We start from the raw sequence: 57,671 nt of genomic DNA, 5'->3' as shown, positions 1-57,671 counted from the left end.
GAAGTTGAAAGGTCCTTTCGTCGGCTCTGAAATCGGGGATCCATAAAGTAGTCTCGGCCGAGATGACACCGACAAGAGTAACGTTTGAAAAATCGAGCCCTTTGGAGACCATTTGAGTTCCAACTAGAATATTAATTTCACCCTTGCGGAAGCTGTTAAGTATTTCTCCCAGTTTTCCTTTCCTGTTGATAGCATCCGAATCGACGCGTTCAACTTTTGATTCTGGGAAATAGAAGTCGAGTTCGTCCTCCACCCTTTGAGTACCTGTACCGAAGAATTTAAGTGAAAGAGAACCGCACACAGGACATGCTTTTGGAACATGTTTTACAATGCCACAATAATGGCATTGAAGAATATTTTTATTTAAATGATGAACCATAGGTACAGAACAATCGTTGCAGGTGATTACTTCGCCGCAGTCGTTACAAAAAACCTGCGTAGCAAATCCCCTTCTATTCTGCAGAATTATCACACTTTCTTTCTTATTCAACCTTGCATTTATCTCATCGAGCATCACCCTCGAAAAGACGCCTTCCATTTTCTTCTTCTTTTTTTCAAGTGTAACGTCGATCAATTTTATCTCCGGAAGTTTTGCATTATCAATTCTTTCGGGCAATTCCAGTAATGAATATTTTCCTGCAAGTGCGTTATGCATGCTTTCCAGAGAAGGAGTTGCCGAGCCAAGCAGAACCGGACAGCTGCTGAATTTGCCGCGGATGATTGCTGCGTCGCGCGCATGATATTTAGGCACAATATCCTGCTGTTTATAGCTCTGGTCGTGTTCTTCATCCACAACAATTAATCCGATATTGGTAAGCGGGGCAAAGAGTGCGGAACGCGGTCCAATAGCAACTTTATATTTCCCGGAAATAAAGCCGCGCCACGTATCGTATCTCTCGCCCGGCGACATCCTGCTGTGCAGTACAGCCGTAACCGGACCGAAGTAATTGAAGAACCGCGATGTAATCTGAGGAGTAAGGGAAATCTCCGGGACAAGAATTATAACCGACCTCCCTTTTTCAACTGCTCTTTTGGCAAGTTCAATATAAATCTGTGTCTTGCCGCTACCGGTTACTCCATGAAGAAGAAATGTTTCGAACCTCTCCTTTTCGATTTCACTTCCGACATTCTCAATTATTTTTTTTTGCTGTGATGTTAATACAATTTCCTTTTGTTCCTCTGTATAGGTTTCTCTGTATACACGATCAATTTCTTTATCGAAGACGGAAACAAGATTTTTTTTTGCAAGACTATTAACGGTCGATGCGCCGGATCCGGTTTTTTTAATTAGCTCCGAAAGAGGGAGATCCTCTTTTGCCGAAAGAAGTTCAAGAAGAAGTATAACCTGTTTGGGGGATTTTTTTTCAAGTTGAGGAATTGCGTTGTAAACGTCATCTACCGGTTCGGATAATTTTACATATTTAATTTTCTTCGTTCTTACTTTCGCGTTTTCAACTTCACTAATAATTGAAAGAGCACCCTGCTTTGTAAGATCATTGAGAACCGAATAAATGTTTTTATTCTTAATTTCTTTTTGCAAGAAGGAAATTGTTGAGACTTCCCTGTTTGAAAGCACACTGAGAATTTTTGATTTGAGTGAAGTTTTTTTCTTCTCTTTCAATAATAATTCTGTACAGAATTCCGGATCCGAAACAATTTTCTTTTTCGATTCTATATCCGTTCCGTACGGAACAGCATTTTTCAATGATTCTCCGAGCGAGCTAAGATAATATTCACTTAACCATTCGTAAAACCGGAGATTGTTATTATCAAAGATCGGTACCGGATCAATTACATCTTTAACCGGTTTGATTTTTTCTGTAAGGGAAGTCGATTCGCTTAACTCAATTACAAAACCGGTCATTACTCTTCTTCCAAATGGAACGACGACCCGAACCCCTACTTGAACAGATTCAGAAAGTGAATCGGGTATAGAGTAGGTAAAAGAATTTCTAAAGGGAAGAGGGAAAACGACCTGTGCAAACATATTGCCAATTAGTTTATTTTCGGTTCAAATATAGAAAATTGGATGGTATGAACCATCTCGATTCTTTAACAGTACCGTTCACAGGATGTCTTTTTAATCCTTGCATAAATAGGAGCAAAGGTGTAATTTGTGCCGTCAAATTTTAAAAACGGAGAAATTATTATGATTAAGAAAACATTTTTAACAATCATTACAGCGCTTTTACTCGTTTCTAACATAAATGCTGAGGGTGAAAAATACGGTAAGGACATTACATTAAAGGAGAAAACCCAGGTTTCTGCAATCCTTAGCGCACCGGAAAAGTTTGATGGTAAAACCGTTCTTGTTGAAGGTAAAATTCTTAATGTATGTCAGGGAATGGGGTGCTGGATTGAAATAGCCGGTGCAACCGAAGAAGAAAAGATTATGGTTAAAGTTGAAGATGGTGTTATTGTATTTCCAAAGGAATCAAAGGGCAAAACCGCACTCGTAGAAGGTGTTGTTGCAGAAGTACTTCCTTCGAACGAAGAGCATCATGACGATAAAGAGCACAAACACGAAGGAGACGATCCCTGCAATCCCAAGACTAAGACATATAGAATTAACGGACTTGGCGCAGTAATAAAGTAATATTCAACCAGAAATTTAGATAATAGCCCGGCGGCCTTATTTGCCGGGTTTTTTATTTTTAATCGGACTTCCGCACCTAAACTCTTTTTCTCATAACCGCAAAGGAAGAACCTGCATTTATCAATTTTGATAAAGAAAACACGGTTTTTTATAAGATTTCGCCCCGATTTCCGGCAAGGTTTTTGAGCAGTATTGGCAAATGTATTTATCAATAAATCTATTAGGAGTCTATCATCATGGTTATTACAGACGAATGCATCAGCTGTTCAGCTTGTGTAGATGAATGCGAAAACAACGCCATTTATAATGCGGGAGAATCTTATACTGTTAATGGCGAGACTAAAAACGCAATTTCCGATGACCATACATTCATTGCGCCCGAACTATGCAACGATTGTAAATCCTGTGTTGAAGTTTGCGCTGTTGATGCTATTGTAGAAGCATAAGGAGTTAATATAAATTGAAAACGGCGGCTTTCAGTCGCCGTTTTTGTTTTAAGACTAGTTTACATTTTCAAGATGGGGCGTAATCTTTGATACTAAATGCTGTTTGGGAACCGCACCGATTACGGCATCAACCAGTTTTCCGTTCTTGAAAATTCCAAGTGTCGGGATACTCATAATACCATACTGAGATGCGACTCCGTAATTTTCATCTGTATTCACTTTAACAACCTTCAGCTTACCGGTCAATTCATTTGCGATTTCTTCTACAACGGGAGCTACCATTCTGCAAGGACCACACCAGGGGGCCCAGAAATCGACAAGAACCGGAAGATCGGATTTTAATACTTCGGTGGGGAAATTAAAATCAGTCCCTTCTATTATGTTTTTCATCATATCTCCTTTAATTGATTTCGGATATGATGCATCGCTAATAAATTGGATTCACCAACAAACTAAGGGCGTAAGCTCCCGGCTAAATTCCGGTTAATCTAAAGCATTTAACCGGAAATTCTCTTTCCTCGCGATTCTATAAAAAAGGCAAGCTTCCTTTGAGAAAGCCTGCCTTCTAAAACTAATGCGGATTACCCAATTGAAAAGACTATTTTATTTAACGGGTATTCCGTTCTTATCAACCAGCACGGGATCTCCGAGACCAAGTTCTTTCAATTTATCAAATTGAGTAGCTTTATCGCCGACAATTACATAGACCATTTTTTCGGGCAGCAAATATTTTTGAGAAAGGGCTTTATGTTCCTCCGCGGTCAATTTCTGGACGAACGCCTCTCTCTGTTTAATATAATTGAAAGGCAGATCATAAAGGACTACGGGGGAGAGCATGCCGGACAAAGCCTGAAGCGTTTCGAAACGGAGCGCGTTACCCTTTAAAAGTGTACTCTTTACATTTGCAAGATCTTCTTCGCTTATTCCGTTCCTGTATTTCGTAATCTCATCCCTGATAATTGTTGCGGTTTCAAAAGTTGAATTGGATTGGACCGGCGCCGATGCTGTAAATGTTCCCGGATAATTCGAACCGCTGAATCCTGACCGGGCTCCATATGTAAATCCTTTCTCTTCGCGAAGAATCATATTTAATATGCTGTTGAAATCACCGCCCAACCTGAAATTCATAACAACCGTTTTGTAATAATCAGGATCGTTATATGGAAGAGAGAGGTGTCCGACACGGAATTCCGACTGAACAGCTTTCGGAATATCTACGAAATAAACTCCCGGTTGTGTTTCAGAGGATATTTTAATTTCCGGAAAATCAATATCCTTCAAATGCCAGTCCCCGAATCCGCCGAATACCTGAAGAGCTTTTTCTTTTGTAATATCTCCAACGACCATAATTCCGGCAACAGATGCAGAAAAATAATCATTGTAATAATTTTTCAAATCATCCATTGTAATAGCTTCAACCGAACCCGCCGTGCCCATAGGAGAATTCGATAGAATATTATCTGAACCGTAAATCAGTTTGGAAAAAACGTCGCTGGCGATATTAGAAGGAGAAGATTCCATTCTTTTAAGGCTTTCGATTATCTGTCTCTTAACGATCGGGAATTCCTTTTCGTCCCAGCGCGGTTCGAAAAGAATTTCTTTTGCAAGATCAATAGTTTCGCTCAATTTACTTGCAAGGCAGGATCCGCTGAGAGTAATAGTTTCTGAACCGGCAGACACCGAAATGTTTGAACCAAGATCCTGCATTGCTTCTCTTAATTCGACAGGTGTTTTGCTCAATGTTCCTTCATTTAACATACGTGCGGTCAAAAATGCTGTTCCGATTTTATCTTTAGGATCGAGCAGCATACCCCCTTTCAATACAATCGAAAATTGAACAAGCGGCAATTCACTATGTATTACTCCATATACTTTTATACCGTTTTTAATCTTATCACTCCAGATAGCCGGTGGATTTACAACCGGATCGGGTCCTAATGCAGGTTCTTTCGTTCTATCAAACTTTGTAGGTATCGGTTCAATTTTTACGGATTCGGCAGTTTCTTTTTTTACACCCTGCATATCGATTGATTCTTCTTTTATCGGGAATAATACTGCAGCCGGTGATGCCAGATCCGCTTTCCCTTTAGGCACAATATTAAGCACAACACAATTTTTCTCTTTTACATACTTATTATAAACCCTCAGCACATCCTCTTTTGTTACATTCAAAGAATTATTCAGATCCGCATTCATAAAATCTGTTGAGCCGGCAAAAATATTATAATCGGCAAGACGCATTGCTTTTCCGAGAACACTTGAAATCTGATTATAGAAACTTACTTCCACTCCATTCTTAAGTCTTTCAAGATCCTGATCGCTAAATCCTTCTTTTTCAAACCGTGTGAATGCATCTTTAACGGCATCTTCAACTTCACCTAAGTTTTTACCGGGAAATGCACGAATACTGATTCTGAATGCGCCGGCAAGTTCAGAGCTTTGCTGAAATGCACCAACGTTTGGGGCAAGTTTTTTCTCTTCTACAATCACTTTGTAAAGAGGTGATTTTTTACTTCCCGCAAGCAATTGTGAAAGGTAAGACAGTGCGTATGAATCCTTATGAAACCGTTCAACCGTCGGAAACGACATTGAAAGATCCGGTGCGTTGGCAAGTTTATCTTCAAAGTAGGCACGCTTTGTTTCCTCCAAAGTGACTGGCATTTTTGGTAATGGTTTGGACTCATTATACCCTTCAATTTCACCGAAATACTTTTCTACCAGTTCTTTAGTTCTCTTAACATCAATATCACCTGAGACAACCAGTGTTGCGTTCTTCGGTCCGTAATATGTTTTGTAGAATTTTATTACATCGTCCAGAGATGCTGCGGCAAGGTCCTCCATTTCGCCTATTACAGTCCAGCTGTAAGGATGACCTTCCGGATAGAAAAGTTTGGACATGGCATAACTTGATTGAGAGTAGGGCTGATTATCGCTCTGTCTTTTCTCGTTCTGAACAACATTCTGCTGATTTTCAAACGCTTCCTGTGTTACCTTGCTTAACAGGAAGCCCATACGATCGGATTCCATCCAGAGTGCCAGTTCGAGTGCGTTCTTCGGAACGGTCTCAAAATAATTTGTCCGGTCTGTATTTGTCGATCCGTTCAAAGAACCGCCGGCTTTGGAGATCTTCTTAAAAAATTGATCCTGACCTATATGCTGCGATTCCTGAAACATAATATGTTCGAAGAGATGTGCAAATCCCGTGCGCCCTTTAGACTCCCTCGCAGATCCGACATGATACGCAACATAAACAGCTACTATCGGATCAGATCGGTCAATATGTAGAATTACATCCAGCCCGTTAGACAGCTTATATTGTTCATATGGAATTTTAAATTCCTTTTTTTTCCCGCCTCCGGCCAGAAGCAGCGTAGTGGAAAGCATAAGAGCAATAATAAATAACAACTTTCTTTTCATTTTCCCTCCCATGAGTAAAATGATAATTTGCTGTTGATTGGTTTTAAGTTAAGATCACTGAAAATTCTCAGCGATTTCAATTTCTAATTTTCAATTAATTACATCCTGTTCAAGATTCTGATTACTTCGGTATGAATTGAAGGAACTGCGGCAACAATACTGTCTCCTTTGGCTGGATCATTTCCATAATAATCAGTAATTACACCTCCAGCGCCCCTGATAACTGGAATAAGCGCCGCGAGATCCCAGCGACTCATAATAGGGTCTATCATAATATCTGCATACCCGCTTGCAAGAAGTGAGTATCCGTAACAATCGCCCCACATCCTGTAGAGTTTTACAATTCCTGTTAATTTTTCAAATCCTTCTTTCGATCTGTATTTTCTAAAATTAAGATGATCCGATGACAGGAGAAGAGCCGACGAAATCCTGCTACATTCTCTTACTTTAATTTTTTCACCGTTTAATTCCGCCGTTGAATTATCTCCGATAAGATATTGGTCCAGCAAAGGATGATTAATCACACCGACTACGGGTTGATCGTTATGAAGCAGCGCAATAAGAGTCCCGAAGAGGGGAACTCCGGAAATAAAACTTTTTGTTCCGTCTATCGGGTCGAGTATCCACTTGTACTCGGCTGAAGAATTATGTTCGCCGAATTCCTCTCCGAGAATTCCGTGATCCGGGAACTCTTTCATTATCAATTCACGCATCAGCTCTTCGGATTTTTTATCGGCTATCGTGACGGGCGATTCGTCCGGCTTTGTCTCAATACTAATATTTGTCCTGAAATATTTCCTGATAACATTGCCGCTTTCCTCGGCTAGATGTTTACAGAAATTTTTAACTCCGGTAATCTGTTCCATTTTTTCGCACTAAAGGATATTTATAATAGGAGCAGTTTTTATTGCAAAAGTAATTCGATAATTTTACCTGTGAAAATACCTGAAATAGATTTCTTTAACAAAGCCTGAAAGATAAAAACCGGGTAAATGAAGATATTAAAAGCTACTGACGAGGCCGTTGAAAAGGCGGCTGCAATTATTAAAGACGGAGGAATTGTTGCCTTCCCAACCGAAACCGTGTACGGATTGGGGGCTGACGGCTTAAATTCAATTGCTGTTGCTAAAATTTTTGAAACAAAAAAACGTCCCGCTTTTAATCCTCTTATTCTGCATATTGCTGATAAGAGCGATCTTATAAAACTTGCCGTTGTTGAAAATGACCGGATTGAAAAATTAATAGATAAATTCTGGCCGGGCCCTTTAACACTTGTTTTGCCAAAACTCGATCTTGTTCCAGATATAGTTACTTCCGGAAATCCGACGGTCGCAATACGCATGCCTGATCATCCGGTTGCCATCGAACTGATAAAAAAATGCGGAACACCCATTGCCGCTCCCAGCGCAAACCGGTTCGGGCATTTGAGCCCGACCGAAGCTGCACATGTATTTAAAAGCATAGGCGACAAAGTAGATTTAATTATTGACGGCGGAAAATGCTCTATAGGTGTTGAATCTTCTATTGTACAGTACGTGAACAATAAATTTTATCTGCTTCGTCCGGGCGGACTGTCAAAAGAAGAGATTCAAAACGAAATCGGGGAAATTGCTGTCGTTACAGGACACACCGGTAAACCGAATTCACCCGGACAGCTTCCATTTCATTATGCCCCGTCTATTCCGTTATTCTTTTTAACGAAAGAGAATCTAAAAAAATACTCCGATAAAAAAATCGGCGCACTTTTTTTTAGAAATATAAACGTAGATTTTAAATTTGAAACCGTAAGGATTCTTTCTGACAAAGGGGATTTAAAAGAGGCCGCCGCCAATTTATTCGTTCATCTTCATGAGCTTGAAAAAGAAAAGATCGATTTAATTCTGGCCGAACCAGTTGAAGAAAAAGGCCTGGGGCTTGCAATAATGGACCGTCTTAAAAAAGGGACTACCCGCTTTATTATTTAAACTTTCGCATCAATTTTATTTTACGAAATATTATATTGTAGTTGAAAATGAATGGGGGTTTACAATGACAGGTAATGCTTCCAATTCATCTTACTCAAAACAAACGGTAACGGACAATATGACACCATCCAGCATTCAACCCTCAAGGGATTTAAAATTATTGCTTCATATGATCAATTCAATAAGTGAAGCGATTAATATTACCGATATGGAAAGTGAAATATTATTCGTAAACAATGCTTTCCTCAAGATGTATGGTTATAAGATGGACGAAATCATCGGTAAAAATATCTCTGTCATCCGATCAAACAATAACGATCCGGCAATAACTTCCAAAATTCATGAGTCTACCTTAAAAGGCGGATGGCACGGCAGGTTAATAAACAAAAAGAAGAATGGAGCGGAGTTTACAATAGAGCTTTCCACATCTTTGATAAAAGATGAAACCGGAGCTGCTGTAGCCCTGGTCGGAATAGCATGGGATATGACCGGGGAGATTAAAGCAGAGGAGCAATTAAGAGAGGTTCAGGATAAGTACCGTACTCTTTTTGTTGAATTAAAAGACACAGTTTATGAAAGTACTGTCGACGGGAATTTCCTTGAATTGAATCCGGCCGGTCTGGACCTGTTCGGCGTTAAATCATTCGACCAGCTTAAACATATTGACATTGCAAAGGAAATTTATCTTCATCATGAAGAGAGAGAAAAATTTAAAAAGGAACTTGAAAGAACCGGTTTTGTGAGCAATTACCAGATCGATATCAAACGCTTGAACGGTGAAATTGCCACTGTCCTGGAAACCTCAATGGTTGTAAAAGACCGAAACGGCGAAATTACCGGTTACCGCGGAATATTAAGAGACATTACGGAGATTAAAAAGAATGAAGAGCGGTTAAAACTACTCGTCGAAAAATTCGAGAACCTTAACCTGCAACTCCGTAAATCCGAACAGGAGCTGAAGGAGTTGAATGCGGCAAAGGACAAATTTTTCTCGATAGTCGCACATGATTTACGCAGCCCTTTCAGCTCGCTTCTCAGCTTCTCCGAGTTTCTCGTTGAGGATATCGAGGAGCTTTCAAAAGAGGATATAAAATCATTCGCCGAGAAAATTAACGAGTCTTCAAAAACCGTGTTTACTCTGCTTGAAAATCTTCTGCAATGGTCCAGAATTCAAACGGGAAAAATTCCTTACGAGCCTACAACCTTTAATATCAACTATAAGATAAATCAGATTATCAACCTGTTAAAAAATAATGCGGAACAGAAAAATATTAGCGTATCCAACGATGTATCCAACGGCGCGATAGTTTTCGCGGATGAAGATATGATATTTTCAGTGGTCCAGAACCTTTTATCAAATGCAATTAAATTTACAAAAGATGGCGGGAATATTGTATTCAAGAGCAGCTTCCGGGAAAGCGATATTGAAATCTCGATTACCGATAACGGTGTCGGTATAAAGGATGAAGATATAAAAAAGTTATTCCGGATGGATTCGCATCACACTACTTACGGTACAAAAGACGAAAAGGGAAGCGGTCTTGGACTTCTGCTTTGCAAGGAAATGGTTGAACGCAACAGAGGCAAAATCTGGGTCAGCAGCAAATCGGGCATAGGAACAACATTCGCTTTTACTGTTCCGAAAGGTTAAAGAATTCCTCTTAGCCCTCTAATCGCATTTCGTAAAAAATTGGGAAGGACGGTTTTTCGTGTCAGTTTAATTCCGTTTTCCGACTCCAGCAGATCCAGCATTTCATAATACTTTTTTTCACCGTACTTGGAAACTACATGTTCCTTTCTATCCGGTTTTCTGAAATGATAGTACATACTGGCGGGATCCGCTTCCGGATGAAACTGCGTTCCCGAAATCTCGTCCGTAATACGGATCGCCATCATCGCCCGTTCATACGGAACGTGGGGGCGTTCTTTTTCAATACATAGTATACGGGCACCCAGATCCTCAATTATTTTACTGTCCGGTTCAACAACCTGCCAGTCTCTGAAATCCGCAGCATAGAAAGGGTCGTTCAGACCATCCATCAGAATATCTTCGTTGCCTGCCGGTGTTTTATGAACTTTCATCACGCCGAATGATTTCGAATGACGGGGAATTACACTTCCGAATCTAAAGTACCTCGCCATTATTTGAAACGAGTGGCAGATAAAAAAGATATGTTTTTTTGATTCGCTTCTTTGATTATTGCTGTAGATATGGTCCAGCAGTTTAAAATAGTCGGCTTCCCATTTTGAGCCTTCGCCTTCGAACGGACTTCCGGGTCCGCCCGACGAGATATAGATATCGAATTCCGGGCCTGGAATTTCGCCTTTAAATCTCGTATCGAACAGCCGGTAATCGATCCCGACATTCTGGTAAAGACAATCGGTTTCGTTAAGAATATCTTTAATACAACGGATTCCCTGATTCTCTTCATTATTATAGAGATCAATTATTGCGACTTTCACACTGCTCTGTTTCAAATAATATCCTTTCCTGATTTTAAATATGAACCGGAATGCAAATATAAAAATATAGTCTGATAATTAACTGCGGGATTTGCTTAAAACAAATCCCGGCCTCAATTCTGATTTCTGTTTACAGATAATCAGAACGAGACCGGGACTAAAAAAATCAGCGGAATTATTTCAGCTGTTTTTTAATTTCTTCAATTGCTTTATCAAGCTGCGGATCATTACCTGTAAGTTTATCCTTAAAAGTATTCTTAACATAGATATCCGGCTTTACGCCTGTCATCTCAAGATCATCTCCGGCAAATGTATAGCAGCCCCATGACGGGAGCCGGTAAAAAGAGCCGTCGACAAGCGACTTTCCGGATGTAAAAATTATCCACCTGTAAGTCTCGGTCCCTATTACAGTTCCGAGTTTCAATTCTTTAAAGCCGGCCGAAGTCATTTCCGCATCGCTGAGAGATTGCTCGTTTATAAGTAAAACTATTGGTTTTGCTGAAGGAGCGAAATTAGGCTGCTGAGTAAACTGGCCGCCTCTATATTTCCACTTGAGATAAGGTTTCTGACTCAGGAATTGAAGTACGTCATCATGAACATTGCCGCCTGTATTGTAGCGCAGATCCAGAATCAGTGCGTCCCGGTAGTGAAGTTCGTCGGTCATCTCAATAATAAAATTATTCAATTCCCCCGTTCCCATATTTTTCATATGAACGTAGGCGATTTTTTTATCTCCCCTATCATCAACGTACTTCTGATTGTTATCCACCCATTCATCATACAATAGATTTGATATTATAAACGAGCTAACCGGGTGAATTTTAACAGTATATTTATCTTTTCCTCTTTCAAACAGAAGCTCAATCTCTTCATTAAGTGACGGAGCAACAAAATATTTTTCCCTATTTTCGGCTTTGTTCACCTGCTGCCCGTTAACAGCAGTAAGAATGTCGCCGGGCATAATATTCTTATCGAGCTTATCGGCCGGAGAACGCCTGATAATTCTATCCACTTTGTACGGATCGTTATTGTTAAAAACAATTCCGGTGCCCATGGTATTGTTTTTGTAAAAGACTTTTTCCTCTTCTCCGCTTGAAGAAAATCCCTGATGCGACGAATTCAACTCTCCGAGCATATCGTTAAGAAGTGCTCTTAGATTATCGCGGGTTCTTATACCCGGCAGATACTTTTCGTACTGTTCTTTTATCTTATGCCAATCCGTACCGTGGAACTGATCGTCATAATAGTTCTCCTCCAGATTTGCCCAGGTTTCATAAAACATCTGGTTGAACTCTGAAGCAAGATTTTTTGTGAAAGCGAAGCTGATATCAACAGCCTTGGTTTTGCTTCCTGCAAGATCGAGCTTTAATATTTTCCCGTCGGCAAGAAGATAATAATCATTCTTCGATTTGGAAATAAAGATAGAGCCGCTCTTAGCTCCCTCTATAATTTTTGTTTCCGTCCTGTCGAACGGTTTAGATGTTGTCTGCCATATAATATTATTTTCCCCGTTATGATTAGAGACGAATAATAGCGTGGTCTGATCATCTTTCTGAATAACGAACGCCGACCTTTGATTTCCCGTCTGTGACGCAACGGCTTCCCATCGGTCTTTTATATTTTCAAAATCGATAACCACTTTCGGCTTGCTCGTGTCTTTCTTAGCGTCCGTAAATAATTTCCCGAATCTGTCCGATCTGAACTCCCCGTCATATTTCTGAAGTGGAATTCGATAGATATCAGAGTTTTGAACTCCCCGCGGATAACCCGGTTGCAAACGGTCGGTTTCGAAGTATATATATTTACCGTCCGGCGACCAGAACGGATTTGTTTCCGTTACACCGGTATTTGTAATATTTGTCGACTTCTTTTTATCGATATCATAAATAAAAATATCCTGCTCAAAATTTCTGTATGCCGTATAAACAATATACTTGTTGTCGGGAGAAATTAGAGCGGGGGCGTCATAGATGGCCCAGAACTCGTCTTTTGCAATCGTTTCGCTTTTTAAACTTGTCAGGTCGATCATTCTCAACTCGTTTCTTCCGCTGAAATAGACGCCCAGAGTTCTCTCGTCGTTAAAATTTATCTCGCGGTTATTCATTCCATCGAATGTAAGCTGAGTTTCTTTCTGATCCCCGTTAACTTTTACGGTAAACAGATTGAGCCATCCTTTCACAGTCCTGTTAAAGAGTATTGTTTCGTTATCTTTAAGCCATAAAGCTTCGGCTACCCTTTCAGCCGGATCTGTATTAATTTTTTTTATAAACTTCCCTTCAAGATCCGACACGAACATTACACCTCTCGAAACAAATACAAATTTTTTACCGTCCGGTGAAGCATTGAAATTTGTAATCTTATCCTTAACGTTAAATTCCTGGGAAAGGCTTAGAGTTGTGTTGTCGAAGATCCTGCTGTCAACCAGATTGGAGCTGCCGGATTTAACATCATAAATAAAAATCTGATAGTCTTTTGTAAAAACAATTTTTTTTCCGTTATAACTTACCCGCGGACGCTTAATCGAAGTACCGAAGTTTGTCAGCTGTCTGCTTTTTCCGTTTTCAAGTTTGTAAAGGTTGTATTCGTCGTTGGCCTGGTCGGAAACGAAATAAATATTTCCGTCCATATCGATTGTTGGCCACATATCTTTTCCGATATAAGTCGTGTGAATCTTATATTCACCGTTTTGGGGATTGTATGATTTAATATCGGGATTGAAATCGCCTTTATAGCGTTTACGGTTTGCGAAGTTTGAGCTTTCCCAAGTATCGTTAAAAAAGATCTCGCCTGTTTTCGGATGCTCGGAAATATTGTGAGCCCAGGTAAAATAATTTTCGAATAGGCGAACCGGTGTCCCGCCGCCAACAGAAACTTTATAAGTGGTTCCGGAATTATAACGGTTGGAAGTAAAATAAATGTATTTAGAATCCCAGCTCCATGATTCCACAGCATCACTTGCGCTATGGTAAGTAAGCTGTACAATTTTTCCTCCTTCAGAGGGCATTACATAAATATTCTGGTTTCCTTCCTGTGTACCGGAAAACGCTATCCATTTTCCATCGGGCGAGTAGACCGGGCCGGTTTCAAGGCCGTCCATTCCCGTCAGTCTATATGCTGTTCCGCCGACGGAAGGAACTGTCCATATATCCCCTTCATAACTGAAAACGATATTTTGCCCGTCGGGGGAGAGCGATGGATCGAATGCAAAACGGATTTGTGAAAATGAAATTGCAGGAATTAATAATAGTATGAGGAGACAGAGACGTTTCATTTTGACCTCTTTATTATAATTAAAATAGTTAACTCACTCTGCTTGCAGTACTTAAAGTAGCAAATAAATCCAACATGATTCCAATCTCTGAAGCAGCTTGAATTATATCCCGGATAAAAAAATTACCCGGAAATTAGACGATTTCCTGATACTATGGTTTGGCTTTTTCCATCAAGATTAGGCATTTTTACCAATACATTTTAACTAATTAGGGTGAACAAATGAGCAAGGAATTAGTACTGGAAAAAATCGACCAGGCGGTTAAGATACTTAAAGAAAAAGAGATAGATATGTGGATGACTTTCGTAAGAGAGACCGGAAATATTAAAGACCCGATGCTGGATATGATTGTTGGAACCAATGCTACCTGGCAGTCGGCATTTATTATTACACGAACTGGCGAGACACATGCAATTATAGGGTCTCTAGAGCTTGAAAATATGAAACAGGTAGGCACATATAAAAACATTCACCCGTATCTAAAATCGATCAAAGAGAAATTTCTTGAAGTGATCAATCATATTAAACCCGATAAGATCGCTATCAACTTTTCGCGCAACTCAAGTCTTGCAGACGGAATGACATACGGATTATATCTCGAATTGCTGGATCATTTCAACGGAACCGATTACGCCTCAAAGCTTATCTCCTCCGAAGAGATCGTTGCCGCGCTCCGGGGTAGAAAATCCCAGTCTGAAATAAACAATATCAAAGAGGCTATTAAAGAAACACTTGTTATCTTCGACGAGGTTACAAGATTTCTCAAGCCGGGATTGACCGAAAAACAGGTCGCCTCTTTCGTACGGGAAATTGTAGACAGGAAAGGATATCAGTTAGCGTGGGATAAGGATTATTGCCCTTCCGTATTCTCCGGTCCGAATACTGCCGGCGCTCATGCCGGCCCTACCGACAGAACGATAGAACCGGGGCATGTGATTAATATGGACTTCGGAATAAAGATGAATGGTTACTGCTCCGATCTTCAGAGAACCTGGTATGTTCTGCGTCCGGGCGAAACAAAAGCACCCGATGAAGTTCAAAAAGGATTTGATGTTATCAGAGAATCAATTACCCGCTCGGCAAATGCAATGAAACCGGGCAAAAAAGGTTGGGAGATTGACGAAGTCGCCCGCAATTACATACAGATAAACGGTTACGACGAATTCCCGCACGGCCTCGGTCACCAGGTCGGCAGGGCTTGCCACGACGGGGGATGTTTAATGGGTCCGAAGTGGGAGCGGTACAATAATCTGCCTTACCTTCAAATTGAAGAGGGGAATGTATTCACAATTGAACCGCGCCTTACAATTGAAAATTACGGTATAGCAACAATTGAAGAAATGGTGGTTGTAACAAAAGACGGTATTGAGTGGTTATCTGAAAGACAGAATGAAATTTATTTGATCAAATAAAAAAACCGGGGGACGCTTTTTATAAGCGTCCCCTTTTTACACTAATCAAAATCGAATAGCTCGCCAAGAAAGGATTTTTTTCTTCTTCTCTTATAATAATCGTCATCATATTTTTTCTGATAGCCGTAATCGTTCCTGTTAAAGTCGTTGTCAATATTCTGCTGGGGCTCAAAATCAATCGACCTTTCAACAATTTTATCGAGTTCCCCTTTATCTAGCCAGATTCCACGGCATTCGGGACAGTAATCGACTTCAATTCCCTTTTTTTCGGACATTACAAGATTAACGTTGCAGTTAGGACATTTCATAAACTTCTCCTTTTTGTAAAAATAACATGAAATTGAAAAATGAAGTTCCGCGGAAATTCACTCAATCCGGCTAAACCATTTTGAGTATAATTCCGGCCTACGGTCCCTGAAGAATAATTTTTTTGCGTGCGAATTTTCTACTTCAGCAAGATCAATTTCGCAGATTAATATTTCATCGGTTAAGCTTCCAGCCCTCGCGATTATTTTACCGTGGGGATTCGAGACAAACGATTCCCCGGCAAAGATTAATTTTTCCTCCTGACCGACCCTGTTGCAGAGAGCTGTAAAATACCCGTTTTGAAACGATGCAACTTTCAGTTCGGCTTCATACAATCCATCGGGCCATTCTCCTACAGATCCGGCCTGGGGAATAAAAACTATTTCCGCTCCCGCTAATGCGAGTGCGCGCATATATTCCGGATAATGACGGTCGTAACAAATTGCAATTCCGATTTTACCGAATTCCGTGTTATAAACTTTTACTCCGTTATCACCGGGTGTATAGTATCCTTTTTCGTAAAAGTTCTCGTAATCAGTTATATGAATCATCCTTGTAGTTCCAAGAATTCCGCCGTCAACATTAATTACAGGCGAGGAGTCATATGTATTCCCGTTTTCAATTTCATATAAATTTAGAATTATGATTACGTTCAGCTCTTTTGCCAGGTCGGTAAATATTTTTGTGGTGGGGCCGGGAATGGTTTCGGCAAGATTTTTAAAATTATCAGCTGTCTTCTTCTGAGGATAAAATTGTGTGAAAGCCAGTTCCGCAAAGCAGATAATTTTGGCGCCCATGGATGCAGCATACCGGACAGCCTTAACGCCTTTTTCTATATTGATATTTTTATCTTCACACGCCGACTGCTGCACTAAAGCTATTTTCATGGTTAACCTGATGTTTCGTTTTTCAATTCAATTTAATATACCTGTAACTTACAGGAGGTATTATTGAAGTGATAGTGCCGTTTACAACTTCCTTTTTCTCACCCGAAACCAGATCTTCAGTTGATTGTACATTATAATGATCGGGGATCTTCAGTTGAATATTCTGTCCCTTATTACTTTTATTTAAGATCACCAGGACTCTTTCATTCAAATCGGACCGGATAAATGCATAGATATTTTCATCTGACGCCAGAGTATAAAAATCGCCGTACCGGAGAGCGGAATGATTTTTTCTGATATTAATAATTCTTCTTACATCATTCAGCATTTTGCTTTCGTGAATACTTAGCTGTTCGCCGAATCTCATCATTCTCCTGTTATCAGGGTCGGAAGCACCCGTCATTCCGAACTCGCTTCCGTAGTAAATTACCGGAAGGCCGGGAATCGCATTCATATAAGCATAATATAATTTTGCTTTTTCATAATTATCCGGGTTATCAACTTCAGGCGGATTATTCCAGCCCTCTTCAATCGCGCTCCATTGAGTAGCTTCGAGATCTCCGTCGGCAAATGCCATGAAACGGTTTTTATCGTGGCTGTCCATAATATTTCCCATTAAATTGTTCTCGCCGTAAACGAGGAAAGATTTTTTAATTTCTGAATCGAGCGATGTAAAGGAAATATTATCATCAAGAAACGTTGGAAGGGCCACATCATAAACATTAAAATTGAACTGCGCGGTTAATTGCCCGTTGTTTACATAAGAGCTTATCAGTTCGTAACTGCCGAATGTTTCGCCGATCTGATAAACTTTTTTGTTTTCCGGGATTTCAATTTCGTTTTTAATCCTTCTTGTAAGCTCCCGCCAGAACTGATTGGGCATATGTTTAACGGCATCCTGCCGGAATCCGTCGGCTCCCGTTTCCTTCATCCACCATATTGTGTTCGATGCCATAAAATCAATTGCCTCTTCCGACTTAACATAGTTGAATTTCGGAAGATAGGGTTCGAACCAGGTAGTCAGCCGGAACTCATCCCACAAGCGGAGATTCAGCCTTCTGTCCGGAAGTTTAAGCTCTCCGAACCAATCCGGTTTTTCTTTTACAAGCGGATGATTTTCGTGAACATGGTTGGCAACGACATCAAGAAGTATTTTAATTCCTTTCGATTTGGCAATGGCTACGAGTTCTTTTAATTGTTTAATAGTGCCGAACTTCTCCTCGGTTGTTGTTGAACTAACAGGCCAGTAACCGTGATAGCCCGAGAACCACCGCCTCGGCGCGGGCGCTTCTTTATACGCGGTATTCGGATTATCGTATACAGGCGAAAGCCAGATCGTGTTGATTCCCAGTGAGTCGAAATATCCTTCGTTCAGCTTGTTGATAATTCCTTTAAAATCGCCTCCCATATAATTCGCTTTCATCGAAAGGGAATCGTGAAGAATAGGATCGTTTAAAGTTTCATCCCCATCGTTAAAACGGTCAATCATAAGGGAATAGATTATTGCGTCGTTCCACAAGAACTTGTTGTTTCCCGGAGCCGGTTTACCATCCACAAGAAATACCGACTGTAAATTCGAAACATTTCCATTTTCCGAAACAGCAACTCTAAGAAGTTGAGCGTTCCGTAATTTTTCGATATCAATTGTAAGCTTAATATTCCAGCCGTTAAGTTCAATTTCTCCTTCAGTCAATTTTTGATTGTTGAGAAGCCCAATTACATTTTCGGAAGAAAGATTTTTTCCTTCCGATGCACTTTCATAAACAAAGAGGAACATCCCTTTGCCGCCTGATTCACTATAACCGTTAATGTGAAGAAACACTTTTTTCTCACCGCTTTCATCAACAGTATAAACAGAATTAAAATCGCCCATGCCGTTAGGAACCCTTACATTATTGAGCGGATCGATCAGTTCCTCCCCGTCGCCGAAAAACTTGTATTGATACCGGCCCGGTTCAAGAGGAATTTCGGTTTCATAAATTCCGTCGCCGTCATTGTCATTCATCGGCAGATTTCCGCGGTCCCATCCGTTGAAACTTCCGAACAGATTTAAAACCTTATATTCCTTTAACGGCTTATAAGAAAACCTGTACTTCTGCTGAATTCTTGACCTCACCGGAATCGAATAGACCCGGTCATCAAATTCAAAATCGACCAGTGTCATTCCTGAAAAATTTTCTGCTGCGGCAAAGTAGACCATCCCGCTTCCGGAACTATATGTTGCTTTCACATTATTATTTTGCAAAAAGACTGGTTGATAATGTTCGGCATAAAAAAGATCTGAAATAAGAAGGGAGTCGGTTCTGCCGGCAATCAGGTTTACCGGTTTTATTATATCTTTTATTTCCCGTTCGCCAGTTGAGCAACCCGTCATTATTATAATAATTATTATACTGAAGAGTGATAAAGCACGTTTCATATATTCTCCGGATGGATAAAAATAATACTTGTGAAAAATAATGAAATTAATTTCCAGTATAAAAACCGGAATTGTCAGAGTGCGCTTTGATAGGAAATATACTCTTCAAGTTCGTCAAGCGAAGCAATATATTTTACATTAGGATATTTACTCAGTATTTCCGACTGTCCGCCTGACAGAGCCTGTCCGCCAACAAGCAACTGCAAATCCGGTGCAACGATTCTGATCTGTTCTATCAATTTTATGAGGCGGGAAATATTGATATAAAAATTATTTGAGATGCCGAGGAGATCCGGTTTTTTTTCCTTTATAAGATCGATAAGCGTCGATTGAGGTGTATTAGATCCGAGGTAGAGAGTTTTCCATCCGCTAACTTCAAAAAATCCAGCCACCATTCTAGCTCCCAGTTCGTGAAATTCTTTATCGATACATGTAATAACTACAAGTTTATCAAGGTGGTGACCGTTCATAAATTGAGATGTAATCGATTCAATAAGCGATTCGGTAATCTTGGTTGCAATATGTTCATCGGCAATAGTACATCGTTCTTTTTCCCACATCTGACCGACCCGATACATAGAGCGCTGGAATAATTGAATATAAATTTCCTTAAGGGGAACATTGCTTTTAATCAGATTGGAGACTATCTGAAGGCATTGGTTTTTATCCCCTTTTAAGAGGGAATCGAGATAATGAAGGTATATTGCTTCTGAAACCATATTAATTCTTAAATTCTGATGATTACAAAACGTTGATACCTGTAAAATAATTCCCTGTTTTAAAAGATTTTTTTCCCAGACGAAATCAAAAGAGCGATTCTGTAGGAGGTATAAGCAAAAAACGGAGCGGCAACCACGTCGATTGTATAATGAACATGCTGGATAAGTACGGCAATAGCAACAAGAACCGTAGCAAAAAGAAATATTTTTCGCATCGTCTTATTGACGCTGGTAAGGTAAAAAATGAACATTGTTGCTGTATGACCGGAAAAGAAAAGGTCGCGGTGAAGAGTCTCACCACCGCCGAAAAACTCTACGAAAGGATCGGTTAGGGATATAGTAGATGACGGTTCGTCCAGAGGTAAAAGAAAAATTGTACAAAGCCGGAAAAAGAAAACAAGGCTGTATGACTGAAGTGCTATTAAAAGATTTTCCGGGTAATGTGAGATTGATACAAGCGCAACAATAAGCGATATATAGATAAGTCCGAATGTAAACCAGGTCAAGTCGATCGGTTCGAATAAGCTCAATAGCGGATCTTTAAAAGCAAATCCTGATAGCTCCTCATTGTAATCAAGAAAACGGGCTAGACTCAGAAGTACGAAGATTAAAACTGCTGCCGTAATAAAAAAGCGGGTACGGAAACTGGAATCGGAGAGACTGATTCTCCAGGCGGATTTTATTTCACTGAGATTGATCAATAGAACCTTTTTAAGTATCAGAAACCTGGATTGCAAAATAACCACGGGGTCTAAAAAAGTAAAATAGAAAGATTAATCGGATCTTTAATTTTTGCCGGAGCGATTGATTAGGCTCACTAAATTCCGCTTGTAGCAGTCTCTTATAATCTCTAATTTTAATCAGGGGGTTTGTAATTAAATATTTTTTCTGTTGAGCGGAGCAATTATTATGAAATCCTATATTAAACTCGCCCTTTCAATAACTCTGATTTTTCTATGTGTATTTGGATGCGACGAAAACAAAGACGACGATAACAATCCTTCCAATCCAACAACAAGCGATAATCCGTTCGCAAATGCTAAGGTTGTTGCTTCCCTGGACGGATTCAATTCAGCCGAAGCGATTGCCGTTTCCCCGAACGCAACTTTTAACGGCACCCTCTATGTCGGCGACGCAACTAATCTTTCAGTTTATCATGTTATCGATTCCGGAATTCCGATACTTCAGAACAGAATTCCATTAACCACAGTGAACGATCTGTTCGTTAACCACTCGGCTCCGGATTATTTGTACGCCGCATGCGGCGGGCACGGATTATATATTTATAATATTGCACCGGGAAATAATAGTTTCCTCCCTCAGCAAAGATCCTATATACCGGGCGGATTTTATAAGGATGTTACTGTTTTCGGGAACCGGCTTTACATTGCCTCACAATTAAGCCGCGGTGTAAGAATGTACAACATCGTATCAATCGATAATCCGATTTTACAAACTTCGATAGATGAAGCGGCAAACTCCAATGCTGTTTGTATTTCCGGAGGCGGGGAGCTGGTTGTTGCCGATTATAACGGTAAAATAAAATTTTACGACATTTCACAAACCAACATGATAAACTCATCAACACAGCCCAAAAATTCGCTTACGACGAGCGGATATTTAAAGGCGGTTGCGGGAAATTATGGAAGAGTCTGTGTGGCTTCTGAAAACGGAATTTATATTATCTCTCCCATTGGAAGTGCTTTGCAGAGCCCTCAAATTCAATCCAGTCTTGCTATTCCGAGTTATATAGAGGATGTTGAAATTTTATATAAAACTTCCCCGGAAGAAAAATATTACGCATTTCTTGCTGCCGGAAACCGTGATTTCATGATTGTAGATATAACTGACGTTAAGAATCCAAAGATTATTAAAGAAATTGCTCTAGCTGGAAGTGCTAATGCTATTACGCTAAAGAGTGGTTTTGCATACGTAGCTTCTGATACACATGTGCATGTAATAAAATACGAATGATCCGTTACAACAAACCCCGATAACTATTCGGTTATCGGGGTTTGTAATTTTACTTAAGCTTTCCGCCTACCTTCATAAAGAACCTAATGCACTTATGCCCGAAATCTACAGGAGCAATGTACATCATCGGGCATCCGTAGATAATTGGATCAATTCCATTATCGCGGCAGAATTTTTCAGCCGCTTCATTATAGCTCCCTTTTCCGAAAGAACGGTGAAACCATACGTTTTTAATTCCCAGTCCGGCGCACTCTTTTACAACATTCAACGACTGGTCGGGATGCGTTGAGAGAAAAACTGCATCCGGTTTTCCCGGGACATCTTTCAATGTCCGATAGCATTTTTCTCCTTCTATCTCGTCTGCTTTCGGATTGATTGCAAACACTTCGTATCCTGCATTCTTGAATTTTTTGTATACAAGGTTTCCTACGGCACCCTGAGGATTCCTTGAAATTCCTGCAACCGCAATTCTCTTCTGTTTAAGAAATTGATCGATTAATTGTTCTGTGTTCATATAATTATCTATTGTTGGTTAGAGTTTTCTGGCTATTACCACGGGAGTTTTAATTTTTTCTGTTTCACCCGAATCGGTTACAATTTCGATCAGCAATATATAAATTCCTATTCTAAGAGGTCGCCCGTTTTCATCCATCCCGTCAAAAATCAGGGAATTATTCGGACCGGCAGGATTGTTATTATTTAGAGTCCGGACTTTCCTGCCTCTGCTATCGTAAACACAAATGCGAACCTGGGCGAGCTTACGTGAGAGGTTAAAGTTGATAGTCGTAAAATCTTCGTGGCCATCGCTGTCCGGTGAAAATGGATTTGGAATCAATTTTACATTTGTCTCCGAAGCGATTGTTTCCGCAAAAACTGAATTTTCTTTACCCGGAGTCGCTCCCTCCGGGGCAACTGAAGAACTCCAGTTCGACCGGTCATTTGAATCAAGATAAGGATTGAGTCTTTCAAGCGAACGGTTTTTCGTTGATGTTATATTCCTGTTATGCCAGCCGGAATTATAATTGACGGAATCTATTACTTTGTGGTGCGCGTCTATCAAAACTAAATAAGATCCATCGTTGGATAAACCTAGCGAACTGTTAATAATGAAATTGCTTTCATATGCGAAGCTGTAATTTTTTTCTATTGTTGAATCGCGGGCAAATACAAGAAATCGCCCCGGGGCCAGATTTAAATAACATTGTGAAAGCGGAATTTTTTTATCCGGACCGATCAACAAATTCATCCCCCCCGCCTGGACTGTATCTAGTGTAGTATTAAGCAGTTCAATGAACTCGCAATTACCTTCAGCCGGATCGAACATAATTTCGTTAATCACGAGTGCGCCACGTGCGAGTTCAGGAATTTCTGTTACTGAATTCCGGAAACCGGGGGTAGCACCGAACCGGTTGATTGAAGTCATCCAGTTTGTGCTGTCGCTGCCTGATTTGTTGAATGCTCTTCTCTCAATCGAAAATCCTTTAGCTCCTCCCCATTTAGAACTGTAAAGTATGCTATCAATTATCGCACCGCGGAAATCATTAATTAGTATCCCTTCGGATGTGTTACCGAGAGAGCCGAATTTCACCTGCAGAAAATTCTCCGGCGGATAAAACATGAAGCTGGCAGTATCTGTTGTTATAACCGCATAGCTCCCGGGATTCAGAATAACATCCTGCGAAGATATAAGGACCGGAATTGGCAGAGGCAGCAGGTCCGATATTTTCCAGCCCTTCAGATTCACCGGTTCTGACGAGCAATTAACAATCTCAATCCACTCCGGTTCGCCTGCAAGCGGAGTATACATAATTTCATTTATTAGAACAGTGTTTCTCCCATAACCGGAATTTACATCCGCTACATAAAAATTATTATGATTATCTAAATCCTTCTCAAAAATTATTTTGCAATAGACGCGGCGGGGATTATCAAGCTTAATCCGGTTTGATGATAATATAAGTACGGAATCTTTTGCGGATAAATTGGAACCGCTTCCATTACAATAAAATGATGTGTCGTTACCCGTAATAAAATAGAACTGAACAGTAAAATGATCTGCGGATTTTGTGCCGTTATTAAAAACATTTGCGGCAATGCTGACATCTTCATCAAACGAAGCATAAAGAGGTACAATGGAAATTCCCGATATGGTTAGATCATAGTCTTTGGGAGCGAGTCCGTTGATTCTTCCCGGTGTGCTAAGTTCAATGTCTGTAGAGGAACCCCAGTTGAGTCGTTCGCCGGAGGTCCCGGTTATGCTGATTCTCTCTAAGGATTTACCGTTTTCTCCGCCCCAGGATTTGTCGTATCTGACAGAATCGATGGTCTCTTCATTAGCATCTCTTATTATAACCGCGTCGGCATCGTTATTAAGATTAGCAAATGTGTTGATAAGCAGCTGTGAAGGAATTGAACGATGGAAATTGTTAATTACCGAATCTTTGGAAATAACTAAAAATGTTCCGGCGGGAACTGTTATTCCGCCTGATTGAAGCTTCGTTTTTAAGGGTGTTGTCAGGAAATCTGAAACGGACCATCCTTCCAGATCAATATCATAGGAGGATCTGTTGAACAGCTCTATCCATTCCGGCTCACCGTTAACAGGATTGTACATTATTTCATTCAATACAACCGAATTCTTTGGATAGCCGGGAATAACGGAAAATTGATACCGGTTGTTTGTTGTATCTTCATCCAATTTGTAATCGGCAAAGTATTCAAATGTTCTTTTTGCTGTTAGCGATTCTATAATGAATTCCATTTGAGAAAAATAAAAACCGGTATCTTCAATACTTGGCACTTCAATATATTCTTCTTTTAATAACAACTTGATTCCGTTATTTAATTTTTCGTAAAACCTGCAAATAAACCGGGCCGGGTTTTTACCCGGATTGCGGAAGTGAATATTAATTCTTACTTCCTGACCGATAACAGGTTTGGCCGGATTAATACTTTCTGACATTAACGCTATATCGTAATTTTTTTTGGATATTGAATTAATTCTACCCGGAGTTCCTCTCTCCGCTTTTGTTGTCTTCCAGTTAGTAGAATCTGTAGACGATTTTTCCGCTGCAATTCTTTCGAGAGACCTGCCCGAGCTCCCTCCCCACACAGGACTGTAGTAAGTTGAATCTATAATTCTTCCCAGAGAATCCAGAAGAACTATCCGATCACCGCCGTCATTAAGCGAAGGAATAACTGCGGTTATTATTTTGCCCGAATTCCCGTATATCGAGAAAATAACGCTGTCTTTCGAAACAACCGCATATTCTTCCGGCTGAAGCATAAAATCATAATCGGTTATAGTTATGTAAGAGGAGTTATCGCCGATAATGTAATTTTTCAGGTTAATAATTTTGCTGCTTCTGTTAAAAATCTCGATCCATTCCGGCTCAGGGGAATGAGGTGCGTACATAATTTCGTTTATAACAATATCTCCCCTCACCTCATTTAACTCAACGCCATTAATATTGAAGACGAATGAATTATTCTCCGTAAACTGATCTACAGGATAATCAAGAAAAACTATAAACTGATTCGAACCTGTTTCGAAGTCATTACAAATTAATTGAATGGATTTTGAGTGGTCTGATTCAAGAGATTCAATCGATGTGGAAGAGATCAATTCGTCAGCTTCTCCGATCCGGTTGAAATTCTTATCGCGGAATAATATGAGATTGAAATTTACCGCACCCGCATTTCCGGAATTCTTTATCCAAACGGTAAAATTAAAATCCTTGCCGATTTCGGCAAATTGATTCACTGTAATAACAGAATAGATTTCCAGATCAAATTCCTTTTCCGAAATTGAGTTGACCCTCCCAGGAGTAGATCTTTTTATACTCGTCGACGATCCCCAGTTACTCTGATTCAGAGCAATTGTGTCAGCGGATTTTCTTTCCAGCGATCTTCCTCCGGAATTTCCGCCCCACGACGGAAGGTACTTTACACTATCGATTGTTCTGCCGTATAAATCGGAAACAAGCACGTCATCGCCGCTGTTGCTAAGTGTCGGTAATGACCTTATCAGCAATCGGGATGTAATGTTGTGTAATTCAGTTATAACCGTTTCTTTACTTATCACAAGATATTCCGAAGGAGTAAGCTCATAATCTGTGGCAGAAATCAGAACTGTAGCCGTCTTATCTCCGGCGCGCCAGTTTTTCAGATTAATTGACCGTTCGGAATTATTATACAATTCAATCCATTCCGGTTCGTCGCCGAGCGGCGCATACATTATTTCATTTATTACTATCTCTCCCTGTAAAGCTAATTTATCGGAGACAGTGATTTTTATAAACGTTGTGTTGTTAGAGCTTCTTTCGTCAACCGCGAAGTTTATTTTTCCAATGAATATATATTCGCCGGATGTTTGAGGATAGAACGGAACTGGAATCTGTAAAGAATCATCCGGTAGAATAGAATTATTTAATGTGTAGATAGCTTCATTACTCTCTTCGATTGAATCACGGTCGGAATCATAATACACTTCAAACGAAAAACTATCCGCTCTCAATCTTCCCTGATTCCTGATTACAAACTCCAGGAAGAGCGAATCGCCCGCTGTTACAATCTGAGGAATATGCCGCTTAAAACTAATTGCCAGATCATAATCTACCGGAGATACCGAATTCTTTCTGCCAGGAGTACCGTTGACGATATTTCCGTTAGACCAATTAACCGCCGTATTGTTTTTATCAGGAATTATTTTTTCGTCTGAAATGCCGGCAGTGTTGTTTGCGGAGTAAATATATGTTTCGACAATCTCCCCGGCATTATTAAGGAGACTTACTTCCCGGCCGGCTGTGTTTGCCATACCGGAGGACCCGAAATTGCTGCCGGATGTTTTCATTATTATTGTGCCGGCAGGAATCAGTGTCTTATAAATTCCATTTGCATAATCATAATTGCCCTGCAGAATTACCGCAAATCCACCAGGCCCGAGCAATGTTCCGCCGCTAACCGGAACTAGATTGTTCGGCGATGAAGTGTAATACTTGAATTTGAAACCGCTGATATCGATAGACTGGGTTGCGGACGTATTATAGATCTCAACGAATTCCCCGTTCGTTTCAACCGGATAAAAAAGAATCTCATTGAATGTTAGAGCAGAGCCGGACTGGGAAATGATGGAATTAAGGGGTAAGTATAGGAAAAGGAACAAAATTAGAATTTTTGTTCTTTTCATATTATTACTTTTAAAATTAATACTAATGCAATTGCAAGATAAAAATAAAGAATCATTTGTGCACTCATTTGTTTTATTTAATTTTCGGGAGTTACTAGCAACTAAATTGGATCAATCATGAAACGCTTCTATTCAATTCTATTCCTTTTAATTATTTATGTTTGCCCGCTCTTATCCCAGCAGGATCCGGTTTTTCAGAAAATTCTGGAAATCGGCAGAAATGAAAACAGGGCTATGGTTCATCAGGACGTATTATGCAACCGCTTCGGGGGAAGATCAACCGGCTCCGATGCTTACACAAATTCCGCGCTCTGGGTTTATAACGAACTCCGCTCGTGGGGATTAAAAGCCGAGCTCGATGAAGCAGGCGTAGAACCGGTGGGATTCAACCGCGGACCCTGGTTCGGTAAAATGATCAAACCAAGCGAAATGTATCTTGAATTCGGAACACCCGGATACACTGCGGGCACAAAAGGAAAACAGAAAGGTCATGTTGTAGTTCTTCCAACAGAAAATGACCGGATGGAACAGATAAAAGAAAAAATTAAAGGGGCGTGGGTGCTGGTGGATGGAGAAAACACAGGTTATCCCCGCGACAGAGATTCTGTAAGCAGCATCACAAAGAAATTAATTTCATACGGTGCTTTAGGTACTGTTCAGTTATCTAGAGTTCCATTCAGATTGTTCGATTTAAGAAATTTAAAATCCTGGGATGATTTGCCTACGCTTCCCGATATCAAACTGCTCGATAAACAATTCGATCAGATTAAATCTCTAGTTGAAAAGGGAGAAGAAGTCATTCTCGAATTTGATATCCGCAATTTCTTTTATCCCGGACCGGTGAAATATCATAATGTAATTGGTGTAATACCCGGAACAAAATATCCTGACGAATATGTAATTCTGGGTGCTCATCTCGATTCATACGATCATGCAACCGGTGCTGTTGATAACGCTTCGGGTGTTTCGAGAATGATGGAAGCAGTGCGCATCCTTGCTAAAGCAGGCGTTAAACCGAAACGTTCTATTATGGTTCAGTTATATGCTGCCGAAGAAAGAGGACTGGTGGGCTCAAAAGCCTGGGTCGCAAAGAATAAGAAAAAATTACCTAAGATCTCGATGATGCTGAATAATGATAGCGGAACCAATCCGGTTGTAGGAATGGGCGTTCCAAAGGTGATTTTCAATTATATAAAACCGGCAGTTGAACCGATTGAAAAACTTGATCTCAAATATAAATTCACATTGCAGGAAACCGGTTTGATAAGACGCGCCGGACGGGGCGGAACAGATAGTCATTCATTTACAATGGAAGGCGTTCCGGCTCCATGGCTCCGAACACAGGGTCCGCATCAATACGGAACAACATGGCATACCTTGCTGGATACATATGATCAGACTATTCCCGACGCCCAGGAACACTCGGCGCTTATCTACGCACTGCTTGCTTATCAGATTGCAAATCTGGATAAGATCGTTCCAAGAGACGGAGCTTTCCTGCCCGACGGTATTTATGCCGATCTAAACACAAATAAAGGACGGATTACTTTATCACTCGATTATGAGAATGTCCCTGTGACGGTTGCAAACTTTGTAGGACTGGCAGAGGGTAAGATTAAAAACAGTGTTTTAAAAGAAGGAGCTCCCTATTTCAACGGAAGTATCTGGCACCGCGTTGTACCCGGGCACGTTATCCAGGCCGGAATGCCTAAGACCGATAAAGAAACAGAAGGGCCGGGATATCAATTTCCGAATGAAATCTTTTCGAAGCTTAGTCATAATAAGGCCGGTATGCTCGGTATGGCAAATGCCGGTCCTCATACTAACGGAAGCCAGTTCTATATTACACTGGGCGACAGGTCATACCTCGACGGCAATTACACTCTATTCGGTTGGGTGGCTGAAGGAATGGATGTGGTAGAAAAAATAGTGCAGGGAGACACAATAAAAAGTGTGGGAATTACCCGCATAGGTGAAAAGGCGAATAAATTCATCGTTACAGATGAATCATTCCGCAAGATGGTTGAAGATGCAAATGTAAAACTGAAATTGAGCGAAGAAAAAAGAGCAAAGGACGAGGAAGCGGCAATCAAAAAGATTTTACCGGGTGCAGCTTCAACCCCGAATGGAATAAAGTATTCCGTCTTAAAGGAAGGAACAGGAGATAAACCGAAAACCGGTTCATCACTTAAAGTTATTTACAAGGGTACTGCTCTCCTCTCGAACTTTCCGTTTGTAAGCAGTTCTGAAGGAGGAATGCCCACCAATTACATTAATCAGCCGGAAAGTTTCGTTTATACTGTAGGGACAAACAGAATAAATCCGGGTCTTGACGAGATATTGAACGAGATGAAAACCGGAGAGAAGAGAAAAGTAATTGTTCCGTTCGCAAAAGCTTATGGCACTACCGGATTCTACGGTAAAACCGTTGAAGGAAAAAAGAGATTCATTATTCCTCCTTTTACAAGTCTTGTTTACGAAGTTGAAGTTATTGAAGTGAAGTAATATAATATAGGCTGAGGGTGTCCGGAATCTTAAATCGGGGCACCCCCGGTTTCTTTATAAGTACCATAATTCCTATGTAGAAGTTTTTCTCAATTTTTCATATGATTCGTCCGGTAATGATAGGGAGATATTAGATGAAAAGTTTGAAGATACTTTTATCATTAATTTTGATTTTCGCTGCCGGATGCGAGACATCGTCTCAATTCAACGATGAAATTCCTGTCCGCGAACTTACCCGCTCCGAAAAACTGATTGTCGCTTCCGCAGATAATTTTGCCCTGAAAATATTTAAAAACATCGCGGAGTCTGAATCCGGGAAAAATGTTTTTATTTCTCCTTTAAGTATTTCAATGGCTCTTGGAATGACCCTTAACGGGGCCGACGGCACAACATATGAGGCGATGCAAAACACACTTTCACTTTCCGGACTAACGCAGCAGGAGATCAACGAATCATATCAATCATTAATAGAGCTCCTTACCGGAATAGACAGCAAAGTAATAATGCAGATAGCCAATTCGATCTGGTACCGGAACACAATTCCATTCAAGCAGGATTTTATCGAAACAAACCGCAAATATTTTGATGCTTCAATTAACCCGATGAATTTCAGCGACCCCGCAACAATTAATATTATTAACAACTGGGTAAAAGAATCTACCGGCGGAAAGATTGATAAAATTGTTGAGCAGATCGATCCGGCTACCATAATGTTTTTAATTAACGCTATCTATTTCAAAGGGACCTGGAAATATCAATTTGATAAAAATAAAACCATTGATGATGTGTTTAAGAAAGAAACGGGTGAGACCATTGCCTGCCGGATGATGAACCTCGAAAATGATTTTTATCTTTCGTCGAACGATTCATTCACTGTTATCGATCTCCCATACGGAAGAGGTAATTTCAGCATGACAATTCTCCTCCCCGCAAAAGATAAGACAATAAATGATGTAATCGGAACGCTTACGGATGCAAGCTGGGCCGGACTAATAAATAATCTGACCAAGATGAAACGCCAGCTTTACATGCCTAAATTCAAACTTGAATACAAAATCAATCTTAACGAAACATTAAAATCCCTTGGAATGGGGGTGGCGTTTGAGCCTTTTGGCGCTAACTTTAAAAGACTTTACGATGGACTGAACAACGCCTACATCAGCAATGTCGAACACAAAACGTTTGTGGATGTGAACGAAGAGGGAACGGAAGCCGCTGCCGTTACTTCTGTAGAAATCGGTGTTACATCAATAAGGGATGATATAATAAGGCTCGATAGACCGTTTATATTCGCGATAAGGGAAAAGAACAGCAACTGTATTCTCTTTATCGGCAAGCTGGAGGATCCTTCGCTTCAGTAAAAACTAATCGACCAATATCTCCATCAGGCAATCCCTGCAATTGAAGTGGAGCCGGTATTTCCGGCTTTCATTTACAAGATAGAGAGGTTCTTCAACTTTTTTATCTGTATCGAACGGGCAGAGCCCCATTTCATCTTTAATGCAATACTTGCATGTCATAACCGTCTTGCCGGTGTGATTGTTCTGCAATTCGAAACCCGGTTCATAATTAAGAACACCGTGTACTTTATAAAATTTTTCCGCCAGTTTATTTGTTACGTTAAATTTATAATCAAGATTATCTTGCGGGAATTTATTATCCGAGTTCTTCGTTCCCGGTTCTGTGTTCTGTTTTCCATTCTCATTTTTATGCTTTTCTAAACGCTCGAATTCCAGTCTCTGTAAAATTCTTCTTCTCATCTCATTAATAGAGCTTAACTGTATGAACAGCGGTTTGATGAAATTCAGATTAACGGATTCAATCTCAAAAATTGTGTCGCCGCTTTTAGCAAATTGCTTTCTAACAGCATCATTAGCTTTTTCCGGATTAGAGGCAATTTCTTTTTTCAAATCAAAAATTTCTGTTGTGCTAATATCGTCTTCGTCCCTTGCGGTAACTTTTAAACCTTTCTCCATCTCATCAATTATAATATTTGTTCTGATTTTTCTTTTACATTCTCTGCTCAATAGTTTTTCAAATGAGTGATCATAGTTGCGATAAATTTTCATTCCCGGTCTTATTCCAATTAATTCCTTTGTGTAGACTGTCCTGCCTTCTATACGGTTAACATACATTCCTGCTAATTCTCCCTTGATATCGTAAAAGCATAATCCGTCTCCATTAGAAATTCGTTCTGTTGTCCCAATCACAAAACCCTTATTGTTCACTTCAGTAACTTTGCCCAAATACTTACCTGTGGATTTAGGCGTGTCGGGCGAAGAGACATGATCCGTTCTGTCATTTAAATAGTAAGATGTGTAGCCCCGGTTGAATGTTCTTTCGGGATCGGGTTCGAAAGGAATTTTTGAATAGCCTGAAGATGCCCGTATCCAGTTGCTGTTATTCCGGATTATATCATCAATCTTCTGACGGTAGAATGCCGTAATATTTTTTACATAGCCAACATCTTTAAGACGGCCTTCAATTTTAAATGAAGTTATACCTGCATCAACAAGTTCGTTTAGATATTCGGAAAGGTTAAGGTCGCGGAGCGAAAGCAGATGTTTGTTTTCGACCATCACAGTACCGTTCGCGTCAACAAGCGAATATGGAAGGCGGCAATTCTGGGCGCATTCCCCCCGGTTCGCACTCCGTCCGGTAAGCTCGTGACTCATATAGCACTGACCGCTTAAACTAACACACAAAGCGCCATGTACAAAAAACTCAAGTTCGGCATTCACTTCCCTCTTAATCTGTTTTATTTCTTCAATAGTAAGTTCGCGTGCCAGAATTATCCGCTTGATGCCGAGCCGGTCTAAGAATTTTATCCGTTCAATTTCATAATTGTGCGTCTGAGTGGACGCATATAGCTGAACCGGGGGCAGATCCATTTCAAGAAGTGCCATATCCTGGAAAATCACTGCATCCACTTTTATTTCATATAATTCTCTAATAAGTCTCTGAACTTCTTCAAGCTCATCATTGTAGATAACGGTATTAACTGTCACATAGACTTTAGCCCAGTATTTATGGGCGTACTCGACAAGCTTTCTGATATCCTCAAGTGAATTACCCGCAGCAGCCCGGGCTCCGAATTGCGGGGATCCGATATAAACGGCGTCGGCTCCGCAATCGATTGCGGCAATTCCGGTTTCAAGATCTTTGGCCGGAGATAGAAGTTCTAATTTTATTTTGGACATTAATTGCTTTCAGACTTGACTAAAAGATTTTCTAAATCACTCTAAAGATATCATGAATCTATCTTATTTCCATATAAGCTTAAGAACTGATTCTTTACTGCAAAAAACTATTATATAAAAGCTTACTGCATTTTCCTCATAATTAGTGTGTTTTTCCCCCTGGTACTGGATAAAGTAAGAATTGCACCATCTTTTGATCTACAGAAAAAATTACGAATACCCGAAAATTCTTCATCGTTCTGCGTTTTACCAATTTTCGTGGTTATTCCATTATAAAGAAATTCAAAAAATATTTTTACAGTTTAACATCCTTATTTGCGCCGGTTCATTCCTGTTTCATCATTTAATCTTCTATTGTAATGAAATAGGAAAATTTAGAGAATGCTTTGCCTGCAGTAAATAGTATTAAGGCGATAAACAAAGATTGTATTTACATTCTGCACTCCATACTTATTCTATTAAAATAATGTTCTCAAATCTATCTTTATCCTTTCTCAAAACACCGACACAGTCCAACAAGATCTATCTTTAAAAATGAATTGATGCGCCGATCAAAATAAATCTTTCTGACGGACCCGAAGAAGTGCTTGATGATCCAAAATAATCATAAGTGTCGTCGCTATAGAGATAATCATAATAATGTATTGTTTCTGTATATGCGCTCATTGGACGGAATTCAAAATCGACGGATAAAAATTTAAATGGAACAAACTTACAACCCAATATAAAACCATAACGGAACATATTAACGGAATTTGAACCGTTGGCATTATTAAACGGGCTCGAATCACCCGAAATTGTATAGCTCTGGAAAGAGGCACCTAGAACAAAGCCGAGTGTCAATGCGAGCGGAAAATTATTAAATGGCAGAATGTGAACATTAAAATCAAACATCAGCATAGAGTAGCCGATATCATTGTATGAAAGCAAATCGGAAAAATCAACCGGCATATTTGAGTCTAATATTTTTCTGGCCTTGAAAGGATTAAGTTTGGTTGTGGAATAGTTTGCACTTGCACTTAAACCGGCCCAAAAATCTTTTGGTAAAAGGGCATAACCAAATCCATATGCAATCATGTTTTTGCTCTGATTTAGCATCATTTCCCGTTCGTCCCAATTAAGAATCATTGCCTGGTTAAATGAAGTATATGCTCCGCGTACAAAAAATCCTTTTAAGAAATATTCAGACTCTTTTTCTTGGGCTAAATTAAAACTATTAAATAGACACAAAAATAAAATAGTTAATGCAATTGAGTCTTTTCTGTCTGCGGTTCTCATATTAAATGGTCCTTAATTTGGTTGATCCATTAGTTTGCTAAATAGTTTTTTCTCAAGCAGATTCTTATTAAAAACAATCAAAGCGGAGACAATGAGCGAAAGCAGACTTGCCGAAGTAAAGAGCCACAATCCACCGCCGGGGATATAGTTGACTTCAGCGCTTATTACCAGATAAAACAGAATATTGTACACTCCGATGACAAAACACAATAGCGATGTGGCGAGTGCTGTAATTCTAAATGCTGTGTGTCTCTTTGCAAGCGAAATTCCAATAATAAAAATGAGCGCGCATACAATGGGCAGAAAGTGAAGTCCAAAAAGCATATCGAAAGAACTATTCTCGATTCCCAGAAACTCGCTTATCCTTGTAAGCCACATAGTATCTTCGCCGACATAAGTCTCCCACTGAATAAATACAGATACTAACATGGTAAGTCCGAAAAAAATACCTAAGCCGATCATAAATTTCTCCACTGATAATTTTTAAGAAACAGTTATATCTATGTTTTTATGACGATAATTTTTTAAGTGCTTCCTGGGCAAAACTTATAACTTCTGCATTTTTATCGGTTTCAGAAATTTCTTTGATGCGCGGCAGAGCAGACTTATCGCCGATTTCACCAAGAGCTTGAGAGGCAATCATTCTTACATCGGCTTCATAATCATCAAGCGCCAGAATTAATTGCGGAACAGCCGACTGAACGTTGAGTTTGCCGAGGTAATATGCAGCACCGGCGCGTAAACTTGCTGTAGACGATATTTTTATACCGAGCGGGTTTTTAACCGGGCACGTTTCCTTATCAAGCGCTTGAATTACTAGAGGAATATGCTGAGCGCCTAACCTAACAACAGCATCGCATGCCATCAGCCATAGCTTCGATGTTGAAGGAGTGTGAATCATCCCAAGTAAATGAAAAATTTTATTTGCTTGTTCATAATCCTGAATTCTTCTCTTATCAATTCTTATAAGCGGTGTTAGAATGAAAGCAAGTAGGTAGCCCACAATAATAACTCCCAAAGTGCCCAACACAATTAAAAGCAGTCCGTCTTCTAGAATATTAAAATCAGTTTTGGTCTCCGATAAATTGTACACCTTATAACCCATGTAAACAAACGCAAGCCAGCCGAAGTTTTTTAGAAGCATTAAATATGTTTCTTTTACTTCCGCAAAAAACGTTGATTTTGTTTTTTGCTCTCCCATTTTAGTTACCCCGCTCAATTATATTAAAAGTTGAATTTATGACAACGTCTTTAATTCACTTTCTCAAAAGACCAGCCCGCCGAAATTTTATTTTTATAATCCAGACTTTCTTTATAATCAATATTAATTAATTCGTATTCATTAATGATAATTGTATTTACGACGGCTTCTCTTACAAATCTGTCATTATCTTTTAAGGCATTAAATACGGAATTTTTCCCGGATAGTTTAACAACCAATTCAAACAATGTAATATGATACGTGCTGTTATTTAGTACGTTTAAGAATGGTGCATTTAGTGGATTTTTATAAGGTGCCTTTTCGCCAACGATAGAATTAATAAATTCCGGCGGTTCAATCCGTCCGGTGAAATATGTTTCGATAATAAGATTCTTTCCTTGCTTCAATATTAGTAACCCGGTAAGTTTTGCCCCGGAATATAATTTGCCGAACGGATTATATTCTGCCGCAAGGCTTGATGCGGTTAAATCTATTTTTAAATCATATTCGGCGTTATTATTAAACTTATTTGTAATCTGAAGATTCCCGTAGGCTAAGATCCTTTTTGCTATTTCTTTAAGAGGAAGATTCAGCTCTGCCCGATTATCATAATCGATTATCAAATCCTGCATTGCGGAAAAATATACAAGGTTGTTTTTAGTTGTTTGGGGTGAAAGAAACGATTGGAAGAGGAACCAGCAAAGGATTGTAAAGATTACAATCGAACTTTTTTTCATAGCCGGCTAATTAATGCAGTGTAATTTAGTTAAAAGTGGGACAAATGGCTTTTAAAAAATCATGATACATTTTCGCGGTTCTTTCCTGCTAGATTTTCTCTCTGTACACAAACTACCGGATTCTTCAGAATAACAAAAGCAACAAATCGCCAACAACTAATAACAGATCACAGATTACCGATCACTGGTCACCGAATACTAATCGCGCATCCGCCGCCGGGTGCAAGTTTAATTTCCAGAACATCTTTCGATGTAACAGACTTTTTTATTATCTCATAATCCATCGGATTCTTTTCCCAATGGGCATCTTTTGAATCGGCGTAGATCTCTGCTTTGTAACTATTATTATTCTCTAAAAAGGCTAATGGAATCACCGCGGTTCTTTCATGCTCATCTGTTATTGCGCCAATAAACCATTCGTTTTTTCCTTTGGCTTTACGCGCAACAGTAATATAATCCCCGGGTTCGGCCTCCAGGTATTTTGTATCATCCCAGTCAACAGCAACGTCTTTAATAAACTGAAACGCATCAAGATGTTTCTCATAGTTTTCAGGTAAGTCCGCAGCCATCTGTAATGGAGAATACATGGTAACATAAAGCGCAAGCTGCTTTGCCAGAGTTGTATGAACCTGTTCTTTTTTATCTGGATTGTAATAATTCATTTTGATTTGGAAAATTCCGGGTGTATAATCCATCGGTCCGCCCATCAAACGGGTAAACGGCAGAATTGTTTCGTGTTCGGGAGGATTGCCAACACTCCAGGCATTGAACTCATTGCCTCGTGCAGCTTCGCAGGCGAGCCAGTTTGGATATGTTCTATGAAGTCCCGTAGGCCTGACCGGTTCGTGGGCATTGAGCATCAATCTGTTTTTAGCAAGACGTTCTGCAACTCTTACATAATGCTGAACCATCCACTGCCCATCGTGAAATTCACCGCGCGGAATAATGCGGGCAACATAGCCGGTTTTCACCGCCGGGTATCCGTACTTTTTCATAAAATGATATGCTTCGTCCATTCTTCTTTCATAATTGGTAACCGATGCGGATGTTTCGTGATGCATTATCATCTTAACGCCTTTGGATGCAGCATATCTGGAAATTTCTTCAACATCGAAGTCGGGATACGGTGTTACAAAATCAAATACCTCTTCTTTCCACCTGCCGTGCCAGTCCTCCCATCCTACATTCCATCCTTCAACAAGAACCCCGTCGAATCCGTGTTCGGCGGCAAAGTCGATGTATTTCTTAGTTCTAAGGGTAGTGGCGCCGTGGCGTCCGTTCGGTTTAAGACTCTTCCAGTCTGTAAGGTCAAGACTAACATTGCTCACGTCGGAATAATTCCAGGATGAAATGCCAATATGCATTTCCCACCAGATGCCGACGTATTTCATCGGTTTAATCCAGCTTGTGTCGTCGATTTTTGACGGTTCGTTAAGATTAAGAATCATCTTTGAAGCGAGTATTTCCTCTGCCATATCACTTACAATTACAGTCCGCCATGGAGTTTTGCAAGGAGTTCTCATGTACGCTTTATTTCCGACTGCGTCTGGTACGAGTCGGGATTCTAAAACAAAGTTAGACTGATCAATTTCGAGATGCATTGCAGGATAATCAATAAGGGCTGCTTCAAAAATATTTATGTATAATCCCTCTGAAGACTTCATCATCAGCGGAGTTTGAACAAAGTTTTTGCCGATAATTGTCCTGGAAAAAATTTCATTCACATTCTTTCCAAAAAGAGCATCGACTTTACTCAGCGGCGATTTTGTATAGTAATATTCATTTGTATCAAAGTCACCCGGAATCCAGAAAGCAATATGATCTCCGGTGAGACTGAATTGAGTCATTTCCTCTGCGACAGTGAAATAGCCAAGATTATTCTGAACCGGGAACTCATAACGGAAACCGAGTCCATCGTTATAAAGCCGGAAGCGGACAATTATTTCCCGGTTATTTACTTCAGGTTGTGCAAGAGTAACCGCGAGTTCACGGTAATTATTCCTGATCGACTTCACTTCGCCCCAGACCGGCTCCCAGGTTTCATCAAATGTGGAGGTGTCGACCTTTAAGACTACAAAGTTTTTATCGAACGAATGAACTTCTGCAAATTCAAGCCCCGGAACAATCGCCATATTCTTGTCCGTGTACATATCTTTCAGTTTTAAACCAAGCCGGCTCGGCTTAATTACCTGTATATCTTGTCTGCTCAAACTGTAACCTGGAATGCCGCCAGCACTAAGCGAAAAATTAAGAACAAGCTTGCCGTCGGGTGATTTGATCGTTTGTGAATGAAGAATTGAAGTTGAGAGAATTATAAGAATGTAAATAATCCTTTTCATCTATTCCTCTGAATTGAAGTGATGAGATATACGAAATTAATTACCGGCAAATTATCTGGAAGCGGGCCGATAATCAAGAGAAGATTTCTTTGAAAGACTTCGAAACTTTGCGAACGCTTCGATTTTTCCGTGCGCTCTGCGTATTAATCTCTTAAATAATGTATCAATCAACTATCAGCAGTTTAACATATCCGTTGGTTTTTGATCGGTGCGGAATATCATCATCGGCAACCTGATAACTCATTCCCGGATAAAGCTTGGTAACTCTGCCGTCTTTAAGTTCTGTTATCAACTCGCCCTCAAGCACATAAACAACATGACCGCGGCTGCACCAGTGATCGGCCAAGTAGTTTTCTGAATATTCTACAATCCTTACACGCAGATTCCCCTGTTCAAATGTTCTCCAGAATGCTTTTCCAGATTCGCCTGAAAATTCTTTTCTTTCTATTTTTGCCCAATCAGTAACTGTGTACTTAATATTTTCTATTCTCATTTCGTTTACCTTCCTTAATTAATCCTACTATACCTTTTTAAAATGCTCCGTCACCTATTACTTTTTATCAGCTTCCAGTAACTTCATTATTTTAACATTTTTCCAGGTTGGTCTGTCGGTGCGAAGATCAAGAGATTCTCCGTGAGCTGTGAAAAATAAACCAGGCAAATATTCTCTTAACTTCATGTTATCTAAATAAAGAAATCCGTTCTTCTTATTAACCTCTCTTGTTTCAGCTGGAAATTCATAAATTATCAGAGCGTATTTACCAATATATTTTTCCCATTCTGGATTAAAACGACCCGCGGGTTCATCCGGACGATCGTTCAAATCGAGAAATTCGTTATCGTACTCTCTGATCATGACAACAGGAATCTTGTTTTCATCAAGAATAAATTTATAATACTGCGGAGTTCCTGAGAATACGAAGAAGAGCCTGTCCTCGGACACAAAATTCGCGGGTTTAAAATTTATTCCGGGAGTAATTCCCATTTTATTATCCTGCCATTCAAGAAGCATGAATCCCGCGCGGTTGTACAAATACTGACCCACGAATTTTCTCTGATACGAAGTATCGGTCTGAATTACATTTTCATTGAATTTTGAGAGATCCTGATTCGGTTGTTCTGCCTTTCCAAATTTCATTTTCAGAATCATGTTTCCTATCATTTCGGGAATAGCAACATTCAGAATGTGACCGGTTGAATTAGTTAGTACAACAATACCAACATTTAACTCCGGGCACCACGACATATTGGATAAAAAACCATAACCGCCTCCGCCATGAGAGAACAAATTAACATTACCGCGCCTGGTTATTGCCGTTCCCAAAGCATAACCGGTAGTCTGATTTTTATTACGATTTGGAACCGAGAACATTTCACATAATATTTCTCGACTTATTATCTGACTCCCTTTTGCTAGTCCCTTATTTAGCTGAAAATTAATATACAGGGATAAATCATGCACATTTGAATACATTCCTCCGGCCGCAAGCATCGGAACTTCAACCGGGGGCTTCCTTGGCGAAGAGGTGTGACCAATTGCCCGGTCTTCCATATTTTTTATCGTTTCGATGTCAAAACTGCTTTCAGTCATTCCAATCGGATTAAAAATTTTTTCTTTTACATAATTTTGGAACGGTACGCCCGATACCTGCTGCAGAATAAACCCGGCAAGGTCTATTCCGAGGTTTGAATAGCTGTACCTTTCGCCGACGCGGAAACGAAGCCAGGTATCAGAAATGCTTTTTATGTGATCATCAAACTTTTGAGTGTAGAAATCGTAATTGTTGCCTATGGGGGCTTCGTGTGTAAAACCGGCTCTGTGTGAAAGCAGAAGTCTGAGAGTCATTTTTCTTTCCGGGTGTTCTTCAAAACGGCTGTTCACAGTGAATCCGGGTATGTAATCTGTTATTGGTTTATCGAGTTCCAATAATCCATCCTGTACTGCCATTAAAACCGCCAATGCTGTGAAATTTTTAGACATCGACTGGATACTGAAATTTGTAAGAGGAGTAACCGGAATTCCCTGATCCCTCGAAGTAAGACCAAATCCTTCCTCCCAGAGAATTCCCTTATCGTCAACTATAGCGATTGAAAGTCCTGGAACATCTTTCTCTTTCATCATTTGAGGAATTGTGTCGCGCAAAGAGCGGATTATTTCAGTATAACTTTTGTAATTGCTTGAGTACTGAGAAAATATTGCATTAACAAACCCAGCAAAGATTAAAAATAACAACAATACTTTTTTGATTGTCATTTATTACCTTCAAATATTTGCATCAATTAAGACGAGTCAATTAAAGGATTGTTGGCGCAGAGATGTTGGGGAAGAAAATTAAATTATTTTAGTTTCTTATTCGTTGTCTCGTTTTTTTTGGTAAATACAATCCTTCTTGTATTGATCCGGTAAAGCAGAGGCTGACAACCTCATTATCTGCCGGTGAAAGATTATTTAGCATCTTCTTAGTCAGAATTGGATAATGTTTTATTCTGAATAGATAATCTCCTATGAATTCCAGATCTTCATATGTGGTCATCCAATTGAATTTATCGAAACGTGAGAGGTCGACGGGAACTGAATAGCTTCTCAAAGATTTTTCGCCGAGCGTATTGAAATAAAAATCGAAGTAGGACATAACCAGTTCTCTCAGGGTTCTGTAAACCGGTTCGCGGAATCTCAATACAGTAGTATTCGATTTAGCAACAGCGCCGAAACAATTGTTCTGTTTGAAAATGGCTATCACATGATCGTCGTCGTTGTCGGCCATGAGATCAACTATAACGGGTTTGTGTCCCAGCACACTTAATGCAGCCGCGGCAAACAAAGCGCCTTCGAAACAGTTTGCTTTTCTGCTTTGGATAATATTTCTTGGCGAGCAGGTTTTATTATCCGGATTATAGTCCGTTTCATTCAGGAATTTCTGGATCCCGGCAGGTGATTTAAGTCCTCTAATAAATTTTAATTCTTCTTTGTTGAAAAAGTTAGTTTGTTTTTCTGAGTGCATTCCACACCAATTATTAATTAATACTTTTTTTTAGAAAATTCCGGATTGCTGCAAAATAGAATTCCGGTTTTTCAATGTGAACAAAATGACCGCTCTTTTCTACAATGTGGAGTTCAGAGTTTATTATCTCCAGCCCCATTCTTTCGATTGCCTCCGTTGGAATAACATCGTATTCGCCGTGTATAATTAGAGTCGGGCATTTAATTTTTTTCAGCTTTTCGTATAGATTATAGCTCAACATGTATGGTCCAAAGTTTGCGGAGCTGGAAAAAAACTTCTTTATTCTATCGCTGTCGAAGTAATTGAAGTTTTTTTTCTCGGCCAATGTAGAATCGTAGAAATATGTCTTCATGCGAATGTTCATAAATTCTTTGAAAAGATCCGGGTCTTTGCGTAAATCCGGATTCTGTGAAATTTCTGTAAGCCGTTCAAGCTCCTTCTTTGATAACCGATTCATAATTGTCTGTTGGACCTGCTGAAGATACTCGCTGCTTCCGGGAGCCGGTTCAAGCAGAATCAGGTTTTTTACATTGTTTGGATATTTTAACACATAATTGATTGCGATTAACGCACCCCAGGATTGGCCGACTAAATTCATTTTTTCAAGTTGGAACTCCCTGCGGACTCCTTCAAGATCTTCAATCATAGTTTCCATTGTTACCGGTTGATCTTCTTTAATTTCCTCCGATTTTCCACATCCGCGCTGATCATAAAAAATAAGTCTGTAATTATCATTCAATTGTTTGAAGGATTCGAAGAGATAATCGTGAGCAAGACCGGGTCCTCCATGAACAATAATAAGTGATTCGCCGGCGCCAATTGTTCTGCAGAAAATCTTTGATCCATTAATCTCTTTAATCGATCCGCTTGCCTGAGAAAATAAAACCCCCGGGCTGAACATTAACAAATAAAAAAATAGAACGGGAATAAAGGAGTGTCGTCTCATACTATCTCCTATCTATAAATTGATTACTGCCCTTGTCGGTTCAGAAGAATCAAAATAAATTTACTTTAAGAACACGGGAAACAGCAAGCATCAGTTTGATAGAACCTTTGATCAACAAGAAATAACATTAAAATAATTCAGCCTAAAAACTATTAATCATTTTTGCCTGAATCTGTAAATACAAAAAAGATTTTCGATTTTCCATATTCAAAATTGATTCAGCGATAGACAAATATTTGGAATCGAATATTGAAGCAAGCAAAAACATATCTATAGATTCTATTGGATCCCAGATTTTTCCCGGCATATAATAAGTATCTCCGGCGCTCCATCTTTTCTTGTCAAGTTCCACCGTGGTATTTATCCATTCTCTGTGTGTTTTTTCTCCCAGAACATAAGGAATCACAAAATCAATCGACTTCTTGAGACTGCCTCCCCCTTCATTCTCTTTTGTAAATAAATCATAATTTAGTTCTCTTGCTAAAACGCACACTTCTAGAAGCGATTGAATTCCATCGACATGATAGCTTAAGGCGTCTCTTCTTAAAAAATCCCAACTAGTGCCGTCGTAGTAAAGAGAGGAAGTATGAATGGAATCGTATTTCTCAAGTGCCCATGAAATAAAGTCTTTTCTTTCAAGCAATATTCCCGAAAGCAAAACAAGCTTAATTCTTTTGGCTGCACGGTTACCGGATTTTTTATTCACTTCGGCCAGGTGGATCTGTTTATTTGCAATTGATTCGATTAAATCCCAAACCGGCTTTAAATCAAATTCTTTCTTAAGATAAAAATAGCTCATAAACATCGTCAATAATTTGTTTTCATTTACATCATTGCCGGTTGGCTGGTATGAATAACTCCATGAGATTAATATTTCTTTTGCTTTTGCTGCATACTTTAAATTCTCGGTCAGAATATACGCCCACGTAAGAGAATTTAAATAATCCATATCCTTTAGATGCTGAACCGAACTAATTCTATCGGGGTGATTACTTACCAATCCCTCATAGCGAATTTCTTCCAATGGCGACGGTTTCTGCATAAGAAACTTTTCTGCTTCTTGAACATGAAATTCGCCCGGGTTCTTTAATCCACCCTTTAGATATCTTTTTTTTAATGATGAAAGCTCTTTTTCATTTAGCAAGACAAACGGTTCGGGATTGTATTCAGCAAAATTTTTCTCCGATAACTCCTGACAATAAAGTGCTGAATTTAGCATAACACTGATTTCAATTAGAAAAGAAATAAGAACCAAATGAGAAAAAGCCGGGAGAAAATCGTTAATGAAAATTCTCAATTTATTTTCCAGTAATAATTTCTATCTTATTCATTACTTTATAAACCGGATACGGGAGAAATCCTCCGCCCCACTGCGGTACCAAGTGGTTGTCGAAGAAATTCCAGTGGAGCAGCCCATCGTCTGTCTCCGGCTCTAAAAGATATGCTGCGACATTAGCAAGCGGCTGTGCCATTCTAACAACTATAGTACCTTTAACAAACTTCTTCTTCTCGGCAGTATAATCCCCTTTAACAATATTATTATAATGGCCCTGGTTAAGACGCTGCTCGGGTTTCAGTTCTTTTATCCTGAAGGACTGAACTTCGATTTCTGTATCGGCAAGGAGTTTTTCCATCTTAATGCCGTGTGTTTTGAGAACAGACAATACTTTCGGATCGCTAACAGTCAGGAGATAAGCAAATGGAATTTTTGTCTGTTTTGTCGGAACATAATCGGCGAGGTAAGGCACTGTAACTGTTTTTTTAATCTCCGTAGGGTATAGGCGCTCTCTTCCGTTAGCATCCTTGCGTACTTCCATTTCAAAAGTATTTACAGTAATAGAAACTTTGGTTGGAACAACCCGCGACATTACAGCGAGCGAATCGTCCTTAGAGGGATTGTTTCCGCGTGCAACTGTTTTTGCGTCTGTCTCCATCAAAATATTTTTTATCTCAACTTTATTTGTAACCGCGCTTTCTAAAACCGACCATAAAAAATTATAAGTGCCTATAACCCGTTCTTTAAAATCGGAATAGACATAATCCTCGTTCAATATACCTATACGGTTTCTAAGTCCGATGTAATTAACTATATAACGGGGTTCATACGCATAAGAGATCCATCCTTTCGAATGATCCCTCTGGTCCACGAATTCACCGTAATATAGATTCATTGTATTATATTTTCCGGATAATGTTAGCGATATCTCCGGCATCAGTTTGTCGCGTGTATAAGCTATCAGAGACGTGTCCCCAGCCGGATTCATCATCCAAGTGAACGACACGGGTTCCTGCCGGTACGATCCGTTTGTAGTGTGAAGATCAACTAAAATTGCCGGATCCCATTTATTTAAAACATTTGTAAACAATCCTTTAACTTCGGGCGTTTCCACTTTCATGGCATCGCGATTCAAATCCAGGTTCTGACCGTTGTAGCGCAGCCCAACGCCATTCTTGGGACCTTTTTGATGCCTTCGGTTATCGACGCTGATTTTTTCGTTTCCGTCAATATTAAAAATCGGGCAGATCAGCAATACTATATCCTTAAGAATTTCTTTTCTATCCAGAAGAAGATCCCTGGCAAACATAAGGGCTGCTTCTTTACCTTCAACTTCTCCGGCGTGAATATTCGCCTGAATATATACAACAATACGCTTGTCATCTTTTAAGTCGGCCGGTGATTCGGGCAGGGGGCTTCCCAATATCATCAGGGGAATTTCCTTTCCTTCTGTTGAGACACCCATTGTTTCAACCCGGAAATTCTTAGAGAGTTTCTTCAGCGAATTTATAAAACTCATAACATCTTCATACCGTGATGTTGATTCGTAATTCGAATTTTCTGCTACCGTTAATAATGAGACTTTCTTGGGCTGAGCCGATATAACAGACAATGATACCAGAACTGCCATTATGAAAAGCACTGTTGAACGCATTTTAAATTCCCTGTTAAGTTTAATCATACTTGAAAAATAAAATTGTTATTTTGATATATCAATTGAAGGCAAAAATAAGAACTCTATTCCATTAATGAGATAATTTTATTTGCTCTGAACAGACTTGCCAACACGGCTTGTTTTAATGCGATGTGCAGCGGGATTTTTACTATCGGGCAAATAACATTCGATCGGGAATATAAATGAACAAGTACGACGTTATCATTATCGGCAGCGGGATCAGCGGTCTTTCGGCAGCAAGCATCCTTTCGAAACTCTTCAAGAAAAAAGTTATTCTAATTGAAAGACATTTCAAAATCGGCGGGTTCACACATATTTTTAAACGCAAAGGAGAGTACGGAGAATATCACTGGGATGTGGGACTTCATTATGTCGGGCAGATGGAAAGCGGTTCGATGAGCCGCGCGGTTTTTGATTATGTGACAGATGGAAAAGTTAATTGGAAAAAAATGCCCGATCCATATGACGTATTTGTTTACCCTGATTTTACTTTTAAAGCTATGGAAGGCGAACGATATCTTAAATCAGAAATGACAAAACTATTTCCGGCGGAAGCAGAAGCAATTAAAAAATATTTTGAAGATATAAAAATAATCACGAAATGGTTCGGCAGGTACAACTTCAGCCTAACGCTTAAACCGGCCGCGAGAAAAATTTCTTCGTATCTCTTTTCAAAGGGATCCGAGCTGGCACTTATGACACTCAAAGAATATCTGGATTCCAATTTCAAGGATGAGAAACTCAAGGCCTTGCTCGCATCTCAATGGGGCGATTACGGACTTCCCCCTTCTTTGGGATCGATGGCGGTACACTCCTTAATTGTTAATCATTATATAAACGGCGGTTTTTACCCCATCGGCGGCTCTAAAAAAATTGCCGATTCCGTAGTTCCTGTAATTGAAGGTGCCGGCGGTTCAGTTCTGGTTAATCATACAGCAAAAGAAATTTTAATTGAAAAGGGAAAAGCAATCGGAGTAAAAACGCTTAAAAAAGAAGGGTACGGTTTTATCGAAGTTGATTTTTTTGCAGATAAAATAATTTCAACGGCCGGAGCAAAAATTACTTACACAGAACTTCTTAACAGAAAAGATGAACCGGATTTTATTGAAGAAGTAAAGAGTTTCCCCTCAAGCATTTCTCACATCAATCTTTATCTCGGACTAAAGGAAAGTCCGGCGCGTCTCGGATTAAAGGGGGAAAACTACTGGATTTATAATTCATACGATCATGATGCAGGATTTAGAAACCGAAATCAACTTGCAAACGGTGTTGTCCACGGCGCTTATGTTTCTTTCCCTTCTCTTAAAGACCCCGATACAAAATCGCACACCGCCGAGATTATTGCGTTTGCGGATTACGGCATATTCGAAAAGTGGTCAAACGAACCCTGGAAAAAGAGGGGCGATGAATATGAGAATCTGAAAAAAGATCTTTCCGAAGTGCTGATACGGTTTACGGAAAAACACATAAAAGGTTTTAAAGATTTAATTGATTATCACGAGTTGTCAACTCCTCTTAGTACAATACACTTCACCGGAAATCCGGAGGGTTCTATTTACGGAATTCCCGCAACACCCGAACGTTATAAGATGAAATGGATCAGTCCTTATACTCATATAAAAAATCTTTATTTGTCTGGTGCCGATACATTCGGACATGGAATAGTGGGCGGTTTGATGAGCGGTGCGCTTACTGCAGCAATCGTTTATAAGGGTGTTAAAGGGGTCCCTGCAGTATTTAAAGAGGCGATCAAGTACCATCGTTCCCTGAGAAATTAGGATTATAATCAATAGGAATACGAATGAGAATTAAAACTCTTCTTCATCTGATTATACTTCCGGCCATGATCTCCGGCTTTTCAGAAGTGAATTGTCAGACTGAAAAAAACAATCCGGATTCAGTTTATCCGGAACTTAACATAAAATCGGCCGTTGAATTTTCGAAACTCGCATTGAAGTGCATTCAGAAAGAGTTTCCAAACAAACTTGATCACGTGATGAACGATGAAACAGAAGTAAAGGCGCCTTCTGTTCTTCATCCGGCTTTTTACGGTTGTTACGACTGGCATTCATCCGTTCACGGTCACTGGATGCTTGTCCGTTTGCTTAAACTCTTTCCGGAAATGGATAATGCAGGCATTATCAGAAAAGTATTAAACGAGAATCTAGCTCCGGAGAATATCAGGGTTGAAGTAGCGTATCTTGACCAGGCGAACAGAAAATCATTTGAGCGGACTTACGGCTGGGCATGGCTTTTAAAACTTGCCGAAGAGCTTCTGAGCTGGGATGATTCTCAGGCAGAGATGTGGTATGAAAATCTGAAACCCCTTGCCGAGGTGCTCGTTCAGCGTTATACAGACTTTCTGCCCAAGCAGAATTATCCTATCAGGACCGGGGTACACCCCAATACCGCTTTCGGAATCTCTTTTGCTCTTGATTATGCCCGTGCTGTAAAAAACTACCGGCTAGAATCACTGTTGACCGAAAGAGGAACAACATATTATCTTAAGGATAAGAATTACGATGCAAAATGGGAGCCCGGTGGAGAGGACTTTTTTTCGCCGGCTTTAATGGAAGCAGATCTGATGCGGAGAATTTTAGAGCCGAGACACTTTGCGGATTGGTTTAAGAAGTTTCTGCCTGATATTGAACATACAGCAAATTTACTTGAGCCGGCTACTGTTACTGACCGCACGGATCCGAAACTCGTGCATCTTGACGGATTAAATTTGACCCGTGCCTGGTGTATGTCCGGTATAGCGGGTTGTCTGCACAAAAATGATCCGCTTAAAATAATTTTAACAGACTCAGCCATTAAACACGCTAGAGCCGGGCTGGAGTATATTACAAGCGGGAATTATGAGGGGGAACACTGGCTCGCATCATTTGCGGTTTATCTGCTCTCTGAAATAAAAACAAATCAATTTATTAACAGAAAGGAATAAAATGAAACTTCATAAATTCTTTTTATTTATCGCATTCTACGCTTCATCAATTTTATTAAATGCTCAACACGAAAATTCCGCCGGTGCTGATGAGGCGCTGAAAAAATTGATGGAGGGGAATCAGAGATTTATTGAATTCAAACAAACACATCCCAATCAGAATGAAACGCGGTTGAAGGAAATCGCAACTTCCCAGAATCCTTTTGCAATAATTGTCGGCTGCTCAGATTCCCGCGTTCCTCCAGAAATAATCTTCGATCTCGGAATCGGCGATCTATTTATAATCCGGAATGCCGGAAATGTAGTTGACGATTTTGCTCTTGCAAGTATTGAGTATGCCGTCGAACATCTTGGTGTTAAATTGATTGTTGTTCTCGGTCATGAACGCTGCGGCGCTGTTGATGCTACAATTAAAGGCGGCCACCTCCCCGGGCACCTGAACAGTCTGACCAACGAAATAAAACCTTCGATCGGGTCGGCTAAAAGAATTACCGGAGATCTGCTAACTAATGTTATTTATTCCAACACGAAAAGAATAGCCGGACAAATATCGGCTTCCGGGGAATTAATGAAGGAGTTTATCGAGAGTAAGGGAGTTAAGGTTATTCCGGCTTATTATGACCTGGATTCGGGAAAAGTTGAATTATTTTAATTGTTTATAGATAAAAAATTTTTTCAAGGACAGGACAACTTTTATAGCTCCCCGATAGTCTTATAACATACAAAAACCGGGATTCAGTCAAAATCCGACTTCCGAATCGAATCCCGGCCAGTTTAATTTATCATATATAAAGTATCACAAACGGGAGGGAAAATTATTATGTCCGGTTTTGTTATAAATAATTTTATTCATCTATTAACTGCAGTAATCTGGATTGGAGGAATGATCTACACAAATATTGTGTTTATGCCTTCGCTTTCAGTTATTGAGCCATCGCAAAGGGGGGCAATGCTCGGCGCGGTTGCAAAACGGTTCACTATAGTGTCGTGGACAAGCATGCTTGTTCTTCTGGTAAGCGGATTTTTCAAAACACCGGAGGAGATGCTCTTTACAACTTCCAACAGTTACGGATTAATGATTACAATTAAGCACATCATGTTCCTTGCAATGATTGTATTCGGAGCGCTGATAACTTTCAAGTTTGCCCCGGTACTCAGAAAAGGAGCTCCCCGTCCGGGTGAAAAACCTTCGGCAGAATTTCTCGACGCACAGAAAAAACTGAAGATACTCTCAACAACGAATATGATTCTTGGCATCGGCGTCCTGCTTGCTGTATCTCTCTATTAATTGCTTCAGAATATTCGGATTCTAAACCGCGGGGGATTCTTCCCCTGCTTTTGTTTTATCGCTATGTTAAGTAATTGATTGAATTAGAACAACTCTCCGAGTAAATTAAGACTGTAAATAAATCTTCTCTAAGAAAGTTGCGGGGAATTTATGTCCAAATTTAAATATGTAATTAAAAGGACTGGCGCGGTTGTACCTTTTAATCCCGATAGAATTGCAAATGTAATTTACCGTGCGGCTGTTTCTGTCGGCGGACGCGATAAAGAAAAAGCTGCTGAACTTGCCAAAAAAGTTATCGATAGTATGGAAGAGAAGTTCGAGGAGGGATATAAACCGCACGTGGAAGAAATTCAGGATATAATTGAAAAAATACTGATTGAGAACGGTCACGCTAAAGTTGCAAAGGAATTTATTTTATATAGAGAAGAAGCTGCGCGAAGAAGAAGAGAAGACTCGCGTCATTTTTCGAAACCCAATGAAGTGGTCCCGTGGAAGAAAGTCTGGCGTTCGCTTGACTGGGCCATTTCACATGGGCTTCACACTGTTGAATCTACAAACGAGCGGATCAGAAGAGGTGAGTTCCCTTATATTGTTCATGAGGCGGAATCGTTTTACGAAACCCAGCTTGATACCGCCGCGGAACTTATAAAGGAGAGAAGCGGAGAGCTTAAAATGGTAATGGTTAGCGGTCCTTCATCTTCCGGGAAAACCACCACCACACTTAAACTGGAACAGCGCTTGAATAAAATGGGTATGAGCTTTGTTCCGCTTATTGTCGATAATTATTTCTTCGATCTCGAACTCCATCCGAAAGACGAATTCGGCGATTACGATTTCGAAACCCCGCAGGCACTCGATCTCGAAATGATTAACGATCATCTTAAACGGCTTGCGGCAGGCGAAGAAGTGAAAATACCTTATTACGATTTTAAGTCGGGTAAGAGATTCCCGGATAGAACTCCCCTGCAGATTCACGACCACGAGGTCCTGCTGATCGACAGTCTTCACGGATTATATCCGCAATTCAGTCAGGAGATCCCCGGTTCACAGAAATTCAAACTCTATCTCGAGCCGCTTCTTCAGATGAAAATGCCCGACGGGCAGTATATCCGCTGGACTGATCTCCGGTTAATAAGAAGAATGCTGCGCGATTCTGTACACCGCGCCTATAATCCCGAACAGACTCTGCTCCACTGGCACTATGTCCGCTCTTCGGAAAAAAGAAATATACTTCCCTACTGCAACACTGCGGATTACATTATAAATACTTCTATGCCGTTCGAGGTTCCGATTTACCGTCCGAAACTTATCGAACATTTTAAGGAATGGGAGAAAAAATACGAAGGCGATCCTTTAAGAGAAGACGCTTACGTCAGGGCATCGCGTACCAGAAAAATGCTCGAGGCAATTGAGCCGGTTGAAGACGATTCTCCGATTCCGGGTGATTCTGTGTTGAGGGAATTTATAGGCGGAAGCACATTAAATTATCATTGATTTCTACGGTAATTTTAACACAGGATTACAGCCGACAAATACATACGACAGATTCAATCTTGAACATTTAACACTTGCAGATTTTTTTGAGTATTCACCCGGGATGGGATTTAGACCGGTATTTTATTTATCTTTGTTTCAAAATCATGGGGATATTCCGGATTAGTTATAATCTGTTAAATATCTATTCGTCAACTCAAATGAATATTTAGATAGATTTTCCCCGTCCAAAAATTTCTTTAAGAAAGCGATCTCCTAATCATAATACCACAGGATTTTGTTAATGATAAATACCAGTTTACATAAATTTCATATTCCGGTTTTAGGTGTTGGATTCTCCGTTGATGCTCCTCTAAAGGTTGCAAAGTATGGAATCTCGTCTGTCATGTCCCTTGTAGACGACACATTATTAGAACAACTTCGCGGTCATTACTTCGGTTCGAGAAACAAGATGTATGTACCCATCAAAACAAAAGAACTGGACTCCAGGGCAAAACGGATAACCGCATATCTAAACATGATTAGTGAAATTGTAAAAGAGGACTTTGAAAAACTGAAATATTCTCCTTTTGAACCCGGGAGCGAAATAACAAAATATTTCGAACTTCTACCCTGTGATTCCGCATTGAAGATTAAGTATAAGGAAATGCTTAAAATTTCCGACAACACATTAAGATCCCGGGCAGAACAAGATTTAAGAGAAGCAATTCTACCCGGTTCTATCGATGTAAATATTATGACCAAGCTGGATAAGGTTAATTATTCACACGACGGTTTGCCGCTTTCAAACGAGTTTAATGACGCACACGCAGCTCTTCGGGGATTTGCACATAGTGATCTTGAAAGTTCGATAATATTTTCCGCCGGTATGAATCCCCGGCTTTACTCTTATATTGAATCTTTTAAAGACTTTCATCCAGATATTCGGGGTAATTTTAAAAAGAAGATTGTCATAAAGGTTAGTGACTTCAGATCGGCTCTTATCCAGGGTAAGTTTTTAGCAAAGAAGGGATTATGGGTTTCAGAATTCCGTATTGAATCCGGATTAAATTGCGGTGGCCACGCCTTTGCAACGGATGGCTTACTCTTAGGTCCTATACTGGAAGAGTTTAAGCGAAGAAAAGAAGAATTAATCAACACGCTTTCGGAAATTTATTTGTCGGCCATTTCCGTTAAAGATATCGCGGTTAATCCCACGAATCTGAATTATGATCTTACGGTTCAGGGCGGTGTGGGTACTTCAAAAGAACAGGAATTTTTAATCACCTATTATGGTGTTAAATCCGTGGGCTGGGGAAGCCCGTTTCTTTTGGTGCCCGAGGTAACAAATGTAGATGATTATACATTAAATCTGCTTTGTCGTGCTGGTGAAAAAGATATCTATTTAAGTGAGGTCTCACCGTTAGGCGTACCTTTCAATAACCTGCGCAATAATAGTAAGGATATAGAAAAAATAAGGAGAGTTGAATTAGGTAAACCGGGAAGTCCGTGCCCGAAGAAATTTTTAGTTTCTAACGTGGAATTTTCCGATAAGCCGATCTGCACAGCATCAATTTCTTATCTCAAAGAAAAGACTGCCCGGCTGAAAGAAGACATTTCCGATCCGGATCGTTTTGGTTATGAATTTAGCAGGGCAACAGACAAAGTTTGTTTATGCGAAGGACTTACAGTCCCGGCTTTGATACAAAAAGATATTCCAACCCCAAAACAGAGCCGTGCTGTTTCAGTCTGCCCCGGTCCAAACCTCGCTTACTATTCTAAAATTGCCACTCTTAAAGAAATGGTCGATCATATCTACGGAAGAATAAATCTCGTAACGGATGAGCACCGTCCCTATTTCTTTGTGAAAGAACTGAAATTATATATTGAATTCCTTGAGAATAAAATAGAAAAGTCTGCTGAAATTTTTTCGTATCAATCAGAAACTTATCTTAATTCTTTCCGCGATAATTTGATTTCCGGAATAAAATACTATAAAGAAATTGTAGGCATTATAAAGGAAGAATCGGATGCGGCCAAAGAAAAAATGCTCTCTGCTATTCACGAATTGGAGGACAAATTAATTTCGATGGTCATTCCGTCGTGTCAGCCGGTTTAATATTTTTCTGCTCACAGATGCTTCTTCCGGACAAAATCAATTTTAACAGATTAATATTTCTTGTGTGTTTATTTTCTGGTGAACGGTTGAATAATACTGTTTATATTTCCTGCCGTGATCATAAATTATTTACCTAAAAAAACTGTTTATTTTAAATGAAAATACTCTTCATAGGCGGAACGGGTGTTATCAGCTCTTCTTGTACCCAATTGTTAATAGAAAAAGGCTGCGACTTATATCTTCTTAACAGAGGCAAATCATTTAGAAAACCTCCTTCAAAAGCCAACATTCTTACAGCGGAGATAAATGACATAAATTCAGTCAGGGCTGCATTAGATAATCATCATTTCGATTCAGTTGTTGATTGGATTGCTTTTAATGAAAACGACGTCGGGCGCGACTACGGACTTTTTAAAGACCGGACAAAACAATATGTTTTTATCAGCTCTGCTTCAGCATATCAAAAACCGCCAGTAAAACTCCCAATCACTGAAGATGTGCCGCTTGTTAATCCATTCTGGAAATACTCTCAATCAAAAATCGATTGCGAAAATTTCCTTATGGAGAAATATAAACACGACGGATTTCCTGTAACTATTTGCCGACCGTCCCATACGTACGACAGGACAAAGCCGGCGCTTAAAATGGGTTATCTTCCTTTTTACAGAATGAAGACAGGCAAGAAAATAATCATTCACGGCGACGGTAATAATCTATGGACACTTACTCACACAAAAGATTTTGCGAAGGGATTTGTAGGACTGATCGGCAATCCCAATACCATTGGCGAAGCATATCACATAACCTCGGATAAAACTCTTACTTGGAATCAGATAGCAGAGACCCTGGCATCTAAGGCGGGATTTGAACTGAATCCGGTACATATCCCGGTTGATTTTATTGCGCTGCAGGATAAAGAATGGGGCGCTGAGCTCTTCGGCGATAAGGCTTATGATACTGTATTCGATAATTCAAAGATCAAAAAAATCGTACCGGATTTTAACGCAGTTATCCCTTTTGAATCCGGTGCGGAAGAGATAGCCGACTGGTATTCGGATCCCGCAAATCAAATTGTCAACACGGAACTCGACGAATTGATGGATCGAATCGTTGCAGAATTCGAGTTAAAAAAACCCGGTACATAAAAGAAAGCAATTCATGAAAAAAATTTTTATCACTGTTTACGTCTCTTTTATTTTCGTAGGCCTACTACCGGCCCAGACAGGTGATGCCGGTCCGGTAACTCTCAACAGAACCGAAGTCCATAGAATCTCATCTGTCTCGAACGGAGAGACATACCCTGTATTTATCTCTCTTCCGTCGGGTTACGGAGCGACTGATAAAAAGTATCCGGTTGTTTATATGCTCGATGCCTATTCATCTTTCGGAATAGTAATGCAATCTGCCAAGCTGCTTGCTTTCAACAAAGAACTGCCCGACCTTATTATTGTCGGAATTTCATCCGAAGGAGGTTCAAAGGAATTTAATTACAACAGGGGCAGGGATTATACTCCTACAACAGTAACACAAAACAATCGGCCGGGAAACCGGGAGGTAATTCTTCCAGCGTCGGGCGGCGCCGACAGATTTCTCTCGTTTATCACAAACGAATTAATTCCTTTCGTTGAATCCAGGTACAATATTATTTCAGGCGACAGAACATTGATTGGACACTCCCTGGGCGGGCTTTTTGTAACATATTCCCTTCTGAAAAATCCGGACGCCTTTCTAAGATACGTAATGATAAGCCCCGCTCTATTCTGGGACGACAATTATATTCTAAAAATGGAGAGCGGTCTTTATAAGACGGGAAAATCTCTCAATATAATAATATATACTTCTGTAGGCTCTCTTGAGTCGGATATTTTTAAAACACCATGGACAGATTTTGTGGATTCCCTGAAATCCCGGAATTATTCTGGTCTTAGATTGATTCCGGAAATTGCTGATAATGAAACACACTATACCATCATACCTCATCTTGTAACTCGCGGATTAATATCGGTCTTCAAAGAAAATTTAATAATCCGATAAACCCGGTCTTCATTTTCACAGTTCGTATTACACGGGAAATTGATAAATTAAACTACGAAATTAGCTTTGATTTCAACGGATGAAAATCATGAAGATAAAAATCTTTTTTTTACTTATTGTTTTATTTTTCGTCAGCTGCGATGAGAATCCTTTTGAAAGCGTTTCCAACAGAGCTTCTGAAGAATATCAGAATTGGAAGTCGTTTGGAATTAATGATTACACAATTATCCAGCAGAGAATTGCTAACTTTTCAGGTACCGATCAGGCTGTTAAAATTTTTGTCAACAACAATCAGATAACCGATATAAGAGACACCAGCGGTACCGTACAGATCCCGCCGGAAAATTGGAAATGGTACCGGTCTGTTGATCAGCTGTTCGAACTGCTGATTGATATTAAAAACACGCAGCCCAATCAGTACCAGGTTGTATACGAAGACACATACCGTTATCCGACTCAGCTTTTTATTTCTTCCGGAACTGTTAAATCTTCGGAGGCTTTTAGCTTTATAACCGTAGGTCTTGCTATACAAAATTAATTTTAATAAGAGAGGATATTTAATGGAACCGGTCCAAATTATAGGCTACTTTGCTTCGGCGCTGATAGCGGTATCGTTAATGATGAGTTCGATTGTTAAACTGAGGATTATAAATTTTTTCGGTGCTTCAATATTCTCTACTTACGGATTTATTATAGGAGCTTACCCGGTGGGAATTCTAAACGGTTTTATTACGCTGGTAGATATCTATTATCTTACAGAAATCTTTTTTAGGAAGGAGAATGAATTCTTCCGGGTTCTCGAAGTAAAAACCACATCCGAATATTTAAATTACTTTCTGAAGTATTATGAGAAAGATATAAAAAAGTTTATGCCTTCATTTCTCTTCTCTCCATGTAAAAACTGTCATGTTATGTTCGTTTTGAGAAATGCGGTCCCGGCAGGACTGGTTATTTCGGAATATTCTGACGACGAGTCGATTCACGTCCGTCTCGATTATGCAATACCCGGCTACAGGGATTTCAAGATGGGTAAATATGTATTCAATGAAATATTTAAACAGAAGAAAGTAAAAAATATTTACAGCGATCCGGGAAATGAGAAACACGAGATCTATCTTAAAAAGATGGGATTTATCAAAAAAGAATTAAACGAAGGACCCATTTATCACCTTGAGGTTGAGGGCGATGGCTGAGATTATTTTTGAGGCATGCGTGGAATCGCTTGCATCTGCACTTTCTTCAGAAAAGTGCGGCGCAAAAAGAATTGAATTATGTGCCGATCTGGGTATTGGAGGAATTACTCCGGATTATGGATTGATTGAAACCTGTCTTGAAAATCTGAAAATACCGGTTAATGTTTTGATCCGTCCGCGCGGGGGCAATTTTACTTATACCGAAGAAGAACTCAATAAAATGAGGCAGGATATTATTTTCTGCAGGAATAACGGTGCGCACGGAGTAGTAATCGGAATTTTACTTGAAGACGGATCGGTGGATACTAATAGATTATCAGAAATGATAGATTTGGCAGGACCAATGAGCATTACTTTTCACCGTGCGTTTGACGTTGCGGGAGACCCGATCGCCGTGCTCGATTCATTAATAGAACTCGGTATAAACCGTTTATTAACTAGCGGACAGAAAAATGACGCTCTTTCCGGAATCGATACAATTCAGAGATTGGTTGAGCACGCAAAAGAAAGAATAATAATTATGCCGGGCGGCGGAATAAACGAAAACAATATTCACAGGATAATCAGAGAAACCGGCATAAGGGAGATACACGGTTCTGCTCGCATTGTATCCGGATCGGGTGCTGAGAGGATAACTGTTTTCTCTGAAAAGAAATTATCGGAAATGATTAAAGCAATAAAAGAATTTCAGCATTAAAAGAATTATGACTCCAGCAAGCATAGAAAATATCAACCTGTTGTATAGCGACCCGAATATTATTGCCGTTGATAAACCGGAAGGAATTGCCTCGATTTCAGAAAACGATACCTCAATTGAAACGATACATTCCCTGCTTGAAAAAAAATTCGAACAGAAAATTTACGTCGTCCACAGGATTGACAAAGAAGTGAGCGGAATTATTCTGTTTGCAAAGAATCCGGAAACTCACAAATACTTAAACAGACTGTTCGAATCTAGATCCATAAAAAAGAATTATACAGCACTCGTTCACGGATCAATAAAAAATGATACGGGAAGGATCGATAAACCGATTCGTGAATTCGGTTCGGGAAGAATGGGGATTGATGAAAAGAACGGCAAGAGGAGTATCACCGATTATAAACTTCTAAAAAAGTATAAGAATTTTTCACTGCTCGATATATCAATCATTACAGGAAGGCGGCACCAGATTCGCGTTCATCTCTATTCAATTGATCACCCGATCGCAGGCGATTTAAGATACGGTGACAAGAATATTCAGAGCGGATTTCCACGGCTGATGCTCCACGCCGGAAGAATTGAGTTCGAACTGAAGAACGCAAGGAAGATTCTTATAGAATCCCGTCTGCCGGATTCGTTTACGGATTATATAAATCAGCTGTCTGTATAATCGGCAGCCAAACCATTAAATTTCATCAA

The 57,671-nt window shown here is 39.8% G+C and carries 46 protein-coding genes (2 of these 46 running past the window's edge); 20 read left to right on the top strand and 26 right to left on the bottom strand.

Annotated elements, in window-relative coordinates:
- Positions 1–1,987, bottom strand: the 5' portion of a protein-coding gene (gene priA / locus PLZ15_05585) for a primosomal protein N' (GenBank protein HOI29217.1). Its footprint begins 476 nt before the window's first position; 1,987 of the gene's 2,463 nt are visible here — the first part of the coding sequence; it begins with the start codon at positions 1,985–1,987; its stop codon lies beyond the left edge, outside the window.
- 162 nt (positions 1,988–2,149) lie between these two features.
- Between priA and PLZ15_05580 the strand changes: the two genes are divergently transcribed.
- Positions 2,150–2,596, top strand: a complete 447-nt coding sequence (locus PLZ15_05580) for a DUF4920 domain-containing protein (protein HOI29216.1) — start codon at positions 2,150–2,152, stop codon at positions 2,594–2,596.
- Between the two features lie 236 nt (positions 2,597–2,832).
- Entirely contained in the window at positions 2,833–3,042 is a 210-nt protein-coding gene (locus PLZ15_05575) for a 4Fe-4S binding protein (GenBank protein ID HOI29215.1), read from the top strand.
- 54 nt (positions 3,043–3,096) lie between these two features.
- Here PLZ15_05575 and trxA read toward each other — a convergent pair whose 3' ends face one another.
- From trxA to hisN, 3 genes are all read right to left on the bottom strand, one after another.
- Complete coding sequence (gene trxA / locus PLZ15_05570; protein ID HOI29214.1) at positions 3,097–3,435, bottom strand: thioredoxin; 339 nt, start codon at positions 3,433–3,435, stop codon at positions 3,097–3,099.
- Between the two features lie 210 nt (positions 3,436–3,645).
- The gene (locus tag PLZ15_05565; GenBank protein ID HOI29213.1) at positions 3,646–6,459 is read right to left on the bottom strand and encodes a pitrilysin family protein; all 2,814 of its coding nucleotides are present in this window, start codon (positions 6,457–6,459) and stop codon (positions 3,646–3,648) included.
- 98 nt (positions 6,460–6,557) lie between these two features.
- Positions 6,558–7,325 carry a histidinol-phosphatase gene (hisN, locus tag PLZ15_05560; GenBank protein HOI29212.1) on the bottom strand — a complete coding sequence of 256 codons (768 nt, stop codon included), beginning with the start codon at positions 7,323–7,325 and terminating at the stop codon, positions 6,558–6,560.
- Positions 7,326–7,451: 126 nt separating this feature from the next.
- Here hisN and PLZ15_05555 point away from each other — a divergent pair, with 126 nt between their 5' ends.
- Both PLZ15_05555 and PLZ15_05550 read left to right on the top strand, forming a co-directional pair.
- Positions 7,452–8,423 carry an L-threonylcarbamoyladenylate synthase gene (locus PLZ15_05555; protein ID HOI29211.1) on the top strand — a complete coding sequence of 324 codons (972 nt, stop codon included), beginning with the start codon at positions 7,452–7,454 and terminating at the stop codon, positions 8,421–8,423.
- Between the two features lie 64 nt (positions 8,424–8,487).
- Positions 8,488–10,074 (top strand): PAS domain-containing sensor histidine kinase, encoded by a 1,587-nt coding sequence (locus PLZ15_05550; protein ID HOI29210.1) that lies wholly within the window; start codon positions 8,488–8,490, stop codon positions 10,072–10,074.
- Here the strand turns inward: PLZ15_05550 and PLZ15_05545 are convergent.
- Together PLZ15_05545 and PLZ15_05540 are read right to left on the bottom strand one after the other, a co-directional pair.
- Positions 10,071–10,901, bottom strand: a complete 831-nt coding sequence (locus PLZ15_05545) for a hypothetical protein (GenBank protein ID HOI29209.1) — start codon at positions 10,899–10,901, stop codon at positions 10,071–10,073. The genes PLZ15_05550 and PLZ15_05545 overlap by 4 nt on opposite strands.
- Before the next feature lie 160 nt (positions 10,902–11,061).
- Positions 11,062–14,157 (bottom strand): S41 family peptidase, encoded by a 3,096-nt coding sequence (locus tag PLZ15_05540; GenBank protein ID HOI29208.1) that lies wholly within the window; start codon positions 14,155–14,157, stop codon positions 11,062–11,064.
- Between the two features lie 221 nt (positions 14,158–14,378).
- On the opposite strand from PLZ15_05540, the gene PLZ15_05535 reads away from it, so the two are divergent.
- Positions 14,379–15,569, top strand: a complete 1,191-nt coding sequence (locus PLZ15_05535) for a Xaa-Pro peptidase family protein (GenBank protein ID HOI29207.1) — start codon at positions 14,379–14,381, stop codon at positions 15,567–15,569.
- A gap of 41 nt (positions 15,570–15,610) precedes the next feature.
- Here PLZ15_05535 and PLZ15_05530 read toward each other — a convergent pair whose 3' ends face one another.
- The 5 genes from PLZ15_05530 to PLZ15_05510 all read right to left on the bottom strand — a co-directional run bounded on the left by PLZ15_05530 (position 15,611) and on the right by PLZ15_05510 (position 20,601).
- Positions 15,611–15,877, bottom strand: a complete 267-nt coding sequence (locus tag PLZ15_05530; protein ID HOI29206.1) for a zf-TFIIB domain-containing protein — start codon at positions 15,875–15,877, stop codon at positions 15,611–15,613.
- A 57-nt stretch (positions 15,878–15,934) separates the two neighbouring features.
- Complete coding sequence (locus PLZ15_05525; protein ID HOI29205.1) at positions 15,935–16,762, bottom strand: nitrilase-related carbon-nitrogen hydrolase; 828 nt, start codon at positions 16,760–16,762, stop codon at positions 15,935–15,937.
- Between the two features lie 22 nt (positions 16,763–16,784).
- A complete protein-coding gene (locus tag PLZ15_05520; GenBank protein HOI29204.1) occupies positions 16,785–19,181 on the bottom strand; it encodes an alpha-amylase family glycosyl hydrolase in 2,397 nt (798 codons plus the stop codon).
- Positions 19,182–19,255: 74 nt separating this feature from the next.
- Positions 19,256–19,900 (bottom strand): cobalamin-dependent protein, encoded by a 645-nt coding sequence (locus PLZ15_05515; GenBank protein ID HOI29203.1) that lies wholly within the window; start codon positions 19,898–19,900, stop codon positions 19,256–19,258.
- Positions 19,901–19,959: 59 nt separating this feature from the next.
- A complete protein-coding gene (locus tag PLZ15_05510; GenBank protein ID HOI29202.1) occupies positions 19,960–20,601 on the bottom strand; it encodes a phosphatase PAP2-related protein in 642 nt (213 codons plus the stop codon).
- A 208-nt stretch (positions 20,602–20,809) separates the two neighbouring features.
- Between PLZ15_05510 and PLZ15_05505 the strand changes: the two genes are divergently transcribed.
- On the top strand, positions 20,810–21,874 hold the full coding sequence (locus PLZ15_05505; protein HOI29201.1) for a hypothetical protein: 1,065 nt from the start codon (positions 20,810–20,812) through the stop codon (positions 21,872–21,874).
- A gap of 49 nt (positions 21,875–21,923) precedes the next feature.
- Here PLZ15_05505 and PLZ15_05500 read toward each other — a convergent pair whose 3' ends face one another.
- The gene (locus tag PLZ15_05500; GenBank protein HOI29200.1) at positions 21,924–22,388 is read right to left on the bottom strand and encodes a CoA-binding protein; all 465 of its coding nucleotides are present in this window, start codon (positions 22,386–22,388) and stop codon (positions 21,924–21,926) included.
- Between the two features lie 18 nt (positions 22,389–22,406).
- A complete protein-coding gene (locus tag PLZ15_05495) occupies positions 22,407–27,062 on the bottom strand; it encodes a lamin tail domain-containing protein (protein HOI29199.1) in 4,656 nt (1,551 codons plus the stop codon).
- A 117-nt stretch (positions 27,063–27,179) separates the two neighbouring features.
- Here PLZ15_05495 and PLZ15_05490 point away from each other — a divergent pair, with 117 nt between their 5' ends.
- Both PLZ15_05490 and PLZ15_05485 read left to right on the top strand, forming a co-directional pair.
- A complete protein-coding gene (locus tag PLZ15_05490) occupies positions 27,180–29,567 on the top strand; it encodes a M20/M25/M40 family metallo-hydrolase (GenBank protein HOI29198.1) in 2,388 nt (795 codons plus the stop codon).
- Between the two features lie 134 nt (positions 29,568–29,701).
- Positions 29,702–30,928, top strand: a complete 1,227-nt coding sequence (locus PLZ15_05485) for a serpin family protein (protein HOI29197.1) — start codon at positions 29,702–29,704, stop codon at positions 30,926–30,928.
- A 3-nt stretch (positions 30,929–30,931) separates the two neighbouring features.
- On the opposite strand, the gene PLZ15_05480 is transcribed toward PLZ15_05485, so the two are convergent.
- The 12 genes from PLZ15_05480 to PLZ15_05425 form a co-directional block, all read right to left on the bottom strand.
- On the bottom strand, positions 30,932–32,767 hold the full coding sequence (locus tag PLZ15_05480) for a U32 family peptidase (GenBank protein HOI29196.1): 1,836 nt from the start codon (positions 32,765–32,767) through the stop codon (positions 30,932–30,934).
- A gap of 528 nt (positions 32,768–33,295) precedes the next feature.
- A complete protein-coding gene (locus PLZ15_05475; protein HOI29195.1) occupies positions 33,296–34,045 on the bottom strand; it encodes a hypothetical protein in 750 nt (249 codons plus the stop codon).
- A gap of 12 nt (positions 34,046–34,057) precedes the next feature.
- Entirely contained in the window at positions 34,058–34,507 is a 450-nt protein-coding gene (locus tag PLZ15_05470) for a hypothetical protein (GenBank protein HOI29194.1), read from the bottom strand.
- Between the two features lie 46 nt (positions 34,508–34,553).
- The gene (locus PLZ15_05465; protein ID HOI29193.1) at positions 34,554–35,246 is read right to left on the bottom strand and encodes a HEAT repeat domain-containing protein; all 693 of its coding nucleotides are present in this window, start codon (positions 35,244–35,246) and stop codon (positions 34,554–34,556) included.
- Between the two features lie 50 nt (positions 35,247–35,296).
- Positions 35,297–35,983: a hypothetical protein gene (locus PLZ15_05460; GenBank protein HOI29192.1), complete on the bottom strand. Its 687-nt coding sequence runs from the start codon at positions 35,981–35,983 to the stop codon at positions 35,297–35,299.
- 188 nt (positions 35,984–36,171) lie between these two features.
- Positions 36,172–38,322: a glycoside hydrolase family 97 protein gene (locus PLZ15_05455; protein ID HOI29191.1), complete on the bottom strand. Its 2,151-nt coding sequence runs from the start codon at positions 38,320–38,322 to the stop codon at positions 36,172–36,174.
- A gap of 163 nt (positions 38,323–38,485) precedes the next feature.
- Positions 38,486–38,815, bottom strand: coding sequence for a DHCW motif cupin fold protein (locus PLZ15_05450; GenBank protein ID HOI29190.1), 330 nt, complete (start codon positions 38,813–38,815; stop codon positions 38,486–38,488).
- Positions 38,816–38,872: 57 nt separating this feature from the next.
- Positions 38,873–40,576 carry a serine hydrolase domain-containing protein gene (locus PLZ15_05445; GenBank protein HOI29189.1) on the bottom strand — a complete coding sequence of 568 codons (1,704 nt, stop codon included), beginning with the start codon at positions 40,574–40,576 and terminating at the stop codon, positions 38,873–38,875.
- A gap of 88 nt (positions 40,577–40,664) precedes the next feature.
- Positions 40,665–41,324, bottom strand: coding sequence for a hypothetical protein (locus PLZ15_05440; protein HOI29188.1), 660 nt, complete (start codon positions 41,322–41,324; stop codon positions 40,665–40,667).
- A gap of 13 nt (positions 41,325–41,337) precedes the next feature.
- A complete protein-coding gene (locus tag PLZ15_05435) occupies positions 41,338–42,270 on the bottom strand; it encodes a proline iminopeptidase-family hydrolase (protein HOI29187.1) in 933 nt (310 codons plus the stop codon).
- A gap of 142 nt (positions 42,271–42,412) precedes the next feature.
- Positions 42,413–43,489 (bottom strand): alginate lyase family protein, encoded by a 1,077-nt coding sequence (locus PLZ15_05430; protein HOI29186.1) that lies wholly within the window; start codon positions 43,487–43,489, stop codon positions 42,413–42,415.
- 79 nt (positions 43,490–43,568) lie between these two features.
- Positions 43,569–45,200, bottom strand: a complete 1,632-nt coding sequence (locus PLZ15_05425) for a M14 family metallopeptidase (protein ID HOI29185.1) — start codon at positions 45,198–45,200, stop codon at positions 43,569–43,571.
- Between the two features lie 203 nt (positions 45,201–45,403).
- Here PLZ15_05425 and PLZ15_05420 point away from each other — a divergent pair, with 203 nt between their 5' ends.
- From PLZ15_05420 to PLZ15_05365, 12 genes are all read left to right on the top strand, one after another.
- Positions 45,404–46,999: an NAD(P)/FAD-dependent oxidoreductase gene (locus PLZ15_05420; GenBank protein ID HOI29184.1), complete on the top strand. Its 1,596-nt coding sequence runs from the start codon at positions 45,404–45,406 to the stop codon at positions 46,997–46,999.
- 23 nt (positions 47,000–47,022) lie between these two features.
- Positions 47,023–48,165, top strand: a complete 1,143-nt coding sequence (locus PLZ15_05415) for a DUF2891 domain-containing protein (GenBank protein ID HOI29183.1) — start codon at positions 47,023–47,025, stop codon at positions 48,163–48,165.
- A 1-nt stretch (position 48,166) separates the two neighbouring features.
- Positions 48,167–48,817: a carbonic anhydrase gene (locus PLZ15_05410; GenBank protein ID HOI29182.1), complete on the top strand. Its 651-nt coding sequence runs from the start codon at positions 48,167–48,169 to the stop codon at positions 48,815–48,817.
- A 168-nt stretch (positions 48,818–48,985) separates the two neighbouring features.
- Positions 48,986–49,453 (top strand): CopD family protein, encoded by a 468-nt coding sequence (locus tag PLZ15_05405; protein HOI29181.1) that lies wholly within the window; start codon positions 48,986–48,988, stop codon positions 49,451–49,453.
- A 150-nt stretch (positions 49,454–49,603) separates the two neighbouring features.
- Positions 49,604–50,947 carry an ATP cone domain-containing protein gene (locus PLZ15_05400; GenBank protein ID HOI29180.1) on the top strand — a complete coding sequence of 448 codons (1,344 nt, stop codon included), beginning with the start codon at positions 49,604–49,606 and terminating at the stop codon, positions 50,945–50,947.
- A gap of 283 nt (positions 50,948–51,230) precedes the next feature.
- Positions 51,231–53,045, top strand: a complete 1,815-nt coding sequence (locus PLZ15_05395; GenBank protein HOI29179.1) for a hypothetical protein — start codon at positions 51,231–51,233, stop codon at positions 53,043–53,045.
- A 155-nt stretch (positions 53,046–53,200) separates the two neighbouring features.
- A complete protein-coding gene (locus tag PLZ15_05390) occupies positions 53,201–54,190 on the top strand; it encodes an SDR family oxidoreductase (protein HOI29178.1) in 990 nt (329 codons plus the stop codon).
- A gap of 13 nt (positions 54,191–54,203) precedes the next feature.
- Positions 54,204–55,079, top strand: coding sequence for an alpha/beta hydrolase-fold protein (locus PLZ15_05385; protein HOI29177.1), 876 nt, complete (start codon positions 54,204–54,206; stop codon positions 55,077–55,079).
- Positions 55,080–55,167: 88 nt separating this feature from the next.
- A complete protein-coding gene (locus PLZ15_05380) occupies positions 55,168–55,617 on the top strand; it encodes a DUF6174 domain-containing protein (protein ID HOI29176.1) in 450 nt (149 codons plus the stop codon).
- A 22-nt stretch (positions 55,618–55,639) separates the two neighbouring features.
- Positions 55,640–56,272, top strand: coding sequence for a hypothetical protein (locus PLZ15_05375; GenBank protein HOI29175.1), 633 nt, complete (start codon positions 55,640–55,642; stop codon positions 56,270–56,272).
- Positions 56,265–56,969 carry a copper homeostasis protein CutC gene (locus PLZ15_05370; GenBank protein ID HOI29174.1) on the top strand — a complete coding sequence of 235 codons (705 nt, stop codon included), beginning with the start codon at positions 56,265–56,267 and terminating at the stop codon, positions 56,967–56,969. Before PLZ15_05375 ends, PLZ15_05370 begins: the two co-directional genes overlap by 8 nt.
- Positions 56,970–56,976: 7 nt before the next feature.
- On the top strand, positions 56,977–57,642 hold the full coding sequence (locus tag PLZ15_05365; GenBank protein ID HOI29173.1) for an RNA pseudouridine synthase: 666 nt from the start codon (positions 56,977–56,979) through the stop codon (positions 57,640–57,642).
- Positions 57,643–57,657: 15 nt separating this feature from the next.
- On the opposite strand, the gene PLZ15_05360 is transcribed toward PLZ15_05365, so the two are convergent.
- A protein-coding gene (locus PLZ15_05360; GenBank protein ID HOI29172.1) for a LamG domain-containing protein crosses the window boundary here: on the bottom strand, positions 57,658–57,671 show its 3' end. It continues 673 nt past the right edge of the window; 14 of the gene's 687 nt are visible here — the last part of the coding sequence; the start codon falls outside the window, past its right edge — the gene reads right to left on this strand; it ends in the stop codon at positions 57,658–57,660.

This window comes from Melioribacteraceae bacterium, from assembly GCA_035362835.1.
Taxonomy (GTDB): domain Bacteria; phylum Bacteroidota; class Ignavibacteria; order Ignavibacteriales; family Melioribacteraceae; genus DSXH01.
The sequence above is the reverse complement of the archived record's forward strand: the minus strand, read 5'-3'. Positions and strand labels throughout refer to the sequence as shown.

Bases quoted from the DNA above. Each gene is read 5' to 3' on its own strand.
- PLZ15_05485 (HOI29197.1), top strand. From the start codon at position 29,702: ATGAAAAGTTTGAAGATACTTTTATCATTAATTTTGATTTTCGCTGCC.
- PLZ15_05430 (HOI29186.1), bottom strand. From the start codon at position 43,489: ATGCTAAATTCAGCACTTTATTGTCAGGAGTTATCGGAGAAAAATTTT.
- PLZ15_05455 (HOI29191.1), bottom strand. From the start codon at position 38,322: ATGAAAAGGATTATTTACATTCTTATAATTCTCTCAACTTCAATTCTT.
- PLZ15_05495 (HOI29199.1), bottom strand. From the start codon at position 27,062: ATGAAAAGAACAAAAATTCTAATTTTGTTCCTTTTCCTATACTTACCC.
- PLZ15_05410 (HOI29182.1), top strand. From the start codon at position 48,167: ATGAAACTTCATAAATTCTTTTTATTTATCGCATTCTACGCTTCATCA.
- PLZ15_05575 (HOI29215.1), top strand. From the start codon at position 2,833: ATGGTTATTACAGACGAATGCATCAGCTGTTCAGCTTGTGTAGATGAA.
- PLZ15_05520 (HOI29204.1), bottom strand. From the start codon at position 19,181: ATGAAACGTGCTTTATCACTCTTCAGTATAATAATTATTATAATAATG.
- PLZ15_05470 (HOI29194.1), bottom strand. From the start codon at position 34,507: ATGATCGGCTTAGGTATTTTTTTCGGACTTACCATGTTAGTATCTGTA.
- PLZ15_05480 (HOI29196.1), bottom strand. From the start codon at position 32,767: ATGTCCAAAATAAAATTAGAACTTCTATCTCCGGCCAAAGATCTTGAA.
- PLZ15_05450 (HOI29190.1), bottom strand. From the start codon at position 38,815: ATGAGAATAGAAAATATTAAGTACACAGTTACTGATTGGGCAAAAATA.
- PLZ15_05390 (HOI29178.1), top strand. From the start codon at position 53,201: ATGAAAATACTCTTCATAGGCGGAACGGGTGTTATCAGCTCTTCTTGT.
- PLZ15_05465 (HOI29193.1), bottom strand. From the start codon at position 35,246: ATGGGAGAGCAAAAAACAAAATCAACGTTTTTTGCGGAAGTAAAAGAA.
- PLZ15_05365 (HOI29173.1), top strand. From the start codon at position 56,977: ATGACTCCAGCAAGCATAGAAAATATCAACCTGTTGTATAGCGACCCG.
- PLZ15_05420 (HOI29184.1), top strand. From the start codon at position 45,404: ATGAACAAGTACGACGTTATCATTATCGGCAGCGGGATCAGCGGTCTT.
- PLZ15_05565 (HOI29213.1), bottom strand. From the start codon at position 6,459: ATGAAAAGAAAGTTGTTATTTATTATTGCTCTTATGCTTTCCACTACG.
- PLZ15_05535 (HOI29207.1), top strand. From the start codon at position 14,379: ATGAGCAAGGAATTAGTACTGGAAAAAATCGACCAGGCGGTTAAGATA.
- PLZ15_05490 (HOI29198.1), top strand. From the start codon at position 27,180: ATGAAACGCTTCTATTCAATTCTATTCCTTTTAATTATTTATGTTTGC.
- PLZ15_05375 (HOI29175.1), top strand. From the start codon at position 55,640: ATGGAACCGGTCCAAATTATAGGCTACTTTGCTTCGGCGCTGATAGCG.
- PLZ15_05415 (HOI29183.1), top strand. From the start codon at position 47,023: ATGAGAATTAAAACTCTTCTTCATCTGATTATACTTCCGGCCATGATC.
- PLZ15_05405 (HOI29181.1), top strand. From the start codon at position 48,986: ATGTCCGGTTTTGTTATAAATAATTTTATTCATCTATTAACTGCAGTA.
- PLZ15_05515 (HOI29203.1), bottom strand. From the start codon at position 19,900: ATGGTTTCAGAAGCAATATACCTTCATTATCTCGATTCCCTCTTAAAA.
- PLZ15_05385 (HOI29177.1), top strand. From the start codon at position 54,204: ATGAAAAAAATTTTTATCACTGTTTACGTCTCTTTTATTTTCGTAGGC.
- PLZ15_05580 (HOI29216.1), top strand. From the start codon at position 2,150: ATGATTAAGAAAACATTTTTAACAATCATTACAGCGCTTTTACTCGTT.
- PLZ15_05440 (HOI29188.1), bottom strand. From the start codon at position 41,324: ATGCACTCAGAAAAACAAACTAACTTTTTCAACAAAGAAGAATTAAAA.
- PLZ15_05445 (HOI29189.1), bottom strand. From the start codon at position 40,576: ATGACAATCAAAAAAGTATTGTTGTTATTTTTAATCTTTGCTGGGTTT.
- PLZ15_05400 (HOI29180.1), top strand. From the start codon at position 49,604: ATGTCCAAATTTAAATATGTAATTAAAAGGACTGGCGCGGTTGTACCT.
- PLZ15_05550 (HOI29210.1), top strand. From the start codon at position 8,488: ATGACAGGTAATGCTTCCAATTCATCTTACTCAAAACAAACGGTAACG.
- PLZ15_05425 (HOI29185.1), bottom strand. From the start codon at position 45,200: ATGCGTTCAACAGTGCTTTTCATAATGGCAGTTCTGGTATCATTGTCT.
- PLZ15_05555 (HOI29211.1), top strand. From the start codon at position 7,452: ATGAAGATATTAAAAGCTACTGACGAGGCCGTTGAAAAGGCGGCTGCA.
- PLZ15_05540 (HOI29208.1), bottom strand. From the start codon at position 14,157: ATGAAACGTCTCTGTCTCCTCATACTATTATTAATTCCTGCAATTTCA.
- PLZ15_05525 (HOI29205.1), bottom strand. From the start codon at position 16,762: ATGAAAATAGCTTTAGTGCAGCAGTCGGCGTGTGAAGATAAAAATATC.
- PLZ15_05475 (HOI29195.1), bottom strand. From the start codon at position 34,045: ATGAGAACCGCAGACAGAAAAGACTCAATTGCATTAACTATTTTATTT.
- PLZ15_05500 (HOI29200.1), bottom strand. From the start codon at position 22,388: ATGAACACAGAACAATTAATCGATCAATTTCTTAAACAGAAGAGAATT.
- PLZ15_05395 (HOI29179.1), top strand. From the start codon at position 51,231: ATGATAAATACCAGTTTACATAAATTTCATATTCCGGTTTTAGGTGTT.
- PLZ15_05505 (HOI29201.1), top strand. From the start codon at position 20,810: ATGAAATCCTATATTAAACTCGCCCTTTCAATAACTCTGATTTTTCTA.
- PLZ15_05460 (HOI29192.1), bottom strand. From the start codon at position 35,983: ATGAAAAAAAGTTCGATTGTAATCTTTACAATCCTTTGCTGGTTCCTC.
- PLZ15_05370 (HOI29174.1), top strand. From the start codon at position 56,265: ATGGCTGAGATTATTTTTGAGGCATGCGTGGAATCGCTTGCATCTGCA.
- PLZ15_05380 (HOI29176.1), top strand. From the start codon at position 55,168: ATGAAGATAAAAATCTTTTTTTTACTTATTGTTTTATTTTTCGTCAGC.
- PLZ15_05435 (HOI29187.1), bottom strand. From the start codon at position 42,270: ATGAGACGACACTCCTTTATTCCCGTTCTATTTTTTTATTTGTTAATG.
- trxA (HOI29214.1), bottom strand. From the start codon at position 3,435: ATGATGAAAAACATAATAGAAGGGACTGATTTTAATTTCCCCACCGAA.
- PLZ15_05530 (HOI29206.1), bottom strand. From the start codon at position 15,877: ATGAAATGTCCTAACTGCAACGTTAATCTTGTAATGTCCGAAAAAAAG.
- hisN (HOI29212.1), bottom strand. From the start codon at position 7,325: ATGGAACAGATTACCGGAGTTAAAAATTTCTGTAAACATCTAGCCGAG.